Origin of the sequence: Rhizobium sp. TAL182 (genome assembly GCF_002117725.1) — a bacterium.
Taxonomy (GTDB): domain Bacteria; phylum Pseudomonadota; class Alphaproteobacteria; order Rhizobiales; family Rhizobiaceae; genus Rhizobium; species Rhizobium esperanzae.
Genome location: NZ_CP021024.1, coordinates 2,366,734 through 2,421,409 on the forward strand (window position 1 = coordinate 2,366,734; position 54,676 = coordinate 2,421,409).

The window sequence follows — 54,676 nt, forward strand, 5'->3', positions numbered from 1 at the left end:
CGGACGCACGTTGCAGAACAGCGAGAGCTTGCGGCGCTCGGCTTCCGGAATTTCGCGGTCGGCGCGCACAAGCAGGATATCGGGGTGAATGCCAAGCGCCTGCAGTTCCTTGACCGAATGCTGCGTTGGCTTGGTCTTCAGCTCGCCGGCCGCCGGGATGTAAGGCATCAGCGTCAGATGGACATAGACGGCGGTGCCGCGGGGCAGGTCATTGCCGAGCTGGCGGATCGCCTCCATGAAAGGCATTGCTTCGATATCGCCGACCGTGCCGCCGATCTCGCAGATGACGAAATCGTAGTCCTGATTGCCCTCGGTGACGAAATCCTTGATCTCGTTGGTGACGTGCGGGATGACCTGCACCGTCGCGCCGAGATAGTCGCCGCGGCGTTCCTTGTCGATGATGTTCTTGTAGATGCGGCCGGTGGTGATGTTGTCGGTCTTGGTCGCCGAACGCCCCGTAAAGCGCTCGTAGTGGCCGAGATCGAGATCGGTTTCCGCGCCGTCGTCGGTGACGAAGACCTCGCCGTGCTGGGTCGGGCTCATCGTGCCCGGGTCCACGTTCAGATAGGGATCAAGCTTGCGAAGCCGGACCCTATATCCACGGGCCTGCAGCAACGCTCCGAGAGCCGCGGCCGCAATTCCTTTTCCGAGGGAGGAAACCACGCCGCCAGTGATGAATACGTATCGCGCCATGGGCTTCACCGGATACCTTTTCAAAAACGATTCCGCCAGCCCCAAAAATTCTTTTCCGGAATTTTCGGAGAGTGGCGCGGGAATCTGCACAAAAGAAAACCGGCAGACCCGAGGGCCTGCCGGCGGTTTATGTCGAAGTCCGGTTTACTGTCCCGTCGGGACGCCGGAAGGCTGAGCCGGCGCCGGCGCGGCCGGAGCTGCGGGCGTTGCCGGGGCAGTGGCTGCCGGAGCAGTCGTTGAAGGCGCCGTGGCTGCCGGAGCCTCTGCTGCGGGAGCTTGCACGGCCGGAGCCTGTGGTGCGGGCACAGCCGCACCGCTGCTTGGAACACCGTTGCCGGCCGGCTGGTTCGCCGGAGCCTGTGCACCGCCGCCGAGCGAATCGAGAATGCCGTTGCCCTGGCCGCTCGTCGCGGGGATGCGGTTGAGGATGTCGCTCGGACGGCCCTCGTAGCGCGTCAGTATGCCGAGGCCAAGCGAGGTGAGGAAGAACAAGGTCGCAAGGATCGCGGTCGTGCGGGTCAGCGCATTGGCCGTGCCGCGGGCCGACATGAAGCCCGAACCGCCGCCGATGCCGAGGCCGCCGCCTTCCGAGCGCTGGATGAGCACGACGCCGACGAGGGCGAGCACGATCATGAGATGGATGACAATCAATACTGTCTGCATGGGTCCAGTCCTGCCCGCCTGGAGACGGACATAAATAAGAATTCTGGCGGCTCTTTACATGAGGCTCTCGCCTATTCCAAGCCCTTCCGCCGGAATAAACCGAGCTATGAACAACGCGTCAGGCGAGCAGCGCCTCATAGGCCCGGTAGATGGCGAGGAAGTCGGCGGCTTTCAAGCTCGCCCCACCGATCAGCGCACCGTCGACATTAGCGATGCCAAGCAGTTCTCCGGCATTGGCGGGCTTGACAGAGCCGCCGTAGAGAAGCCGCATCTTGCGGCCCTCGTCGCCGAAGCGGGACACGAGCTCCGCCCGCATGAAGGCATGCGCCTTCTCGACATCGCCCGATGTCGGCGTCACGCCGGTACCGATCGCCCAGATCGGCTCGTAGGCGATGACTGTGTTCTCGGCGGTTGCGGCATCGGGAACCGATGCGGAAAGCTGGCGCTTGATGACGTCGAGCTCCTGCCCGGCGCGGCGTTCGTCGGCCGTCTCGCCAATGCAGATGATCGCAGTGAGCTCGGCAGCGAAAGCCGCCTCCGCTTTAGCGCGGACCAGATGATCCGTCTCGGCATGGTCGGTGCGACGCTCGGAATGGCCGACAATCACGTAGGTGCCGAAGCTATCGGCGATCATCTCGGCGGAAATGTCGCCGGTATGCGCGCCCGACGGCTTCTGGTGGCAGTCCTGCGCTCCGATCGCCAGCGGACTGTCGGTGCAGAGCGCGGTTGCCACGTAGAGCAGCGTCGTCGGCGGGCAGATCAGCGCCTCGACCTTGTCGGCGAGCGGCGGGCGAACACCCTCGGCGATCGCTTTGATCTGATCCAGGGAGGCACGCGTGCCGTTCATTTTCCAATTTCCCGCCACCAGCGGGCGCACGTCAGGTGTCATGCCGGCCTTCCACAAACTTCATATCCCTGGCCGCATATCAAAAGCTTGCGCCAAAGAAAAGCATCATGCCCCTGACGTAACGGGAATCTCTGCGATCCCGAGCATATTTCTGCCGGAAAACGCCCGTTAAGCCGCAAGAATCCAGTTCAAGACCCTGCGCCAGTCGACCATTCGGATCGGCGTTCCGTGATTACCGGTCTGAAACAGCGTGAAGCGCGTCGGATATTTCGCCTTGAGCAGGCTCTCGAACAGCGCCTGCTGGTCGGCGGCGGCATAGACCGGATCGCGGCTGCCATGCGCGAACCAAAGCGGCAGCTTCGCCTTGTAGAAGGCGCTTCTGGTGAAATCCGGATCGGTGACGCCGCTCATGATCAACATGCCCTTCAACCGCTTGACGCTGGCCTCGTCACGCGCGATGCCCCAGCAGACCTGACTGCCCATGGAGGCGCAGGACAGGATCACGGGCCGGCCGGGCGATTGCGCGCTGGCATGGCGGATGAGGCCTTCGATCGCGGCAACGCCGTTGCTGTCGAAACTCCTGACTGTCGGCGAATAATAGACGCCGCCATTACCGGCGACGAGGTTCTTCAGCCGGTTGAAATTGCCGCCGAAGCTGTAATCGTTGGCCCCGAGCCGGCGGTCGCCGTCGCGGCCGTGGATGAAAATCACCGTGAAGGCAGCGTTCTGAGCTGGTCCCACCCTGGTGACATCGAGCCTGATGCCGTCGAGCGAGAGGGTTTCATCCGCTTGGGTCTTGCGGATGCCGAGCGACACATATTTCTGCTGCGCCCGCTTCTCCGGGATCTGGTCGCGGCCATTGATATCGCGCATTTCGTCATAATCGATGACCTCGAAGGCGCCGTCGTCGCTTGTCTGCAGCACGGTCTGCTTCGAGAACAGATCATCCTTGAAAGCTGGCAGGACATCGGCCGCCCGCGCCGGCCCGCCGGCGGAAAGAACGGCTGCGGACAGCAAAAACGCCGCAATTGCTGATATAACGGTGTAATCACTTGTGGACATTCGCATGCGGATGGTTTCCTGAAGCCTGCCGCCGCTTGCCATTCCGCGCCCGGCAACGCAAATCATGTGTCAAAGCCCGCCAATCCGGCGGTGTCGCGTATCGCGGTGCTTTCTGGCAGAATCTGCCTGATTCGCAAACGTGACATGAAATGCGGTGATTTTGGGTCGGCGGCTGATGCAAGCCCCAAGCCACACCCACGACAGGACGAAGATCTGAACGGCTCCATGGACGACAGCAACGACCTTTTTTCCGGACTGCCCCTCTCCGAAAAACGCGACGAGGCGCAGAAGCCTGCCGCGCCGAGCGAACGTCCGCCGGCGGCCGCTCCCTTGACGGCCGTGCCCTCGGCGCCGGCGCGCCCGGCGCCTGTCGCCTCGAACGCGGATGACTATGGCGCCTCGTCGATCCGGGTCCTGGAAGGCCTCGAGCCGGTGCGCATGCGCCCGGGCATGTATATCGGCGGCACCGACGAAAAGGCGCTGCATCACCTCTTCGCCGAGGTCATCGACAACGCGATGGACGAAGCGGTTGCCGGACACGCCAATTTCATCGAGGTGCATCTCGATCTGCAGGGCTATCTCACCGTCACCGACAACGGCCGCGGCATTCCGGTCGAGAACCATCCGCAGGTGCCGGGCAAGTCGACACTCGAAGTCATCATGACCAAGCTGCATGCCGGCGGTAAATTCGACGGCAAGGCCTACGAGACATCGGGCGGCCTGCACGGCGTCGGCGTGTCGGTGGTCAACGCGCTCTCCGACTTCCTCGAGGTCGAGGTGGCGCGAAACCGCAAGCTTTACCGCCAGCGCTTTTCCCGCGGCCTGCCGCAAGGTGGGCTCGAAGAACTGGGCGACGTCCACAATCGCCGTGGCACCCGGGTGCGCTTCCATCCCGACCCCCAGATATTTGGGGACCACATGAAGTTCGAGGCCGCCCGCGTCTTTCGCATGGCGCGCTCGAAGGCCTACCTCTTCGGCGGCGTCGAGATCCGCTGGAGCTGCGAGCCGGGCGTACTGCCCGAAGGGTCGGAGGTGCCGGACAAGGCCACCTTCCATTTCCCCGGCGGCCTCAAGGACTATCTCCAGGCGACGATGGGCAAGGAATTCACCGTCACCCGCGAGATCTTCGCCGGCAAGACGGAGAAGGCCAGCGGTCACGGTTCGATGGAATGGGCGATCACCTGGTATGGCGGCGACCCGCAGGTGCATTCCTATTGCAACACCATCCCGACGCCTGAAGGCGGCACACATGAGGCCGGCCTGCGCATCGCGCTGACCAAGGGCCTGAAGGCCTATGCCGAGCTGACCCAGAACAAGCGCGCTGCCCAGATCACCACCGACGACGTGATGATCTCGGCCGTCGGCATGTTGTCGGTCTTCATCCGCGAGCCGGAATTCGTCGGCCAGACCAAGGACAAGCTTGCGACGGTCGAGGCCCAGCGCATCGTCGAGAACGCGCTGCGCGACCCCTTCGACCACTATCTTGCTGACAACCCGAACGAAGCGGCCAAACTGCTCGACTGGGTGATCGAGCGCGCCGAGGAGCGGCTGCGCCGCCGCAAGGAAAAGGAAGTCAACCGCAAGACGGCGGTGCGCAAGCTGCGCCTGCCGGGCAAGCTTGCCGACTGCTCGCAGAACACCGCCGAAGGCGCCGAACTCTTCATCGTCGAGGGCGATTCGGCAGGTGGCTCAGCCAAGCAGGCGCGCAACCGCGCCAACCAGGCGATCCTTCCGCTGCGCGGTAAGATCTTGAACGTCGCCAGCGCCGGCCGCGAGAAGTTCGGCGCCAACCAGCAGCTCGCCGATCTGATCCAGGCGCTCGGCTGCGGCACGCGCTCGAAATACCGGCAGGAAGATCTGCGCTATGAGCGCATCATCGTCATGACCGATGCCGATGTCGACGGCGCCCATATCGCCTCGCTGCTCATCACCTTCTTCTATCAGGAAATGCCAGAACTGGTGCGTGGCGGCCATCTCTTCCTCGCCGTGCCGCCGCTCTACAAGATTACTCAAGGAGCGAAATCCGCCTATGCCCGCGACGACAATCATCGCGCCGAGCTGATGCAGACGGAATTCAGGGGCAAGGCCAAGGTGGAGATCAGCCGCTTCAAAGGTCTTGGCGAGATGATGCCGGCCCAGCTCAAGGAAACCACCATGGATCCGGCCAAGCGCACCCTGCTCCGGGTGCTGATCGACGAGGTGGATTTCGAAGGCACCCGCAGCGCGGTCGACGATCTGATGGGCACCAAGCCCGAAGCCCGCTTCCGCTTCATCCAGGAGCGTGCAGCCTTCGCCGAAAACCTTGATATTTAAACACCTCTCAGGCGCGCCGAACGATCTGACAGATACGCCCGGCGCGCCGCATTTTAGCATCTGCGATTTCACGGAACTGACGAAGAACCGTAACAACTCCGTCAAATAACCGGCGCATGAAGCGGACGGCGCGCGACCTCCCCGGGGAGAAGCGCCTGCGCCGGTTCGAGCCGTTTTCAACCCTTGCCGGATTTTGCCATGACCAAGCGTTTTGCCGCGACTGCCGCTTTCGTTCTCCTGTCCAGCACCGTCCCCGTCAGCGCCACCGATATCGGCGCCACTTTCACAAGCGCCTGCCCCTTCGGCGATTGCGCCACCGGCATTTCGCTCTCCTATCTCGGTGAATTCGTCATCCCCACAGGTCAAATGGAAAACGGCGTCGAGTTCGGCGGCATCTCAGGCCTCGATTTCGATGCCGCTACCGGCCACTTTATCGCCATCAGCGACGACCGTTCGGACAAGGCGCCCGCCCGCTTCTATGAACTCGACATCGATGTCGATGCGTCGGGCCTCAAGGGCGTTTCCGTCGTCAAGCATGTGACGCTGAAAGACAAGAACGGTGAGCCCTTCGCCGCCAAGACCGTTGACCCGGAATCGATCCGCCTCGGCAAGGACGGCTTCTACTGGGGCAGCGAAGGCGATGCCAAGGTGCTGCTGCCACCCTTCATCCGCGTCACAGCGCCGGACGGTTCGTTCGTGCGCGAGTTCAAACTGCCGGAGGGCTTTGCTCCGACCGTCGACAAGTCGACCGGCATCCGCGACAACCTCGCTTTCGAAGATCTCGCGGTCGCGCCCTCGGGCGACGTTTTCGTCGGCGTCGAAGCCGCCCTCTATCAAGATGGCCCGAAGCCGTCGCTGATGACGGGCAGCCTGTCGCGCATCATCCGCTATGACGGCGCAACCGGCGAGCCGAAGGCTGAGTATGTCTATCCCGTCTCGCCGATTCCGCAGGCCGCCATCAAGGCCGACGGTGGCAACGACAACGGCATGTCGGAAATACTCGCCCTTGACGATCACCGCCTGCTCGCCATCGAGCGCAGCTACGCCGAAGGCTTCGGCAATAACATCGAGGCGATGTCGATCGGCAAGGCCAAGGACGGTACCGACGTCCTCATCCTCGGCTCCGACAATAATTTCTCGACCACTCAGAAGACGCAATTCTACGCGTTCAAGGTTCTCAGCCGCCCGCGGCAGTAAGACGCCGTGTCTGACGGCCGAACAGTGATGCTTTATATCAGCTTTCACGGCGCGGACCTTGAAACCGCCGGGTTCATGGCCCATAACCAGAGTACAAGAATAAGAAGAGGCGCGCGTGGGTGTGTTCGACCGTCAGAAAACCAATCATGAGCCGCGATGGCTGGGGTCGTCGGCGCCGACGCGCACGCCGCTGATTCCCTCCATCTCGGCGGCGCGCTGGCTGCTGGTGCTGGTCGCCGCCGCCGGGGTCTATTTCTTCTACGGTTTCCTCGTGCCGGTGCTGGCAGCTCTCGTCATCGGCTTTGCCAGCTGGCCGCTCTATCGCAAGCTGCTTGCCCGCGTCGGCGGCAATACGACGGTCGCCGCGACCATCGCCATCCTCATGATCCTTACCTTCCTGGTCATCCCGATCGGGCTCGCGGTCACTTATACGACGGGCGAAGTGCGCACCTGGCTCGCCTGGGCGATCCACGCCAACCGCGCCGGCGCCTCTACACCGAATTGGATCGTCGCCTTGCCGTTTGCCGGCCCCTATCTCGATGATCTCTGGACCAAATATGTCGGCAGTCCCGGCGCGCTCGGCGAACTCATCCAGGCGATCAGCGGCGCTCATATCGGCAACATCTATCGCGCCGTGCTGGCAGCCGGCGGCGGCGCTTTCCATCTTCTCCTCACGCTGCTCTTCATGCTGATCGCGCTGTTCTTCGTCTATCGCGACGGCTTCTCCTTCTCCAAGCAGATCGACATGCTGGGCGAGCGCATCTTGCCGAACCGCTGGGAGCGCATTTCCCGCGTCGTGCCGGCAACGATCAGCTCCACCGTCATGGGCATGACGCTGATTGCCATCGGCGAAGGCATCGTGCTCGGTGTGGCTTATTGGATCGCCGGCGTGCCGTCGCCGGTAACGCTCGGCGTGCTCACGGGGGTGATGGCCCTGATACCGGGCGGGGCGCCGCTCTCCTTCACGCTGGTTTCCATTTATCTCCTGGCGAGCGGCTCGCATGTCGCCGGCGTCGGCCTCTTCGTCTGGGGCACGGTCGAGCTTTTCATCGTCGACAAGACGCTGCGGCCGAAGCTCGTCGGCGGCCCGATCAAGCTGCCCTTCCTGCCGACCTTTTTCGGCCTTGTCGGCGGCGTCAAGACGATGGGTTTTCTCGGCCTCTTCATCGGCCCGGTGCTGATGGCGCTGATCGTCGCCATCTGGCGCGAATGGATCCATGAGGCCCGCAACGCCGAGAGCAGCGAGAGGGTGCCGCAGATCGTCATCGACGAACAGGCACCGCCGCCGTCCAAGCCGATCCCGCGCGTCGCCGAAGGCTGAACTGCCTTCGTGAAGCCTATCCCAGCCGCTTTTCCATGAACAGGCTGAGCGGATCCGGCAGATAGGTGCCGAAAGCCTCGATCTCCCGATATCCGTATTTGCGGTAGAGGGCGATCGCCTCCGGCTGATAGATGCCGGTCTCGAGCCGGATCGCCGTCAGCCGCTTTTCCCTCGCGATCGCCTCCAGCGCATTCATCAGCCCGCTCGCGATCCTCAATCCCCTCGCCTGCGGGTCAACGAACATGCGCTTGATCTCCGCCGTGCCGTCGCCGGCCTCGACCAGCGCGCAGCATCCGACGATCGGCCCCTCATTGCGGGCGACGAAGAAGCTTACCGAAGGTTTCTCCAGCAAGGAGAGGTCGACCAGGTGGTTGCTCTCCGCCGGATAGAGCGACGCTGCATAGGCGTCGGAAAGATCGAGAAGGCGGATGACGCCGTCCTGGCGCGGCGGCTCCTGGGCGATAGTGACGGACATGATGGTTTCCAGTGTTTGCGGGAGGCGCAAATTTTTGCCGAGATGACGAAGAGTTAATGCCTTCGCCTTGTTTCGGTTGGAATTGCGCCGTCTAAGGCGATCTCAGGTTCAATAGCCAAGGAGGCAGAATATGCAAGCGGTGCTCATCGCAATGACCATTCTCGGTTGCGACGATTCCGTCAGCCAGTGCAGCTATGTCGCGACCGTCGACAAGCGCTGGGAAACCGTCGCCGCTTGCGATGCCGAAGCCGAACGCCGGCTAAAGGCCTATGCCAATGTCAGCTATCCCTCTGTGATCGCCGTGTGCGAGGCGCCGAAAGCGCTTGCCGTCGCCGAACCGCCGAAACCGGCGCCCTTGCCTGCGGCCGCGGCCGACACCGCTCCCGTGGCACCCGAAGAACCAACAGGCCTCGCCGGCTTTGCTGAAAACATCGCCGGCCAGGTCCGCGCACATCTGCCATCCGGCCGAGACGTCAAGGAGACGCTTTCCAAACCTGTGCATTTCGTATCCGCCAGCTATTCCTGGGTTGTAACCAGACTGAACGATTAAGCCGCCGCAAGCGCCGCATAGACACGGGCCGATTGCCGCTGCTCGGCGACATGAAGCTTTTCCACCATGTCGAGCAGTTCTCCGACCGCGCCATGTGCGCCACTGTGATCGCGGAATTTTTCGAGAAGACGGCCGCCGACAGTGCCGAGCACGCTGCCCGGCGCCTTTCGAACGGCCTCGCGCCACAGAAGCGTCGCCTCGACGAAGATCACGCTGATATCCCTCGACAGGCCGGCGGATTCATAGAGCGCGCGCACGGCATGCATGCGCCCGGTTGCCAGGATCGAGCGCACCCTGCGCTCGCTGCACTCTGTCAGATCGACGATTGCAGCGGCGAAGAAGTCCAGCCTGCCGACGCAGAGCGCATGCATGAGCAAGGAGGGCGTCAGCCGGCCGTTGAGGCGCAGATGCTCGACGAGATCCGGTATCTCCCGCGGCGCGATATCCCCGGCGATCGAAACGATGGCTGCCTCGGTCGCCTCGCGGCTGATGCGCTGGAGCCGCTGCAGACCGATCGCCGCCTGCGCCAGCGGCAGGCCGACCAGCGCATTGCTGACATGCTGGGTGAGCAACTGACGGGCATCGGCCGGAAGATCGCTGCGGTCGAGCAGCAGGTTGCGAATATCGCAGCAATCGCCAAGCCGCTCAGCGATGCGTTTCAACGACTGGCTGGAGATGGCCGCGCCGTCGTTTTCAAGCAGGCAGAGCACTTCGTCTTCATCGCCGACCTCCGCGAGTGCAGCCGAGACCGGACGGGTGACATGGCCTCTGGCCGCGATCAGCATGCGAGTGGCGCCGTTGCCGCGTGCGGCGAGGTCGACAAGATCGGCGTCGCTGAGAAGCGGCGAACAGGTAACGGCGTGGCAGGCAACCTCGGGCTGGTCCGCGGCAAGCGAAAGGATCAGGCTGCGCGGCGCGTCGGGCGACCAGGCGATCGCCTCGGCCAGCGCCAGCCGCACACGCGGCGACGGGTCATCGAGAAGAAAGGTCATCGCCATCTCGGCTGCCGCCCGCTCCTCGCCGCTCATCTCGGATTGCAGATAGGCTCGACCGAGTGCGTTCGCGGCCCGGGCCCGATCACCGGTCTTGGCCGTTTCGATCCAACGAAGGAAAGCTTCTACGATCACGCGACGCCCCAGCACTTGAACGCGATTCCTTCGCGTTTCATTCAATGCTGTGACCGTAGCGACAAAAGGTTTAAGATTGGTTCACCATATTTCTTAAGCCTTTGCTCAGGCTTCCGCCTTTGGTATCTGCGGCCGAAACATCTCGAAAACATCGCTGCCTTCGCTGTAATCCATGTAGCCCATGCGGGCCACAGGTCGGGCGATCGACATGTCCAAGCGGCCGTCCCTGACGATCGCCTCGTCGATATGGATGCCGACCACCTCGCCGAAGACGAGAACGTTTTCAGACGGCGCGCCCGATAACGTCTTCGGCTCGATGATTTCGGTGACCCTGCATTCGAGCACGGCGTAAGCCTCGCCGACATAGGGGGCGTCGATCAGTTCGGACTGTTTCGGCGTCAGCCCGGCGAAATCGAATTCGCTGTTGCCGTAAGGCAGCGCCGCCGAGGAGAGGTTCATCTTTTCGGCGAGATCGCGGCTGACGAAATTGCAGGTGAAGGCGCCGGTTTCCGCCGCATTGCGCTGGCTGTCCTTGCGTCCGGCGGAAGAAAACATCACCAGCTTCGGCCGGTCGGCGACGGCGTTGAAGAAGGAATAAGGCGCAAGATTGATCGAACCGTCCCGGCCCTTGCTGCCGATCCAACCGATCGGCCGCGGCGATACGATCGCCTTGAAGGGATCATGCGCGAGTCCGTGCCGGTTGCCGTCCGTCGTGTAGAACATCAGTCCTCTCCACCGACCCAGGTCACGGTATCGGCAAGCTCCGGCCGCGGCCGCTCGATCGCCGGGAATGTCGTCGAGCCGATATGGATGAAACCCGCCACCTTTTCGCCGGGCTCGACGCCGAGCAGCGGATAGGCGCGCTCGTCATAGGCGAACCATTCCGTCAGCCAGTTGGCGACATAGCCGCTGGCATTGGCGGCGAGAATGACATTGAAGCAAAGCGCGCCCGCCGACATCAGCTGCTCCCATTCCGGGATCTTGATATGCGGCCCCGCCTTGCTGACGACGGCGACAACGACCGGTGCGCGGGTGAAGCGGGTGCGCTCGACCTGGATCATCTCTTCGGAAAGCTCCGGCTTTGTCTCGAGCGCCAGCTTGAGAAGCTCCTCGCCAAGGCGCGCACGCTCATCTCCGCGATAAACGATGAAGCGCCAGGGAGCGATCTTGCCGTGATCGGGAACACGCGAAGCAAGCCGCAGGATCTCCTCGATCTCGGCCTTTTCAGGGCCGGGTTCGCACATCTGGAAAGCGGGAATGGAACGGCGCACGGCGAGGTAATCGATCAGCTTGATATCGGATTTCATGCGGGAGAAACTTTCATTTTTATGCTGCTGCAAAGCGTGGGTCTTGAATTTGCCATCGCGTTGGTCTTGAAGTGGCCTTTGCGATTTCAGAAGTCAATCGGTTCACGAAACAGATGTTTGGCATTTCGCCTCTTGCACGCATCGGCCTCGCCATCGCTCTGATGGTATTGATGCCCATCGGCGCCGGTGCGCAGGATGCCTTCAAGGACTTCAAACAGCTCGATTCGACATCGAAGATGCCGAAGCTCAACGCCTTCATTGCGCCCGGCACCGCGCCCGAAGGAGCCAAGCTGCGCGACATCGAAATGGAAGCCAAGCTGACGGCCGACGGTACGCCTGTCGAGGATGGGCTTTCCTGGTATGTCTTCAGCCCGATCGCCGGCACCGACGGCAAGCTGCCGCTGATCGCCAGCGCCAAGGGCGGACCCGCTGCCTTCCAACTCGCTCCGGGCGATTATTTCGTCAATGTCTCCTTCGGCCGCGCCGGCGTCACAAAGAAGCTGACCGTGCCCGCTGACGGAGAAGTCGACAAGCAGGTGATGGTCCTCGATGCCGGCGGCCTGCTGCTCAATGCCGTCTCCGGCACCGATGCCCGCATCCGCCCCGACCAGTTGAGTTTCTCGATCTATTCCTCGGAAATGCGCGACGACGGTGAGCGCGGCCTCGTCGTGGCCGATGTCTCGCCGAACACTGTCGTGCGCCTCAATGCCGGTACCTATCACATCGTTTCCGAATATGGCAGCGTCAACGCCGTCATTCGCGCGGACATCCAGGTCGAGGCCGGCAAGCTCACAGAGGCAACGATCCAGCACCGCGCCGCCCAGATGACCTTCAAGCTGGTCTCCGAAGCCGGCGGCGAGGCGATCGCCGACACCGCCTGGTCGATCCTGACGGCAGCGGGCGACAGCGTCGGCGAAAGCGTCAGCGCCTTCCCGACCATGGTCCTTGCCGAAGGCGAATACTCGGCCGTCGCCCGCAACAAGGACAAGATCTATCAGCGCGATTTTACAGTGGTTGCCGGCCGGAATACCGACGTCGAAGTTCTGATGAAGGACCAGCAACCGCAACAGCCCGAGAGCCCGGCGGCCCGCACGGTGCAGCAGGCGCCGGCCGGCACGCCGCCGCCCCCGGGTGTCCAGCCGGCTCCAGAGGAGCCTCTGCCATCCTACGAACAGCTCGTGCCGCAGGGCGGCGGCGACGGCGCCAGCCTGGATTGATTCTGCCGGGCACGCTTCTCCGGCGTACCAGCGATCAAGCCGACCGGCCGGCGTTCTGTAGCGCCGCGCGTCTGATCAGACGCGCAAACGACGCTATCATTTTGGATCTACGCATCGGCCGATGCCGCAGACTAGGCGCGGATTTCATTCATTGGCAGGAAGATTTGAAAGTGGAGACGGGAGGCGCACGAGTGGCTGCCCCTCGCGAAAGACATTTCCGACAGCGCCGAAGTCGGCGCTGTCGTATTCCCCCTATTTTCAGGCCGCCTTGGCTTTCTTTGCCTCGGCCTTGCGACGGACGTCGGGCGGCGTCGCCTCGAGCGTGAGGCTCTCGACGGCGGCCCCAAGCTCCATCGAAACCTGGTCCTGACTGCCGAGGCGGCGGATGTTGACCGTGCGCTCCTCGGCTTCCTTCCTGCCGCAGACGATGATGACAGGAACCTTGGTGACGGAATGCTCGCGGATCTTGTAGTTGATCTTCTCGTTGCGGAAGTCGGTTTCGACGTTGAGACCGGCCTCGCGCAGCGCCTCGGCCACTTCAAGCCCATAGGCATCAGCCTCCGAGGTGATCGTTGCGACCACCACCTGTAGCGGCGATACCCAGAGCGGCATATGGCCGGCGAAGTTCTCGATCAGGATGCCGAGGAAACGCTCCATCGAGCCGCAGATGGCGCGGTGGATCATCACTGGCTGCGTCTTTTCGGAGTTGCTGTCGATGTAGAAGGCGCCGAAGCGTTCCGGCAGGTTGAAGTCCACCTGCGTCGTGCCGCACTGCCATTCGCGGCCGATCGCGTCCTTCAGCGTATATTCGAACTTCGGACCGTAGAAGGCACCCTCGCCCGGCAGGATGCCGGTCTTGATGCGGCCTTCGGACTGCGCCTCGATCGTCTTCAGCACATCGGTCATCACGGCTTCGGCGCGATCCCAGAGCGCATCGGAACCAACACGTTTGTCCGGCCGGGTGGAAAGCTTGACGACAATTTCCTTGAAGCCGAAATCTTCATAGACCGAGAGGATCAGATCGTTGATCTTCAGGCATTCGGCCGCCATCTGCTCGTCGGTGCAGAAGATATGCGCGTCGTCCTGCGTAAAGCCGCGCACCCGCATCAGCCCATGCAGCGCGCCCGACGGCTCGTAGCGATGCACCAGGCCGAATTCAGCAAGCCGGATCGGCAGCTCGCGATAGGACTTCAGGCCGTGCTTGAAGATCTGCACATGGCCGGGGCAGTTCATCGGCTTCAACGCAAAGACGCGGTTGTCGGCTTCCTTGTCGTCGGGATGGGTCATCGCATGCGCCGATTTCACGGCGAACATGTTTTCCTGGTACCAGCCCCAGTGACCCGAGGTTTCCCAGAGCGACGTGTCGAGCACCTGCGGCGCGTTGACTTCCTGATAGTCGGCGGCGAGACGACGGCGCATATAAGCGACGAGCGTCTGGAAAATGCGCCAGCCCTTGCCGTGCCAGAAGACGACACCGGGGCCTTCCTCCTGGAAGTGGAAGAGGTCCATTTCCCGGCCGAGCTTGCGATGATCGCGCTTCTCGGCTTCGGCCAGCATATGCAGGTAATTGTCGAGATCGGCCTGGTCAGCCCATGCCGTGCCGTAGATACGAGACAGCATGGCGTTGTTGCTGTCGCCGCGCCAATAGGCGCCGGCAACCTTCATCAGTTTGAAGGCGGTGCCGACCTGGCCGGTGGAGGCCATGTGCGGACCGCGGCAAAGATCGAACCAGTCGCCCTGATGATAGATCTTCAGATCCTGGCCTTCCGGGATCGCATCGACGAGTTCTACCTTGTACTGTTCGCCCTTGGCGGCAAAGACTTCCTTGGCCTTTTCGCGCGACCAAATCTGCTTTGTGAACGGCGCGTTGCGGGCGATGATTTCCTTCATCTTCTTTTCGATCTTCGGCAGATCGTCGGGCGTGAAAGGCTCGTTCTTGGCGAAATCGTAATAGAAGCCGTTCTCAATGACGGGACCGATCGTCACCTGCGTGCCGGGCCAAAGCTCCTGCACCGCTTCGGCCATCACATGCGCGGCGTCATGCCGGATGAGCTCCAGCGCGCGCGGGTCCTTGCGGGTGACGATCTCGATCTTGCCGTCGGTGACGGCATCGGAAAGATCCTGCACGGCGCCATCGAGGGCAATGGCGACGGCGCTCTTGGCGAGCGACTTGGAAATGGATTCGGCGACATCCTTGCCTGTTGCGCCAGCCGGGAAGCTGCGCACGGAACCATCGGGAAATGTCAGGGAAACGGATTGGGACATCGAAATTCTCCTTGTCCAGTCCCGCCAACGAATGCGGGTGGTTGCAACGACAGCGCCTCCCTTTGTTGGATGCGCTGCCGCCTGATACTCAGATTTCACCTGGGAGTAAAGAAGCAGCCGGCTCACATGATCATCTGCGCAAGACCGCAAACGGTGTTCCAATTGCGCATCGTTCCGACGCCGAGCCGCTTGGTCGTCAGCGCCGAAAGCAGTTTCGATTGACTCGGTTTGCCGGCGAAATCGATCCAGAGGTCGCCGCCGACGATGGCAATGCGTTGCCCTTCCGTCATCAGCGGCTTCAATGCCTCCACCTTCTGCGGGTCGACCGGCAGGCGCATCACCCGGACGATCACCTGGTCGCCGCTGCCGTCCCTGAAGGGGTTGGTACCGCAGAGCGCCATCCAGGTGCAGTCGCTGCGCACGATAATGTCGACATGTTTGCCGAACTTCTCTTCGAACCCTTCTTCCAGCGCGACCTCGATTTCATGCGGCCGCATGTCGTCGGCTTCGAAAACGAGATTGCCTGTTGAAACCAGTGTGCGCGGCTCGCGATAGCCGAGCTCTCTGGCAAGCGCGCGCAGGTCTTCCATGATCACCCGGCGGTCGGGCGAGAGCACGATGCTATGCAGGAGGGCGACAAACATGCTCATAGCAACTCGCTCTCCTCCTCGCGATCGTAGTCACCGAACAGTGACTGCGCCTCACGCATCCTCGCTGCCCTGACCTCAGAAACACAATGATGTTCGCCGGGCATCGTCACCGCGGTCACCCTCTCTTGCGTCCAAGCGCGAGATAGCGCCATGGGGTCCACCAGCGAAAATCGTTGCCAAGTGTCTCGGGCACCTGGTCGAGGCCGCTGGTGCCGCCCGGACCGCAGCGGCCGACGCGAAACAGCGTCATCCAGCCGCCGGCCCATAATCCGTGGCGGGCGATCGCCTCGTAACCATATTCCGAGCAGGTCGGGATATGGCGGCAGGAATTGCCGACAAAGCCGGAAAGCGTCAGCTGATAGAGGCGGAGGAGCCCCATGCCGAGCAGGCGGTCCGGAGTCTTGCGGAATGCTCCGGTGTAATTGCGGGAGTAGCGCGCAGTCTTTGCGTGCGGCGGGCTCGATGCGGCCGCGCCGCCATCGTCCTCATCGTCGGCCTGCCGGACGCAGAACTCGCACATCTCGATTACGCCTCGACAACTTCCGCCCGTTTCGCCTCGATCTGCCCGATCGCATCGACGACCGCGTCGAAGGTCAGCATCGTCGAAGCATGGCGGGCCTTATAGTCCCGCACGGGCAGGAGGTAACGCATATCTTCGAACCGCCCCGTCGGCCCTGCCCCGTCCGCCTTCAACATGGCGAGCATGTCCAGCCGCGCCTGCCGCAATTCACCAGATGTCGCGCCGACGACATGGCGGGCCATGATCGAGGACGAAGCCTGGCCGAGCGCGCAGGCCTTCACGTCATGGGAAAAATCTGTCACGACATCGCCGTCCATCTTCAGCCAGATCCGTACCTTGGAGCCGCAAAGCCTGGAGTGCGCCTGGGCGGTCGCATCGGCATCATCGAGCGTCCCGGTCAACGGAATATTGCCGGCGAATTCGAGGATTTTGCTGTTGTAGATGTCGTCCATGCTGGATTTCCGCTCCAAAATCGCTGCGGATCGGCCTAAATGGTGCTGTTATTGTTATTGAAACAAAAAACACACCGTGTCATCTGAGGATACTTACATATAATGGCCGTCTTCCTATATGTATGTCGTTCCAAGGCCATGAAAATGCAATGGCCTTTTGTAAGTTTGATTGGGAAACCGTGCCGGACGGGCATTGAATTTGCCCTGAAAGCCCCGGAGCCTGCCAAAGGTGCATGAATTCCCGCATGGGACTGACCAGTGGCAATTCCGACAGATGGGTCCGCGGTGCGGACCAGGAGACCATTGATCATGGACGCCATCGTAAAGAACTTTCCGCAGCCGAACCGGGACTCGGACCGCCCTTCCCAGCAGGAGGCCGAGGAAGCCGTGCGCGTTCTGCTGCGCTGGGCCGGTGACGATCCGACACGCGAAGGCCTCATCGAGACCCCGGCCCGTGTCGCCAAGGCCTATCGCGAGCTGTTCGCCGGTTACGATATGGCGCCGGAGGACGTGCTCGGCCGGACCTTCGAAGAGGTCGCAGGCTACGACGACATGGTCCTTGTCAAGGACATTCCGTTCTACTCGCATTGCGAACACCATATGGTGCCGATCATCGGCAAGGCCCACGTCGCCTATATGCCTGATGGCCGCGTGCTCGGGCTGTCGAAGATTGCCCGAGTCGTGGAAATCTATGGCCGGCGCCTGCAGACCCAGGAAACCATGACGGCCCAGATTGCGCGGGCCATCGACGATACGCTCAATCCGCGCGGTGTTGCCGTACTGATCGAGGCCGAACATATGTGCATGGCGATGCGTGGCGTTCAGAAGCAGGGTTCGACCACCTTGACCACGACCTTTACCGGAACGTTCAAGACCGAACCGGCCGATCAGGCCCGTTTCATGAGCATGGTGCGGAGCCGCTGATACTGGCTCCCTCAGGAGGGCCGCAATGAGTCAACTGATCTTCAATCAACCATCCGAAGACAAGTCGGCGTTGGAAGACGCCGGCGATTTCACGCCGCGTTTCGATGACCGCGGCCTGATCACTGCGATCGTCACCGACGCCGGCGATGGCGAACTGCTGATGGTGGCGCATATGAATGCCCAGGCCCTGGCGCTGACCATCCAGACGGGCACAGCCCATTATTTCAGCCGGTCGCGTGGCAAGATCTGGAAAAAGGGCGAGACCTCGGGCAACCTTCAGACGGTGAAGGAAATTCGCACCGATTGCGATCAGGACGCCATCTGGCTGAAGGTCGAGGTCGCCGGCCATGACGCCACCTGTCACACCGGCCGCCGTTCCTGCTTCTATCGGACGGTGACGCTGCGCCAGGGAAAACCGATGCTGGACATCGTCGACGACGAGCGTCATTTCGATCCGCAGGACGTCTACGGAAAATAGACTGACCGTCCCGGGCATTTGCCCCTTATTGTGCCAGAAACCGGTTCTATATACCATTTGGCAACCGATCGGGCACACTATCGTGACATACGTGTTCTGCTGGAGGGGAGAGCGCAATGCTGAACTGGAGTCTGCACCGTCAAAGCGCTGAAGGCGAAGGTTCCGGTTCCGGCATGTCGACGATACTCGAGACAATCCCTGCGCCCGCGCCTGTCAACAGAATCAAGATCGCGCTCGCTCTTGGCGGCGGCGCAGCCCGCGGCTGGGCCCATATCGGCGTCTTGCGCGCTCTGGACGAGGCCGGGATCGAGATCGGCATGATCGCCGGCACATCGATCGGCGCGCTGGTCGGCGGCTGCTATCTCGCCGGCAAACTCGATGAACTCGAAAGCTTCGCACGCTCGCTGACCATGCGCCGCATCGCCAGTCTGCTCGATCTGACGATCGGCGGCAGCGGGTTGTTCGGCGGCATGCGGCTGACCAAGCGCATGCAGGAGCATCTCGAGGGCCTGAACGTCGAGGATCTGGACCGGCCGTTCGTCGCGGTCGCGGCCGAGGTCAATACCGGCCACGAGGTCTGGATAGCCAATGGTTCGCTGATCACGGCGCTGCGCGCCTCCTATGCCCTGCCCGGCATCTTCGAGCCGGTCCGCAGCAATCATCGCACCCTGGTCGACGGCGCGCTGGTCAACCCGGTTCCCGTCTCCGTCTGCCGTGCCTATGAGCAGCCGCTGGTCGTCGCCGTCAATCTCAATTACGATCTCTACGGCCGCTCGGCCGTGGTCCGGCACAATGCCAGCCTCTCGCAGCAGGAATTGCAGAAACAGGAAGAGGCGCCCTATGCCCGCCTCGGCATGACCGGCGTGATGGTGCAGGCTTTCAACATCATCCAGGACAGGATTGCCCGCGCCCGCCTTGCCGGCGATCCGCCCGACATTTCGCTGCAGCCGCGCCTGAGCTATATCGGCCTCTCGGAATTTCACCGCGCCGGTGAGGCGATCGAACGCGGTTACGAGGAAGCGAGAGCCAGGCTTCCCGAGATCAAGCGCATGCAGGAAGTCTACGCCAGTTCCCCGTGAAGCGACGCCGCGACGGGCACGAGAGCACGTCTAAACAAACAGCCGAACCCTCAGCCGGCAATATAGGCCTTGATATCCTCGGCCTCGCGCTCCACTTCGGCGATCCGAGACTTCACCACGTCACCGATCGAGATAATGCCGGCAAGCTTGCCGTTGCTTTCCACCGGAACGTGGCGAAAGCGGCGGCTGGTCATCAGTTCCATCAGCTCGTTGACAGTCGTCTCCTCGTGGCAACGGTAGACCTTTGAAGTCATCACCTGCGAGAGAGGCTGATCGAGGCTATCCTTGCCGTGCTTGGCGATGGCATGCACGAGATCGCGCTCGGTGAACATGCCGGAAATCCGGTTTTCCATGCCGACGACCACGATGGCGCCGATCTTCTTCTTGCTCAGAATGGCGGCCGCCTCGGCGACGGTGGTGTTCGGCCCGGCGGTGATGACGTCCCTGCCCTTCAGGTCGAGGATTGCTTTGACTGAACTGGTCATTCGAACCTCCTATGTCGAGCCCGTGACATCTGTCACAGGCGTCCGCGGCGGTTTCTCCCCCCAATCGCGGATCGTTCGATGGTGCACCGCCCCGCTCAGGATTGCAACATATCCTTCGCCGCTCCCGTCGGTTCTGCAGGCGGCCGTGGCGCCCGGTCGAACAGCGAAAACAAAAGGAAGCCGAAGACGAAGCCGCCGATATGCGCATCCCAGGCGATCTCCTGGTCGCTGTCGCCGACGAGCGGAATGCCGACGGCGATGAGCGCGTTGCCGACCAGCCAGAGAAGCATGAATATGACAACGGTCCGGCTCTTCAGGGCGTCGATGATGGAAAGCCGGGCGTTGAGATGCGCCACCGGCATCGGTCGCCGATCGGCCGGAAAGGCGAATCGGCAGGCGGCGCCCATCAGCCCGGAAATAACGCCCGACGCGCCGATCAGCAGCGATACGTCTCCCCAGTTGAGGATCGCGTGCAGGGCGGCGGAAGCGACGGCGGACAAGATCCAGAAGAACAGGAACCGCAACGTCCCGATGCGGCGCACGACCGGCGCGCCGAAGGCCATCAGCCAGAAGGCGTTGAAGACGATATGCTGGGTGCTGCCGTGCAGCAGCGAATAGGTAACGGGCGTCCAGAACAGTTCCAGCCCCTGCTGCGACAACGGAATCACGTAGCGAGCGGGGACGAAACCGAAGGTAAACAGCAGCCAGCCCACCGCATCGTCCGAGAGAACGAGCGCCTGCACCGCGTAGATAAGGATGAGCAGACAAAGGCTGAAGAGCAGCGCCGGCGGAAGGTTGAAGACCGGTACGCGCGGGGGCCGCGCCGGCGGCCGGGCCTCGGAAGGTTCGGGCGCCTTGTCTGGCTCGCCCGTCTGCTCGTTCATTTTTATCGCCTCGTTGAGGCCTCAGCCATACAGGAGCGCCTGTCAAAAAAAAAGCCGCCCGTAGTGCCGGGCGGCGTAACCCGAATTCCTGGAAAGACCCGGGATCGGCAGATCGTGCTGAACTCCGAAAGTCGAAGCGATGGCTGGACATTGTCACGATAGACGCCGCGCCTCAACCGAAACCCTTTCTTAACCTTAACGGCCTGGATCTGGCACGAAATCCGCAAGGTAGAAGCTGTACGGGCAATGACTGCCCGAAAATGCTCCGGAATGGGACAGGTTGGTGTGAAATGCGTGTGCAAACGACCATCGAAATTTTTGACTATTGGAACCGTATCCGCGGCGCTGCCGATGCGCCGCTGAAATCACAGGTCGAACCCTCTGCCGTTCCCCATCTACTGCAAAGTCTCTTCATCCTCGAGACGCGCGACGGCGGAGACATCGTTTTCCGGCTCGCCGGCACTCGCATCTGCGATTTCTTCGGGCGCGACCTGCGCGGTGAACGTTTTTCATCTCTTTGGGCGCATGGCCAGCACGCGGATATCGAACGCACGGCGATGGGCGTCATGGACCATGCCATGCCGGCCCTGTTCAACACCACCGGCTACAGCACCGTCGGTCATCAGGCCTCCTTCGAGATCATCATGATGCCGCTGCGCTCGTCGGACGGCGCCTGCGACCGACTACTCGGCGCGATCGCACCGAAGGCGCCTGCGAGCTGGCTGGAGATCGTGCCGCTGGAATTCCTGGCGCTCGACCGCAGCCGTCTGCTGCCCGAAAAATTCAGCAACGCCACGCCGGCCGAACTGCGCTCGATCAACGAGGTCGTCGCGGCAAAAGGCATCGGGTTCGGCCAGGCCATGCGCCGCATGGTGTCACAGCTGCTGAGTGCCGAGGCGCGTTAAGTCTCGTTTCAGCACAAGGCGCGCACTCGTTTTCGGCTATGTCACAATAAGGCGAAACAACCTTCTGTTAATGGATTGGAGGTAAGGATTGATCTCTCCAGTTTTTATGAAGAAGCCCTTTGATGCACTCGTTCCAGCCAGCTCAGACGCAACGACCTGCGCCGCGCCCTGAACAAGGCGTTTTCCAGCGCGTGCCGATCAATATGCAGGGCCGGTTGATGCTTGCGAATTATGAGGAATTCGAATGCATGGTGATCGACATGTCGCCCGGCGACATGTACGTCATCTGCTCCGGCCGGCCGCGCGCCAACGAACGCGTCGTCGCCTATATCGACCATCTCGGTCGCGTCGAAGGTTACGTCCAGACCCTCGACGGCCGCGGCTTCACCATGTCGATCAATGCCACCGAGCGCAAGCGCGAGAAGCTCGCTGCCCAGCTCACCTGGCTTGCCAACAAGCACGAGCTCGGCCTGCCGGAAGATCGTCGCCACGACCGTCTGACGCCGCGTGATACGAAGACCGAACTCACGCTCGAGGATGGCACGCGCTATACCTGCCGCATCATGGACCTGTCGCTGTCAGGCGCCGCCATCGACGTCGAAATGCGTCCCACGATCGGAACGGCGGTGCGCCTCGGTAACATGCGCGGCCGTGTCGTGCGTCACTTCGTCGAAGGTGTGGCGATCGAATTCCTGTCGATCCAGTCCCGCGAGACACTGCGCGAATTCCTTTGACAGCCTGAAAAATCACGATGCCTTGCGGCGGATCAATTCGAGGCCGATTGCTCCGAAAGCGCTTGCCAGGTCCGGAGCACACCGGGTCGGGTCGTGTTGAAAGCGCAAGCCTCACGGCAAGCGATCTGCAAGCGGCGGTAAATCCGGCTTTGGAAGGCCGGTGCGAAATCCTGTCGCAAGTCGTTCCAACCAGTAAGTCATGTAGAGTTATGAGTGGAACAAGCTGCGACACAGGTCGGGCGGAGCAGGCCGCGCGAAATTGGGCAGGATCTTGGGTCGAGGAATTTCCGGCCGTCGTCCGTCTTCCCTTCGTTATGAAGATGATGGATAAGGTCCGCCTCGACCGCAGGTGCACCGATGCCAGCCCTCTACCCGGAAATCGAACCCTATGATCACGGCCTGCTCGATACGGGCGACGGCAACCTGATCTATTGGGAAGCCTGCGGCAACCCGAGGGGGCGGCCGGCACTCGTCCTGCACGGCGGGCCGGGCTCGGGCTGTTCGACCGCGGCGCGCCGGCAGTCGCCTATCGGATCATCCTCTTCGACCAGCGCAATTGCGGCCGGAGCCTGCCGAGTGCTGCAGATCCCGAAACCGATCTCTCCCTCAATACGACCTGGCATCTCGTGGCCGATATAGAGAAGCTGCGGCTCTTTCTCGGCATCGACAGATGGCTGCTTTTCGGCAACTCCTGGGGCTCGACGCTGGCGCTCGCCTATGCCGAAGCGCATCCGCAGCATGTCACAGCGATCATCATATCGGGCGTGACCACCACGCGGCGATCGGAAATCGACTGGCTTTGTCGCGGCATGGCGCCGCTCTTTCCGGAAGAATGGCACCGTTTCCGCCAAGGGATACAATCCGGCGCGTCACGACTGGATGAGGACATGGCCAGCGCCTATCACCGCCTCCTCAACGATCCGGATCCTGAGACGCGCCTCAAGGCGGCGCAAGACTGGCATGATTGGGAATCAGCTTCGATCCTGCTCGCCGGGGAAGAACTGCCGCGCCGCTGGGCCGATCCGGCTTATGTGCTGACGCGCGCCCGCATCATCACCCACTACTTCGTCAACGGGGCCTGGCTGGAGGATGGCGTGCTCTTGAAGAACGCCGCGCGACTTGCCGACATTCCCGGCATCCTGCTGCAGGGACGGTTCGACATCGAGGCGCCGCTCGTCACCGCCTGGGAACTGGCCCGCGCCTGGCCGCAAAGCGAGCTCGTAATCCTGCCGCGCGCTTCCCATTCCACTGCAAACCCCGATATGAGCGCGGCAATCGTCGCCGCTACCGATCGATTTCGCGATTTTCCTCAAAAATAATTTTAATGCCGCCCCCCCGGAATCCGAGCGATATTCTGCTTTCGGCAGGTTCCAACCGGCCGATTCCGCCGGCATCGCCACCGCAAGCACGCGCCGCAGCGCCGCAGGCATTTTTCCGGCTCAGCGACAGCTCTTAACGACGCGACGGCAGCGCAGGCTTTCCGTCGGCGAAGTCCTTGCCGCGTCCACTACAATTTTAATCGACTTCGACACAAATGCGTGCCGAATTTTATTCGTATTCGAGCCAAGTTTTATCGGCATTTGATTCAACTAAGCATTTAATTCTATTACGTAATTTTGCGTGAGATAAAAACGTCCGTGTCATTGTCACCTCAACTTAGGGGAGACGGCAATGACAGCTGCGAATATCCTGAAAGGCGGCCTTTTGGCCGGTGCGCTTATGATGGCACTGACGGGCGCGGGACAGGCAACGCCCGCCAGCATGGCACTGGCAGGCAATGCCAGCCCGCCGATCGGACACTATGAATTCTGCAAAGCCAATCCGGCGGAATGCACCTATGCCGGCGGCGATGCCGGGCCGGCCGTGCTCACGGAGGATCGCTGGAAGGAAATCCTCAAGGTCAATTACACCGTCAATTCGTCGATCCAGCCGGAGACGGATGAACAGATCTACGGCGTCGAAGAGCGCTGGGCCTATCCGACCACCGTCGGCGATTGCGAGGATTATGCCCTGCTGAAGCGCAAGATGCTGATCGAGGACGGCTTCTCGCCGTCCGACACGCTGATTACGGTCGTGCTGCAGCCGAACGGCGAAGGCCACGCGGTGCTGACGGTCCGCACCGATCACGGCGACTTCATTCTCGACAACATGCGCAACAAGGTGCTGCTGTGGTCGGACACCGAATACACCTATCTGAAGCGCCAGTCCGCAAGCGATCCGGCCCGCTGGTCGAAGCTTCAGGACGGCCGCGCTGTTGCGGTCGGTAGCGTCAAGTAGGCCACCGCCGGCCAAGCCGGCACAGGTTTCGGCCCGGTCAGTCCCCGCATCCCGTCCCCGACCGGTGCCCAAGAGCCGTTCCCGCTGTCCCGGGAGCGGCTCGCTCCTTTTTGGGACAAGGGGTCCATCCCGGCACAACTGCGCCCCGAAATCTTAGCGAAGTATTAACCGTGCCGGTTCGATCATGTCGATGAGATTCATCATCGGCACCGGCGGCTCACGTTCATCCTGCGGCGGACCGAAACGCGAAGAACCGCCATGAGCCAAGCCGCCCAAAGCGCACCCGACGAGCAGCCGCTTCTTTCCACGAGGTTTCTCCTGCGCACGATGGTGGCGATATCAGTCCTGGCGGTCCTGACCGTCGCCATCAGCATCGCCGGCCGTTCGTTCGGCCGACACATCTCCCTTGCCGGCAATACCGACAGCACGGCTGAAATCACGCTGACCATCGGCCGCGACACAGTGAAATTCCCCGAAAATACCATCCGCTTCCCGAGCCAGAGGCATGACGGCGGCACCGAGCGCGTCGATCTCTACCTCGCCTGGCCCTCCATGCAAGGTTACGGCAAGGACAACCATCTGCGATTCGACGATGTCGCCCAATCGTCCGGCCTCATCTTCCTGCAGATCGCCCAGAGCACCATGTCACGCGATATGTCCGGCCGGCTGGAGCCGATCTATTCGCATCTGATCGAAGGAAGAGCCGAGCCTTTCCGGGACGGATTGACACTCCATCGACTTCGCGCCGACGCCGGTTATGGCGGAGAAGTGCTGCTCACGGCACCGGTCAAAGGCGGGCCGGACTACGTCGTGCGCTGCATATTGCCTTCAACTCCGGACAAGGCTGCAAGTGGAGATTGTCAGCGCGACATCAAGGTCGGCAAGGATCTCAGCGTCCTCTACCGCTTCTCCAGCAGCCATCTCGCCGACTGGGAACATATTGATGCCGCGATCAGACTCTTTGTGGAGCCGCGTCTTGTGAACCGTTCTGTGACACGTCCCTAAAATGCCGGCGGAGAAGGCATGAAACGATTCATCATAAACGGATTGGTAACGCTGAATCGGTAATTTCAAAAGACGAGCTGTGCGGCGGGGGGTGTGCGGTTCCTGCCCAATATCTGAAATGCAAAGCGAAGAGTGGAATAGTGTCAAGGTCAGTCTCCTCCGTATCATCGTCCCGGTCCGGCAGCTTTTTCGCAAAGCTCCTGGCGATCCTTTCGATGGCTCTCACGGTCGTCCTGGTTGATTCGGTCAATGCCGACGCGGAGGCGGCCAATCCGAAATATGCGGGCATCGTCGTCGACGCCAAGACCGGCAACGTTCTCTACAGCGAGAATGCCGATCGGCTGCAATATCCCGCCTCTCTGACCAAGATGATGACCCTTTATATGACTTTCGAGGCCTTGGAGCAGGGTCGCATCCGCCTCGATACGCCGGTTCCCTTCTCCGCTCACGCGGCCGCCCAGGCGCCGACCAAGCTTGGCGTGCGTGCCGGCGGCACCATCACCGTCGAACAGGGCATCCTCGGTCTCGTCACTTTGTCGGCTAATGATGCGGCAACCGCGCTTGGCGAGATGCTCGGCGGCAGCGAAGACCGATTCGCCCAGATGATGACCGCCAAGGCCCATGCGCTCGGCATGACGCGCACCACCTATCGCAACGCCAACGGCCTGCCGAATACGGCGCAGATGACGACGGCGCGCGACCAGGCCCGCCTCGGCATCGCCCTTCGCCAGCATTTCCCGCAATATTACGGTTATTTCTCCACCCGCGCCTTCAAGTTCGGCACTCGCACGATCCGCAGCCACAACCGGCTGGTCGGCTCCGTGCGCGGCGTCGACGGCATCAAGACCGGTTATACGCGCGCCGCCGGCTTCAACCTTGTGAGTTCGGTACAGGTCGACGGGAAGTCGATCGTCAGCGTCGTGCTCGGCGGCACTTCCGGGTCGGCTCGCGATGCCCAGATGCGCAATCTGATCGCCGCCTACCTGCCGAAGGCGTCGAGCCGCGGCGGAAATTCGGCGCTGGTGGCCCAGGCAGCCCCTGCCCCTGAAATGATCGAAACGCCTGCTCCGGTTCAGCCGCAGAAGGCTCGGCAGCAGGTCGCCCCGGAACAGGTCGCAAAGACGATCACTGCGGCGCAGCCGCCGATTTCTGCCGCTGCCGCCGATCTCAGCCTGCCGCATAAGGGCCCGCTGCCGGATGCCCGTTATCAGGTGGCCGAGGCCGAAGTCGCCTATACCGAAACATCGGCGCCGAAGTCCGACAATCCGCTGGTCGCCCAGGCGATGCCGGCGCCGACGAAGGTCAGGACCACGAGCTTCAAGCAGCAGGCTCCGGTCGCCGCACCTGCTGCACAGGATAACGCCGCCGTCGATCACGTCACGACCGCATCGACCAACGCCACCCCGGCAAGTGCTGCGCCTGCGGGCTGGGTCGTCCAGGTCGGCGTCTCGCCGAGCCGGCAGATGGCCATGGACCTCCTGGAGAGCGCCAAGAGCAAGGGCGGCAAGGCGCTGGCCTCGGCAAAGCCCTTCGCCGTCGCCTACGGCGCTGGCAACGACCAGGTCTACCGCGCCCGTTTTGGTGGCTTTGACGATCAGCGCGATGCGGTCAATGCCTGCAAGGCCTTGAAGAAGGCCGGCATCAAGTGCTGGGCCGCAGCACAATGAGTTATTCGGTGCTGCCTGCGACAATGCCGGCGGCATCCGTAACGGCCGGAATCGGTGTTTGCGTTTCCGGCCATCGGTTTGAACTCGATCAGTAATGCGTACGGGGAAAACTATGGCGATCAATGAGAATGTTCCGGGAATGCCAGGCGACCGCCGCGGCGGGGCCAAAGGGCGTTCATCCCTGCATCCGCTGCACGAAGCGGCTCTGCGACTTGCCGAAATCGGTCTGCAACGGCCGAGAGCGAAGTCTGCCAAGACCCGGGATCTCATCAATCTGCTGCTTTGCCATGGCGCCCGCGCCTGGCGCTATTCGCAGCCGGAAGCCCGCATTCATCTGCATGTGACTTCACCGGGCGGCAGTGCGCCGGTGCAACTGCGGCTGCGCTGACATCCGGTCTTCCGGAATCGATGTTTCGGGCGATAAGGATTAGAGCAGGCCGAGTTCGGTCAGCTCGCGGCGCAGGTCCGCCGGCATTTCGGCGATGCCGGCGCCCAGACTCGTAAGATCGGCTGGGACGTCGTCCTGGGTATAGTAGCGCCAGCCCTGGAACGGCCGCTTCGGCTGCACCGCCGTTTCGATCACCTCGGGACCGAGCATCAGACGGCAGCGTGAAATCCCTTCGTCGTCTGTGAACGTTTTGATGTCGAGCAACCTCTGCCTCGCCTGCACCTGTCCCTTGATCACCCAATAGAGCGAGCCGCCGTCGAGAAGCTCCTCCATGCGTTTGGGCACCATGCGCGTCGTGTGAACCGAATGCGGTTCGAGCCCGGCGGCAATAGCGCGCAGCGAGCGCTCCGCCACCCATTCGCGCAGATCCTCGATCGAGTCGGCGCCGACACAGAGTTTGATGAGATGCAATGCCATTCCGCCGTTGAAATCCTTTTGGCGGCAGGCGTCAAGCGTCTAAAGCAATTCCAGGAAAAGTGTGAAGCGGTTTTCTCAGGCAAAGCGCCAAGCGTTTGCCGATAGTTACGCAAAATCAAGAACTTAGATCGGTTCAGCGCTCGCGTGAAGCGCTCAACCGCTCTAGCGAATCAGTTCGCACGCTCAGCATTCGACGACATTGACGGCGAGGCCGCCGGTCGAGGTTTCCTTGTATTTCTCGCTCATGTCATGGCCGGTCTGGCGCATCGTCTCGATGCAGGCGTCAAGCGGTACGAAATGCTGACCGTCGCCCTTGACGGCAAGCGATGCCGCCGTGACGGCCTTGACGGCGCCAAGCGCATTGCGCTCGATACAGGGAACCTGCACGAGGCCTGCGACAGGATCGCAGGTCATGCCGAGATGATGTTCGAGCGCGATCTCGGCGGCATTTTCGATCTGCTCCGGCGTGCCGCCCATCACCGCTGCCAGGCCTGCAGCCGCCATCGCCGCGGCCGAGCCGACCTCGCCCTGACAGCCGACCTCGGCGCCAGAGATCGACGCATTGTGCTTGATGATGCCGCCGATCGCCGCAGCCGTTAGCAGGTAATCGCGGATACCGTTCTGGTCCCAGTCTTCATGAAAGTGCTCGTAATAGCGGATCGTTGCCGGAATGACGCCGGCCGCGCCATTGGTCGGCGCCGTGACGACGCGCCCGCCGGCGGCATTCTCCTCGTTGACGGCCATCGCATAGACGCTGAGCCAGTCATTGGCGAGCAGCGGATTGACGCGATTGCTGCGCCACTCCTCCTGCAGCTTGTCGTGAATTCGGCGGGCGCGGCGCTTGACGTTGAGGCCGCCCGGCATGACACCCTCCACCTTGAGGCCGCGCTCGATGCAGGAGCGCATTGCCTCCCAGATGCGGTCGAGCCCCTGATCGAGCTCTTCTCGGCTGCGCTGGCTCTCCTCGTTCGCCCGCTTCATCTGCGCGATCGACAGCCCGGAGCGCTCCGCCATCTCCAGCATCTGCTTGGCGGTCGAGAAGGGATAGGGCACGCGCACGCCGCCCGTGGCATTCTTCTTCGCCCGCATCTGTTCCAGCTCGGTATCGGTAACGACGAAGCCGCCGCCGACCGAATAATAGATGCGCTTGAGGAGCAGCCGGCCGTCCTTGTCAAACGCCGAAAAGATCATGCCGTTGGCATGGCCTGGCAGCGGCTGTTTCTTGTCGAAGATCAGATCGGTCTTCGGCTGGAACTGGTAGGCCGGATGGCCCGCAGGCGTGATGCGGCCGGTGCGCTCCACGGTATCGATGATGCCGTCCATCCTGTCGGGATCGACACTGTCGGGCGCCTCGCCCATCAGTCCGAGAATGACAGCCCTGCCCGTGCCATGGCCGATCCCTGTATGGGCGAGCGAGCCATGCAGGCTGACCTTGATCGCGATGACCTGAGCGCCCGATGACGGACGCGGCCATTCATTCGACAGGATCAGGTCGAGAAATCGGTTGGCGGCCGACATCGGACCCATCGTGTGCGAGCTCGACGGTCCGACACCGATCTTGAACACGTCGAATACCGAAAGAAACATGGATGCGCCTTCTGAACACTGGAATGCAAATTTAAACGCCGCCGGCGCCGGATCCAAGCGGCGAACCGACATCGCCTGGAGTCGGTGCGACATTTCACACTAGCGCAGAGCCATGAAAATCGGAATCGCTTTTCAGAGCTATATCGCCGTGAGTGTCCCCTTATGGACGCGCAGCGCTCTAAATCCGTGTGAGCCCGGCTTACCGGTCATTGCAGCATCTCAGCGCATATGTAAGGTGGCCGCAATCATGCGGAGACTGAATTATTGATGACGACGGCGGATTATATCGCTCTGGCTTTCTTTGCCTGTGTCTGGATGGGCTACTCCTGGCTGCTGAAGGGTCGCACCTTCTTCGGCCGCACCAGCCTGACCCATGCGATGACCGAACGGCGGCGGGAGTGGATCTATAATTCTCTGCGGCGCGACCTGAAGATGATCGACACGCAGATCATGTCCGGCCTGCAGAACGGCACCGCCTTTTTCGCCTCGACCTCGATCTTTGCGCTCGGCAGTTGCTTTGCCCTGCTCGGCGCGACGGAAAAGGTCGACGCCGTCTTTGCCGACCTGCCCGTCGTCTTCCATGGTGGCCATGCCGCCTTTGAGATGAAGGTCGGCGGTCTGGCGGCGCTGTTCGGTTATGCCTTCTTCAAGTTCGGCTGGTCCTATCGGCTGTTCAACTATTGCACCATCCTTTTCGGCTCCATTCCGATGATGCGCGAAGCCGAGAGCGACGTCATCGCCGCGGAGCGGGCCGCCGAACGCGTCATCCGCATGAATGTCATCGCGGGCAGCAATTTCAACGAGGGCCTCAGGGCGATCTTCCTGTCGATCGGCTATCTCGGCTGGTTCATCAATCCCTACGTCTTCATGCTGACGACGGCGACCGTCATCTTCGTGCTGACACGGCGGCAGTTCTTCTCGCAGGCGCGGCTGGCGATCATGGATGCCGGCCCGCCATCAAATCCACACCTTTCTGCTATTCGCCACGGCACGCCGTCGAACGACGGAAGTGATTTGACCGGGGGACTTTGATGACAATGCCGGCAATGCAGGCAGATGCGGTGGCAAGACCGCCGCGCATCGGTCTATTGGATACGGCGCGCGGCGTCGCATTGATCGCCATGGCGAGCTACCATTTCACCTGGGACATGGAGTTCATGGCCTATCTGGCGCCGGGCACGGCCGAGACCGGCTGGCTGAAGATCTATGCCCGGGCGATCGCCACGACCTTTCTCTTCATCGTCGGCATCAGCCTGGCGCTCTCCAGCACGCCGACGATTCGCTGGCCGTCCTTCTGGAAACGTTTCGGCATGATTGCCGCGGCGGCCGCGGTCATTTCAATCGCCACCCGCGTTGCAATGCCGGACACCTGGATCTATTTCGGCATCCTGCATTGTATTGCGGTGCTCACGCTCATCGGCGTCGTTTTTGTCAGATTGCCGATCGCTTTCACGCTCCTCGTCACAGTCGCGCTCCTTGCCGCCTGGATCCTCGATAATTTCGGCACACCGGGCCTGCTCCGTTCATCCTTCTTCGATCCGAGATATCTCGCCTGGATCGGCCTTGCCGAAACGCCGCAACGCTCCAACGATTACGTGCCGCTGTTTCCTTGGGCTACGCCGTTCTTCGTGGGCTTGAGCATCGCCTTGATTGCCATCAGAACCAGGCTGCCGCATCGGCTCGCGGCCATCGGCACAGGCTCCTGGTGGCCGGCGAAGCTTGGCCGCCACAGCCTTGCCTTCTACCTCATTCATCAGCCGGTGCTGATCGCGATCGCTTACGGTCTTTCCCTTGTCGTCCCACCGCCGCAGCCGGATCCGGTCGAAACTTACCTTAGGCAATGCAACTCCGCCTGCGTCATACAGCAAGGCGAAGCCCTCTGCCGCAGCTTTTGCCAGTGCACGCTCGACAGATTGCAGGCCCAGGCGCTGCTGATACCGCTGCAGGCCGGCAAGATCGATCTGCAGAACGATGAGCGGGTCCAGACGATCGCCGGCGAATGCAGCGCCGAGGCGCAATAAAGGACCGGCAACCATTCTGCGGCAAGTCTCAGGTGGTGACGCCGATTTCGGCGAGGCGGCCGAGGCAGGCCTCTTCGATATTGTCGAGTTCCGTCAGCGTGTCGTCTATGTCCTTGCGCTTCTGGCGCAAGTCCTCACGCTTCTCGTCGACGCGCTTCATCAGAAGCTTCAGTTGGCCGAGCTCGCCGGGCGGCTCCTTATAGACCTGGATGATCTCGCGGATTTCCGCGATGGTGAAGCCGATCCGCCGGCCGCGCAGGATTTCTCCGATGAGCCGTCGGTCCGCCGGCCGGAAGAGACGCGTGCGCCCTCGCCGCTCCGGATGGATCAGTCCCTCGTCTTCGTAGAAGCGGAGCGTGCGCGTCGAGACACCGAATTCGCGCGTCAGCTCCGTTATGCTATAATATTTGTTCACCGGCATGTGTTCCCCGTCATCGAACCGGCAATAATATTGACTTTTACGTAATAGTCAATTTCGGCGAACCGTCAGATGCCGAACCACCAGGTGGCGATACCGAGAAAAGCGAAGAAGCCGGTGCAGTCGGTTACCGTCGTGACGAACACCGACGAGGCAATCGCCGGGTCGGCGCCCACCTTGTCGAGCAGCAGCGGCAGCAGGATGCCGGCAAGCGCGGCCGCCATCAGATTGATGATCATCGCCGCCGCGATCACCCCGCCGAGCTGATAGTCGTGAAACCAGATGCCGGCGATCGCGCCCATGATCGTCGCAAAGACGGCGCCGTTGAGAATGCCGACGCCGGCCTCCCTGCGGATGATGCGGCCGGCATTGTAGATGTCGAGATCGCGGGTGGCGAGCGCACGCACGGTCACCGTCATCGTCTGCGTGCCGGCATTGCCGCCCATCGAAGCGACAATCGGCATCAGCACCGCAAGCGCGATCATTTTCTCGATCGAGGCGTCGAACAGGCCGATGACGCTCGCCGACAGCATCGCCGTGCCGAGATTGATCAGAAGCCAGAGAAACCGCGATCGCGCCGTCGAGATCACGTTGTCCGACAGCTCTTCGTCGCCGACACCGCCGAGGCGCTTGATGTCCTCGTCCGCCTCTTCGTGAATGACGTCGACGACGTCGTCGATGGTCAGCACGCCGACCAGCCGGCCGTTCTCGTCGACGACGGCAGCAGACAGAAGATCGTATTGTTCGAAAAGCTGGGCGGCCTCCTCCTGGTCCATCTCGGCGGGCACCGGATGGTTGGTCTCCCGCATGATCTGCTCGATCTTCGTCTGCCGCTTGGTGCGCAGGATCTGATCGAGATCGACGGCGCCGAGCAGCTTGAAGGTCGGATCGATGACGAATATCTGCGAGAAGGAATAGGGCAGATCCTCCTCGTCGCGCATATAGTCGATCGTCTGGCCCACCGTCCAGAATGGCGGCACGGCGACGAACTCGGTCTGCATGCGGCGGCCGGCCGAGCTTTCCGGATAGTCGAGCGCCCGGCGCAGCCGCACCCGCTCGGTAAACGGCATCTGGGCGAGGATTTCTTCCCGGTCCTCCTTGTCGAGGTCTTCGAGAATGTAGACGGCGTCGTCCGAGTCGAGCTCGCCGATGGCGGCCGCGATCTGCTCGTTCGGCATCTGGTCGACGATCTCGCGGCGAATTGCCTCGTCGACCTCGGTCAGCGCCGTCATGTCGAAATCGTCGCCGAGCAGCCGCACCAGCGCCAGGCGCTGATCCGGCTGGATCGATTCGAGCAGGTCGCCTATCTCGGATTCATGCAGGCGGGCGACATTCCCGCGCAGGAACAGCGTGTCGCGATCGGCGATCGCCGCGCCGACGAGCGCCAGGAAATCGCCGCGGACATTGCCGTCCTCGTCGTAGATATCCGCTTCTTCGTCATCGCGCCGGCGAATGCGGTCTTCCCCATCGGTCGTCGTCATCTGCCGCCCTCGCACCTGGTTCGAATTTCAACGACTGCCGCACCGCATTCGCAAATGTCGGCCGAAAACACATTGTCAACAAGCGGATAAGCGAATCCCGCGCGAGGCTCCCGCAGTCGGAATTCTTGGCCCCTGCTAGCTCAAAGCATCCTTGTCGTAAAGCGCCAACCGTGCTTCGTGATGACAATGTCTGCGGCCGGCGATAGTTTCCCCGCCGCTCAAAGAGAGGGGAACCCGCTTCATGCCCATCCGTCCGATCCTGCGCTATCCGCATCCGGGCCTGAAGACCGTCTGCGAACCGGTGACGGACTTCGACGCGTCGTTGGCCGCGCTCGCCGACGACCTGCTGGCGACGATGCGCGCAGCCCCCGGCGTCGGCATCACCGCCGCCCATATCGGCGTTTTCCGCCGTGTGACGGTGCTGGAGCTCGATCGAGCCGACGGTGTGCGCCTCTACGTCAATCCGCAGATTACCTGGAGGTCGCAGGAGACGATGAACCATGCCGAGGGCAGCGTCTCCATGCCCGGCGCGACCGAAGAGGTCACACGTCCACGGGCGATCCGCTTTCGCTATCAGGATGCCGGCGGCATCGTGCACGAGGAGGCCGCCGAAGGTTTCCTCGCCATCTGCGTCCAGCACGAGGTGGACCAGCTCGACGGCATCTTCTGGCTGCAGCGGCTTTCGCGGCTGAAACGCGAACGCCTCGTCAAAAAATGGGAGAAAACCCAAGGCTGACAAATCGCCCGCCACACCGAACCATTCGCCCCTGTCGGCGTTGTCCCGAGAGAAACTAGGAGCGACTATAATGGCAAGGATCGGTGACAAGACCCCGATTTCACGCGAGGCCCCCGAGCTTTCCCGTGAAGAAGAATATCGCGACCTCGAAGAACGCAATCTCGATGACGGCTGGCCTTATGCCGACGGCACCGCCGCCAGCGACCCCGCAAACCGTCCCTATGGCGAGACCGCGGCAAATTTCGACAGCGATCCCAACACAGGTTTCCGAATCGACGGCACAGACCAAGACGGCAACGAGAATCGCCTCAAGGATTCGTTGCGCGCCGGTATGATCGATCGCGATGAAAGCGACGAGCTCGAGGCGCGGGTGAACGACGCTCTCGAAAATATTCCCGAGGTCGATATCAACAGTATCGAGGTTCATGCGGACGGTCACGTCGTCACCCTCGAAGGCTCGGTCGAGACGATCGGCATTGCCCGCAAGGTCGAGCTCGGCGCGCTATCGGTCGACGGCGTCCACCACGTGCGCAACAGGCTCCAGCTGACCGGGGTCGACGCGCATATCCCGAACGAAGACTGACCAGAGGCGCATTACGATGACCATCGCCAGGAGGCGGGCACACTGCCTCCTATTGGTTCCTGACATTACCAAAAGTTAACAATTTCCGATTGCAGCAGGAGCAGGTAGCCTGCCGTCTGTTTTGCTACGCGGCTGCCGTAACGGAAACGTCACGTTCGTTGACAACACCGTGATTTCATTTGAACAAAAGGCATTGAAGCGATCGGCTTCCGTTCACAATATCGCCGCAATTGGCGCGCGAAATCTTATCTGCCGGGGATGGTTTATGTTGTTGAATGCAACAACAGATTGAGGAGAAGAACCATGCGCATCAAATTTGCCCTCGCCGCATCCCTATTTGCCGTCAGCCTTGCCGGCGCTGCCTTCGCCCAGCCGACTTATTCCGACGATTATACCAACGACAGCGATGGCTTTGCGCCCTCTAAGATGGCGCAGCCTGCCCCGGTGCACTATAGCAACAACCACAAAGCTCCGGCCTATTCCAGCGACTATACCAATGACAGCGACGGTTTCGCGCCGACGGCGATGGCAGCCCCCGCGATCGACAAGACCGCGACCGCAAGCATCAAGCCCCTGCCCCCGTGCCACAGCATGGTCGGCCCGAGCGGCTCCCATACCAAAGGTGCCGACAGCGGCGCCTCGCGCACCGAGGCCTGCCGCGCAACGCATTGATCCAATAAATAAGGGGCCGGAAAATCGGCCCCTTCATTCTAAACAGGGAGCTATCTGGCCTCAGAACACCAATGGAACGAGCCGGTAACGGGTTTTAGCCATGAAGGCCGCGTAAACAGGATCCTCCCTGAGCAGGCGCTCCTCCGCAAGAAGGAGTAGACACTGTGCCGCAAGTGCCGTGGAATTAACGGCAAAATTCCAAGAGCTCGGATGGGCCAGGAAGAAGCCGACATGCGTCAGCAGATAACCTGCGTACATCGGATGGCGGATCAACCTGTAGGGCCCGCCGATCTTCACGCCGCGACTTGCCGCCACCAGGCCGAAGCTTCGCCGCAATACCAGCTTTGCCGATATCTGCAGCAGGAAACCGAGCAACATTGCCAGAAAACAGACGGCAGCGATCATGGCCACGGGCTGGTCACAGGCTGATCAAGGGATACGGAAATTATCGCTCGGCGAGCGTTTCCCTGAAAGGGATGGTGCGGTCGAGAAGACTCGAACTTCCACGGGTTGCCCCACAGCGACCTCAACGCTGCGCGTCTACCAATTCCGCCACGACCGCATCGTGGTAGGTGCCGATTTGCGTCGGCGGGGCAGCATGTAGCAAAAGCATTTGGGGTGCACAAGGGCGATATGACAGTTTTTTTGAAAACCTTTCACGGCATTTGAATTGGCCGGAAAACGGGTCCATATAGGTCTCCTGCCGCCCCTATATCGTCAGGCATTCGGACAGGCGGCAAGGAATGGCCATGCTTCGCACCGATCTCGAATTCTCTATGCTCCCGAAACTCGGTACTCGGCCGGTGCGCTGGCGTATCGCCGATGGACTCGTTGCCTATGAGGCGGCGGTGGAGACGATGGAGCGCGAGGTGGCGGCGATCGGAGAAGGCGGCGACGAACTTGTCTGGCTCGTCGAGCATCCGCCGCTCTATACCGCCGGCACCAGCGCCAATGCGGGCGACCTCGTCCAGCCGGATCGCTTTCCGGTCTTTGCGACAGGACGTGGCGGTGAATATACCTATCACGGACCCGGTCAGCGCGTCGCCTATGTCATGCTCGACCTGAAGCGCAGGCGCCAGGACGTACGCGCCTTTGTCGCCGCTCTCGAGGAGGTCGTCATCCGCACGCTCGACATGATGAACGTGCGCGGCGAGCGGCGCGAGGATCGCGTCGGCGTCTGGGTCCGCCGCCCGGAAAAGCCGTTGCTGCCGGACGGCACGATGGCTGAAGACAAGATTGCCGCCCTCGGCATCCGGCTGCGCAAATGGGTGACCTTCCACGGCCTGTCGCTCAACGTCGATCCCGATCTCGATCATTTCAGCGGCATCGTGCCCTGCGGGATATCGGCCTACGGCGTCACCAGCCTCGTCGATCTCGGCCTTCCCGTCATGATAGCGGATGTCGACATCCGGCTGCGCGCCGCGTTCGAGATGGTTTTCGGTGAAACGGCGAATGATCTCTGACTGCTTGAGCGGTTTCACGGGCTTGATTTGCCCGGCTTTCCCGTGATTGATGGACACCGTTCCCACAAGAATCGGCAGCCATGTCAAAGCCCCATCAAGATTCCCTGCAGGGCATGGCCATCATGTCCGGCGCTATGTTCATCCTGCCGATCATGGATGCCATCGCCAAATACATGGCGACCTTTGAATCGATGTCGCCGGGTCAGGTCACCTTCTACCGCTTCTTCTTCCAGATCGCCTGCACCCTGCCGATTCTCTTTGTCATTTTTGGACGCAAGGCGCTTTCCGCCAAGCGGCCGTGGATGAATCTGCTGCGCGGCGTGCTGCATGGGGCGGCGAGCCTGCTATTTTTCGTCGCCGTCAAATACATGCCGCTTGCCGATGTCTTTGCCATCTATTTCGTCGAGCCCTTCATGCTGACCGCCATGTCGGCCCTGCTTCTCGGAGAGAAGGTCGGCTGGCGGCGCTGGATGGCGATCGTCGTCGGTTTCGGCGGCGCGATGATCGTCATTCAGCCGAGTTACGAGATTTTCGGCTTGAAGGCGCTGCTGCCGGTGGCCTGCGCCTTTCTCTTCTCGCTCTATCTTTTCCTCAATCGCGCCATCGGCGAGGCCGACTCGCCCCTCACCATGCAGACCATGGCCGGCATCGGCGGAACGATCTTCATGGCGGCCGCCCTTCTCGTCGGCAGCAGCGCAGGCAATGGGGATTTCGCCATTTCCCTGCCCTCCTCCGGCCTCGGCCTTGCGCTGCTTGTCGCCCTCGGCTCGATCTCAGGATATGCGCATATGTTGGTGGTGCGGGCTTTCCGGCTTGCACCGCTGTCGCTGCTTGCCCCGTTTCAATATTTCGAGATCATCTCGGCCACCGTGCTCGGCTATGCGCTGTTCAATGATTTCCCGAATTTCTCCAAATGGATCGGCATTTTAATCATCGTCGCATCCGGCCTCTTCATCATCTGGCGCGAGCGGCTGCAGGCACAGTCGCTAAAATCGTCCTGATATCCGCAACAGCGGGTTAACTCCTCTTCTTGAGGGATCGTCAATTCGCAGCCGCTAAAACGGTTTCCGGCTTCATGATGAAGCCTGGAGTTAAAACATGAGCGAATTCCGTCTCGCTTTTCCGGCCTGCGTCGTGGCCGGCAAGCATCGGCTGACGGCCGAAGATATCGTGCTGCTGCGCAAACATGCTTTCCCCGAGGGGATCCGGACGTCTCAGGATGTCGTCGCAATGTTGGCGCTCAACAATTCCTGTCCCGATAAATGTGCCGAGTGGAACGCTTTCTTCGTGGAGCAGATCGCCGGTTTCATCGTCCATTACACCTATCCACAGGGCTCGCTTGATGAAATCAACGTTGCCTGGATCATGCGCATGTTCACGACCGACGGCGTCGTCAACTCGGCGCTGGAGCTCGAGCTCATTCTCCACGTCATGGAGATTTCGGCCGATGTGCCGGGTGAATTGAGAGCGCTTGCCCTCGACCAGCTTCGGCTGGCGATCACCGACGGCATCGGCGGCTACAAGCTGTCGCGCGCCGTCGACCGCAAGAACATCACACGCCAGGACGTCGATTTTGCGATGCGCATCTTCAGAAGCATCGCCGCAGGCGGCGTCATCGCCGTATCGCCGGCTGAATATGGTGTCCTCCATCAGATCGAGCAGGCAACGCTGCCGGGCGCCAACCATCCTCACTGGGCTGGGATCATGGCCGCCGTCACGCTGCGCGATCGACCGGAACCGCGGCGCAGCCGCTGGCTGCGCATCGTCGACGAGGAATCCGTCGCGGAAGCCGCCGTCGCCTGACATTCCGCGACGTCATCCCACGTCTCCTGCGTGCCGGCGCCAAGCCCGATTGTGCGTTCCTGTGTTTTATGCGTAAAACTCCGGAACGCATTTCTGGGTGGAGTCTCGATGTTCAAGAAAATCCTGATCGCGAACCGCGGCGAGATCGCCTGCCGCGTGATCAAGACGGCGCGCCGCATGGGCATTTCGACCGTTGCGGTCTATTCGGATGCGGATCGGGATGCGCTGCATGTCGAAATGGCCGACGAGGCCGTCCATATCGGCCCCGCCGCAGCGTCGGAAAGCTATCTGGTTGCCGAAAAGATCATCGCCGCCTGCAAGGCGACCGGCGCCGAGGCGGTGCATCCCGGTTACGGATTTCTCTCCGAGCGCGCCTCTTTCTGCGCCGAGCTGGAAAAGCAGGGCATCGTTTTCATCGGCCCGAAGCCGAAGGCCATCATGGCGATGGGCGACAAGATCGAATCGAAGAAGTTCGCCAATGCGGCCGGCGTCTCCACCGTGCCGGGCCATCTCGGCGTCATCGAGGATGCCGCGCATGCGGAAACGATCGCCGGCGGGATTGGCTATCCGGTCATGATCAAGGCGTCTGCCGGCGGCGGCGGCAAGGGCATGCGCATTGCCTGGAACGAGGCCGAGGTGCGCGACGGCTTCGAGCGCGCCCGCTCCGAGGCGAAGAGCTCCTTCGGCGACGACCGCGTCTTCATCGAGAAATTCGTCGTTGAGCCGCGCCATATCGAGATCCAGGTGCTGGCCGATGCGCATGGCAACGTCGTCTATCTCGGCGAGCGGGAGTGCTCGATCCAGCGTCGGAACCAGAAAGTGGCGGAAGAGGCACCCTCACCTTTCCTCGATGAAAAAACTCGCAAGGCCATGGGCGAACAATCGGTGGCGCTGGCGAAGGCCGTCGACTACCAGAGCGCCGGCACGGTCGAATTCATCGTCGACCACGACCGCAATTTCTACTTCCTCGAAATGAACACCCGCCTGCAGGTCGAGCATCCCGTGACCGAACTCGTCACCGGCATTGATCTCGTCGAACAGATGATCCGCATCGCCGCGGGAGAGCCGCTGAGCTTCAGCCAGGAGGCTATCCGGCTCAATGGCTGGGCGATCGAAAGCCGGCTTTATGCCGAAGATCCATACCGCAACTTCCTGCCTTCGATCGGCCGCCTAACGCGCTACCGCCCGCCGGCGGAAGGTAGGACCGGCAACATTGTCGTTCGCAACGATACCGGCGTTTTCGAGGGCGCCGAGATCTCGATGTATTACGATCCGATGATCGCCAAGCTCTGCACCTGGGCGCCGACGCGCAGTGAAGCGATCGAGGCCATGGGCCAGGCGCTGGACGGCTTCGTCGTCGACGGCATCGAGCACAATGTTCCCTTCCTGTCGGCGCTGATGAAACATCCGCGCTGGCGCGAGGGCCGGCTGTCGACCGGCTTTATTGCCGAGGAATATCCTGACGGTTTCGCGCCGATGAAGCCGGACCGGCAGGAGGAAGCCACGCTTGCCGCAATCGCGCTGTCTGCCTCGCTCATCGAAGCGAACCGCCGCGAACGTTTCGCCGATCGCCTGCGCTCCGCATCGGCCACGCTGCGGGAGCATTGGGTGGTCAAAACAGCTGGGAACTACGTCGCTGTCAGATTGCTCGATGGCCTCGTCACCATTCCTTTCGATATGGAGATGGAGATCGAGGGCGAAAGCCGGAGCGTTGTCACCGATTGGAGACCGGGTGATCCGGTCTGGAGCGGCAGGGTCGGCGACCAGGATATTGCCGCGCAGATCCGTCCCGTCCTCAACGGCCTGCGCGTCGACTGGCAGGGACTGTCGGTGACCGCCAAGGTCTTTTCGCCGCGCCATGCGGAACTCGACAGGCTGATGCCGGTGAAGCTGCCGCCGGATACCTCCAGGCTCCTGCTCTGCCCGATGCCCGGCCTCGTCGTATCCATCGCGGTCGCCGAGGGCCAGGAGGTCAAGGCCGGTGAGACGCTTGCCATCGTCGAGGCGATGAAGATGGAAAACGTCTTGCGCGCCGAGCGCGATCTCGTTGTCTCCAAGATCAATGCCGCGGCCGGCGAAAGCCTGGCCGTCGACGCGGTGATCATGGAATTCGCTTGAGCCGGCCTCGCCGGCCATGCCAAGCTTGCCCGGATACAGGCAATCAGAAACAGAGAAAATCAGGGAGATCTAAAGATGGACGTTCGCGCCGCCGTAGCCGTTCAGGCCGGGAAACCGCTTGAAGTGATGACCGTGCAGCTGGAAGGGCCGAAGGCCGGCGAAGTGCTGGTGGAGGTCAAGGCGACCGGCATCTGCCACACCGACGATTTCACCCTGTCGGGAGCCGATCCGGAAGGCCTGTTTCCGGCCATCCTCGGCCATGAGGGCGCCGGCATCGTCGTCGATGTCGGCCCGGGTGTGACCTCGGTCAAGAAGGGCGACCACGTCATTCCGCTTTATACGCCCGAATGCCGCGAATGTTATTCCTGCACGTCGCGCAAGACCAATCTCTGCACCGCCATCCGCGCCACCCAGGGTCAGGGCGTGATGCCGGACGGCACCTCGCGCTTCTCGATCGGCAAGGACAAGATCCATCACTATATGGGCTGCTCGACCTTTGCCAATTACACGGTGCTGCCGGAGATCGCGCTCGCCAAGATCAATCCCGACGCGCCCTTCGACAAGGTCTGCTACATCGGCTGCGGCGTCACCACAGGCATCGGCGCGGTGATCAACACCGCCAAGGTCGAGATCGGTTCGACGGCGATCGTCTTCGGGCTCGGCGGCATCGGCCTCAACGTGCTGCAGGGGCTGCGGCTTGCCGGCGCCGACATGATCATCGGCGTCGATATCAACCCGGATCGCAAGGCCTGGGGCGAGAAGTTCGGCATGACGCATTTCGTCAACCCGAAGGAGGTCGGCGACGACATCGTGCCCTATCTGGTCAACATCACCAAGCGGGGCGGCGACCTGATCGGCGGCGCCGACTACACCTTCGACTGCACCGGCAACACCAAGGTGATGCGCCAGGCGCTGGAAGCTTCGCATCGCGGCTGGGGCAAATCGGTCATCATCGGCGTGGCCGGCGCCGGCCAGGAAATCTCGACGCGGCCGTTCCAGCTGGTGACCGGCCGCAACTGGATGGGCACCGCCTTCGGCGGCGCACGTGGCCGCACCGACGTGCCTGACATCGTCGACTGGTACATGCAGGGCAAGATCCAGATCGACCCGATGATCACCCACACCATGCCGCTCGAAGACATCAATAAGGGCTTCGAGCTGATGCACAAGGGCGAAAGCATCCGCGGCGTGGTGGTCTACTGATGGCGGTAGCCAACTACCAAGTCGATCTCAGGCATTTCGATGAGCTCCCCGCGCGGGAGCTCTACGATCTCCTTCGAATGCGCGTCGATGTCTTCGTCGTCGAGCAGAACTGTCCCTATCCGGAACTCGACGGCAAGGACATCGATGCCCTGCATCTCAGACTGTTGGAGGGCGGTGACCTCCTGGCGGCGGTGCGGATCCTGAAACCGCATGAGCCGCAGGACCCGTCAAAGATCGGCCGCGTCGTCGTCTCGCCTGCCCATCGCGGCAAACGTCTGGGCGATGCATTGATGCGCGAATCAATCGCCGCCTGTGAGCGGCTTTATCCGGCAAATCCGATCGCCTTGTCGGCGCAGGCCCATCTGCGCCGCTTCTACGAATCCTTCGGTTTTGTCGGGACGTCGCAGGAATATCTGGAAGACGGCATTCCCCATATCGATATGGTCAGACAGCCGGCCAGTCAGCCGGTATGAGGACACCGCCATGATCTATGTCGACGCCGATGCCTGCCCGGTGAAGCCGGAAGTTCTGAAGGTTGCCGAACGCCACGGCCTCGAGGTCACCTTCGTCGCCAATTCCGGCCTGCGCCCGTCCCGCGATCCGATGATCCACAACGTCATCGTTTCCAACGCCTTCGATGCCGCCGACAACTGGATCGCCGAGCGCGCCGGCACGGGCGACGTCGTCGTTACTGCCGACGTGCCGCTCGCCGTGCGCTGCGTCGCGACTGGCGCCTTCGTCAGTGGTCCGACCGGACGTGTCTTCGACGAGACCAATATCGGCATGGCGAGCGCCATGCGCGATCTCGGTGCGCATTTGCGGGAAACTGGGGAAAGCAAAGGTTATAATGCCGCCTTCAGCCCGAAGGACCGCTCGCGTTTTCTCGAGACGTTCGATCGCCTCTGTCGCCGCGCCAAGAACCTTTCCGGTGAGGCCGGTGGCAGGTCATAGGGCCGGCAAGAAACGGGTGGCATGGCCGCCATGCAGATTCTTATCTTGAAGCCGGCCGCTTCCTCACGCATATAGGTTCCATCGCAGACGACTGCGGCATCCCAAGGATGCAACCGTCGCGGGGACGGCCTCGCTCTTGAATAAGGAGAGGCGTATGGCCTGGTTTCTGCTTTTTCTCGCTGGTCTTTTCGAATGTGGCTGGGCGATCGGCCTTAAATACACCGAGGGTTTCACGCGGCCGCTGCCGACGACGCTGACCGTCATTTCCATGGTGGTGAGCGTCGTGCTGCTCGGCTTGGCAGTGAAGCACCTGCCGATCGGCACCGCCTATGCGGTCTGGACCGGCATCGGCACGGTCGGCACCGTGCTCCTCGGTATCTGGCTGCTCGGCGATCAGGCAAGCGTCTCCCGCCTTGCCTGCATCATGCTGATCGTCGGCAGCATCGCCGGTCTCAAGCTGACAGCTTGAAATAAGCTTGAGGGGCGTCGTCGACGCCCCTCAGCAATCGCTCAAACTGCCTTGCGGTTGTCGACGGAGAAAGCGCCGGCACCCGAGAAGAACAGGTAGAGGAAGACGAAGCAGAACAGAATTGCCGCGTCGCCCTGGTTGAGGGCCGGGAAGAAGCTTTTCGGCGCATGCGCCATGAAATAGGCGACCGCCATTTCGCCGGCCAGCAGGAAGGCCACGGGCCGCGTCAGCAGGCCAATGAGAATAAGGAGCCCGCCGACAAGCTCCAGAAGAGCCGCGAAAAGCATCAGCGGCGGCAGCGAGCCCGCCATCTGTTCAGCCGGGAAGGCGAAAAGCTTCATGGTGCCGTGCTCGATAAACAGCAGCGCGGTGATGATTCTGAGAGCGGCCAGCCCATAGGGGCGATAGGCGGAAAGACGCTCGAAAGTTGACATTAAACCTCTCCATTAAAGAAATTGCAGCCGAGCGTTAGCCCGTCCCCGGCCCTGATTGAACACACGGATCGCTGACGGCCGTTCACTTTTTCGACAGCAGGCAACACGCGGCCAAATGTCAGAGCGGGATGTTGTCGTGTTTCTTCCAGGGATTGGCGAGATCCTTGTTGCGCAGCATCTTCAGTCCGCGCGCCAGCCGCCGCCGGGTCGAATGCGGCATGATCACCTCGTCGATATAACCGCGCTCTGCAGCGACGAAGGGCGAGAGGAACCTGTCCTCGTACATTTTCGTATGGGCGGCGATCTTCTCCGGATCGGCAATATCCTTGCGGAAGATGATCTCGACCGCACCCTTGGCGCCCATCACGGCGATCTGCGCCGTCGGCCAGGCATAGTTCAGGTCGCCCCGCAGATGTTTTGACGCCATCACGTCATAGGCGCCACCAAAGGCTTTCCTGGTGATGACGGTGAGCTTCGGCACCGTCGCCTCGGCATAAGCAAAGAGCAGCTTGGCGCCATGCTTGATCAGGCCGCCATATTCCTGCGCCGTGCCCGGCAGAAATCCCGGCACGTCGACGAAGGTGACGATCGGAATGTTGAAGCAGTCGCAGAAGCGCACGAAGCGCGCCGCTTTGCGCGAGGCGTCGCTGTCGAGCACGCCGGCAAGCACCATCGGCTGGTTGGCGACGAAACCGACGGTGGAGCCTTCGACGCGGCCGAAGCCGCAGACGATGTTTTTGGCAAAGCTCTCCTGGATTTCGAAGAAATCCCCCTCGTCCGCCACCTTCCGGATGAGTTCCTTGATATCGTAGGGCTTGTTGGCGCTCGCCGGCACCAGGGTGTCGAGCGACGCATCGGTCTCGGTCACCGACTGGTAACATTCGATCTCCGGCAACGGCGAAGTGTTCGAAAGCGGCAGGAAATCGATCAGCCGGCGCACCTGCAACAGCGTATCGACATCATTCTCATAGGCGCCGTCGGCAATCGACGAGCGCACCGTATGCACCACGGCGCCGCCGAGCTCTTCAGCCGTCACTGTCTCGTTGGTCACAGTTTTCACCACGTCGGGGCCGGTGACGAACATGTAGGAGGTATCGCGCACCATGAAGATGAAATCGGTCATGGCAGGCGAATAGACGTCACCACCGGCACAGGGACCCATGATCACCGAGATCTGCGGGATGACGCCGGAGGCCAGCACGTTGCGCTGGAAGACTTCGGCGTAGCCACCGAGGGCCGCCACACCTTCCTGGATTCGGGCGCCGCCGGCATCGTAGATGCCGACGATCGGCGCGCGGTTCTTCAGGGCCATGTCCTGCACCTTCATGATCTTTTCCGCATGCGCTTCCGAAAGCGAGCCACCGAAGACGGTGAAGTCCTTGGCGAAGACGAAGACCGTGCGGCCGTTGACCGTGCCCCAGCCGGTGACGACGCCGTCGCCAGCGATACGGCTCTTATCCATGCCGAAATCGGTGGAGCGGTGCTCCACGAACATGTCGAACTCTTCGAAGGAGCCCTCGTCGAGAAAGAGGTCGATGCGCTCGCGCGCCGTCAGCTTGCCGCGCTTGTGCTGAGCATCGATGCGCTCCTTCCCGCCGCCGAGGCGGGCGATGCCGCGGCGGCGTTCCAGTTCTTCGAGAATTTCCTTCATGCGATCTCTCCTCGCCGCTCTCGCGGTCGATATGCGCTAGCGGCTGCGTCCGCTAAGTGAGAAAACCGAGCGAATCCGTGCAGCGACGTCCTCGGCCATGATGTCGTCGGCAAGTTTCGGATCGGCGGCGATACTGGTTACGTCGAAGGCGCTGACGGCGATCACCGAGCCATCCTCGACCGAAGCCGCGTCGACGCTGATTTTGGCGACGTTGCGGTCCTTTTGGAAACCGAGTCCCTTTTGAATCGAAACCACGCGAATTGTCAGCACCACCCGCGGCAGCACGGTGTCGCGCATCGTTGCATTGATCGCGGCATTGACGCGGTCGTTGATCCCGGCAAGCAGCTCGGCCGGGATGTTCGGGCCGGAGAGAACGACGGCGCTGCGCACATCATAGAGCGGCGCCTTCGGCTTGTTGGCCGAGAGGCTGCCGCAGGCCGTCAGCGCAATACAGACGAGCACGGTCCGGCAAAAACACGACCTCAGCCAATCCATCGCAAAATCCCGCACCACCCCGTTGGAGTCGCAGATTTCGCCATAATGTCTGAGAAGGCAATATGTTTCAGGCGCTTAGGGCGAAAAAAACATCAGCTGCCGCCTTGAACTCGGCAAAGCGCTTGGCTCTTCGCTCCTCGGCTTCTTCGTCGCGCCCCCAATGCTCGATCGTCCAGTCTTCGTCGAGATGAGCAAGCGACCACGCCTCCTCCACCGTCACCCGGCCCTCGGCCAAGGCAACCGCCAGGATCGCCGAGCCGGTCAGCGTCGTGACCGTATGGAGGGCGGCGAGCGCCATCGGACTCTGATGCCGCGCCAGCGTCACGGCAAAGGCCGCGGTCGCCTCACGCGGCTGTTCGTGATGCATCACCCCTTCGACGAGAATGAAACGGGCGCCGAGATCGCTGGCCGCCCAGTCGATGATCGGGTCCCAACGTTGCCTCTGGCGCTCGACCAGCAGCTCCGGCCCGTCGGCGCGGTAGCAGATGAGGTCGCTCGAGGAAAAGCGGAGAATATCTTCGAAGATCGCCTGCGTATTGGTAGCCACGCCGTCGAGCGCAGTGTTGACCAGCCGGGTCACCGGCATGGTGGTCGGATCGATTTCCTCGCCCTGCTCCCGCCATTCGGCGGCGACAAGCCGTGCGAGCGCCTCTGTGGGAACGGCAAGAACCTGCCGTGCCGGCGTGCGCACCGACTTGCCGTCGAGCGTGATCGCGAAACTGCCCCCGTCCTCGGCGACCGCCACGTCGGTGTAGAAACGCTTCGGCAGCGGCTTCTTCATCTGGATCTGGGCCCGGCGGATGGGATCGGGATGGCTCAGGCCCTCGGAAAGATCGTTCAGCAGATCGCGCATGGGCTCACCTCAGGAAAAATGGCGCAATATCTCGTTCGGATGGTAGGCGATCGCATCGGCGCCGTTGGCGATCAACTCATCCACACTGGCATAGCCCCAGGCAACACCGATCGCCTTGGCGCCGGCAGCCTTTGCCATCTGCATATCGTAAACCGCGTCGCCAATGACAATGGTATCGGCGGCATTCATCCCGGTTTCGTCGCAACATTCCGTCACCATGGCCGGATGCGGCTTGGAGGGGCAGTCGTCGGCGGTGCGCGCAACGACAAAATGCTTGTCGAAGCCGTGCGTCTCCATCACCAGCTTCAGCCCGCGCCGGGATTTGCCGGTCACCGCCCCGATCAGCAGATCCTCGCGGCCGCTGATCGCGTCGATCATCTCGCGGATGCCGGCAAACAGCGGCTCTCTGTGGTCGAGATCCCTACGCACGATCGTAAACAGCGATTTATAATGCGCCGTCATGTCGATGTCTTCCTGCTCGACATGCGGCCTGCCCTGCATGCGCGCGATAGCGATATCCAGCGACAGGCCGATAATGGCCTTGGTGTCGTCAAATCGAGGCTCCGCCTTGCCGAACTTCTCGAAAGTGCGGCGCATGGTTTCGTGGATGAGCCCGGCACTGTCGACCAACGTGCCGTCGCAATCAAACAGCGCAAGTTTCATGCTTCATCGTCCAGGATAGGGGCCGAATTTTCATCGAAGCCGAGCAGGTTCCAGCTCTGCACCATATGCGGCGGCAAAGGCGCGGTGACGCGCAACCGGCCGCCCGAGGGATGCGGAATGTCGATATGGCGGGCGTGTAGATGCAGCCGCTTCTGGATACCGCCGGGAAAATCCCAGTTCGGATCGTCGTCGAAATATTTGGGATCGCCGATGATCGGATGGCCGATGTGCAAGGCATGAACACGAAGCTGATGCGTGCGCCCGGTATAGGGCTCCATTTCCAGCCATGCGAGACGCTGGGCTGCCGTCTCAAGGACGCGGTAGTAGGAGACGGCATGGTCAGCCCCGTCCTCGCCGTGCTTGGCAATCCGCATCCGGTCGCCATCGGCGGTCGGTTCCTTGACGAGCCAGGTCGAGATCTTGTCCTCGTGCTTGCGCGGCACGCCCTTGACCAGTGACCAGTAGGTTTTCTTGGTATCGCGCTCGCGAAAGGCCGCCGTCAGTTTCTGGGCGGCGCCGCGGGTGCGGGCGATGACGAGAACGCCTGACGTGTCGCGATCGAGGCGGTGGACGAGCCGCGGCTTCTCACCCTTGGGGCTGATCCAGGCTTCGAGCATCTGGTCGATATGCCTGGCGACGCCCGAGCCGCCCTGCACCGCAAGCCCGGGCGGCTTATTGAGAACGATCACCTTTTCGTCCTCATGCAGGACCATGCGCGACAGGAGTTCGAAATCGCTGGAATGCTTGAGATCCTTGCCGGCGATCGGACCGGATTTCAGCTTTGCATCGACATCGAGCGGCGGCACGCGCACCATCTGGCCGGCCTGCACGCGCGCATCCGATTTGACACGGCCGCCGTCGACACGCACTTGGCCGGAGCGCAGAAGCTTCTGCAGCGGACCGAAGCCGAGCCCGGGAAAATGCACCTTGAACCAGCGATCGAGCCGCATGCCCGCCTCGTCGAGTTCAACCTTGATATGTTCTATGCCAGCCATGAATAGTCTTTCGGAAATTGCAGCGCGGGCCAAGCCGGCGTTCTTGCCGCAGCCTTAGAGCATTTTCATGCAAAACGGAAACCGGAATCAGACCAAAGCGCGCATGATGGCGAGGCCCGTGAACACTGCCGCCATCGAAAGACCGACGCTGGCTGCTATGTAGATGCCGCCGGCGACCGCCTCGCCGCGTTCGAAGAGCGAGATGGCGTCGAGTGAGAAAGCCGAGAAGGTGGTGAAGCCGCCGAGAAAACCGGTGATCAGCAGCAGGCGCAGTTCCATCGATGCGTTGAACTTCCGCGCGACCAGTTCGGCAAAGACACCGATGACGAAACAGCCGACGACATTGACGGCGAGAGTCCCCCAGGGAAAGGCCGGCCCCATGAGCCTCAGCGCCCATTGGCCGACAAAATATCTGAGGACGGAACCGATGGCGCCGCCGACGGCGACGAGGAGAGCCTGGATCATGGGCGGGATATCCGAGTTTGAGAGCGCATCCGAACGTGACGGACTGAAATTCTTTTAATTCAGTAAAATGCCAGCGACTTTCTTATGCCGGCGCCAAGATCCTGTCGATACTGTGCCGGCATGACCCAGCTCCTGTCCATTTCGGCAAGCACCGCCGCCATTGCCCTGGAAACGCTGAGAATACCGCAGCGCGTCGCCACGAGCACCGCCGCCCGCGACTCCCGCCGTCTCGCCGACCGGCAGTTGAAGGCCGAAGGCACCGAAGGAATCGACGATCCCTCCAGCATCATCCAGTCGACCGAAGTGGCGCTCGATCTGATGGAGAAGGGCAATCGCCAGCCGCAGGCCGGCCTCAAGCAGGCGCTGCAGTCCTACGAAGACGTCTGAGAAAACCGCCTTTCCAGCGAAAAGCCCGCGCCGCGGGCTTTTCTGTCTTAACCGGCCTGTACTCACTTGCCTTGCGCCGAAAGTACCTGCAACACCAAGTCAATCTTGCCGGCTTTCTCGAAGCTCAGCGTCACCGGCACCGTATCGCCCTGCTTGAACGGGGTCTTCACCTTCTGGAACATCAGATGCAGGTTGCCGGGCTCGAGCTTTAGGGTCTCGCCCGCGGCAATGGCGACGCCATCCTTCAGCTGGCGCATCCGCATGACATTGTCCTTCGTCGCCATCTCGTGAATCTGAACCTCGCCGGCCATCGGGGAAGACACCGATACCAGGCGATCATCCGTCTTGCCGTTATTCTTCACCGTGAAAAAGCCGCCGCCGACCGGCTGGCCGGGCAGCATCGCCTTGGCGAAGGCGCCGGAGATTTCAAGGTCGCCGGCCTTGACCGTTTCTCCGGCCTGCGCCCCAGCCGCCATGGCGGACATGTCCATGCCGGCTTTGCCGGTCGTGTCCATGCCGGGCATGCTCATCCCAGCCATGTCGTCATGGTCGTGGCCATGATCTTCGCCGGCAACCACTTTCAGCAGCGGCGCCGGGCTTTTCAGCTCATGCGCATCGCCGCCGGCCGTTGCTACCTGATCCCAGGCCGTGACCGCAGCGCCGCACAGCTGCGTCACCGGAAAGGCGAGCGAGCTGCCGGCTTCGACGCCCGAAACCTTCCCCTGAATGACGAAGGTATCGTAGAAATCATCAGAAAGATTGCCGTTCTTCCAGCGGATCTCGATGGCGCCTGCCTTCACCTTGTCGCCATGATTGTCGTAGGTCTTCTGGTAGTCGCCCTTGATCACTTCGAGCTCCCATCCAGCCTTTGGCTGCGGCTTGGCGAAGACGAAACCTTCCGGCAGTTTCACCCGCACTTCCGTGGTCGCCTTGCCATCGCAGCCATGCGGCACCTGCAGCGTGGCGAGAATCGTGGTGTCCAGCGGCACCTCGCGGTCGAGGAAGCTGACATGCGCCTCGGCGCCGGCGAAGGCGGTTGCGGAAAGAAGCGCGGCAAGCGCGAAAGTCTTGATTGTTTTCATCGGATATCTCCTCGCCGGCCGCGATCTTCTTTTGGGCGAACCGGCATTCTGCGTCTTAGGTTGCGGAGGCAGATCAGATGAGGGAAGGAGGCGCACGCGAATTTGCCCGGCTGACGGCGCTGACGCCGGCAACGGCTGCGGCCTCGATCGGGGCATTGACGAGCGAGGCGAGCTTGCGCTCGAGCCACGAACACGCATCCGGTGTCGGCAGAATCACCGAGGCAGACAGCCGGCAGGCTTCGCAATTCGGCTTGAAACCGACAGTCTTGCCTTCGGCCTCCTTCACGGTGACGCAGAGCGAGGCAAAGGTGCCATCCGGCAGCATGTAGGCCGCGGCATCATAACCATCGGAAGCGATAGCCTGCGGCGCTTGATGGGCGAATCCGAGCAAAAGCAGGCCCAAGGCGCAAAGCATGCGCAGGAAGAGCGTCGCTTTCAGTCCTGTCCGCCGCATGAGATCCCCTTCAACAGCATGTCGCGATAGCGGTTTTCCCAGCCGAATGCAAAAGCAGATTTGCCGCAGATCGCGCCCTCCCCTGACTATGGCGACAAAAATTTGTCAGGTCACGACATTTGGCCTTGCCAAGCGCTGCGCCCGCCGGATAATTGCGGCCAACCCTGTTGGGAGAATCCGGTGCTTGTGCCACCGGTGCCGAAGGAGCAACCGCCCCGGAAACTCTCAGGCCAAAGGACCAGCAAGGGGGCAGACGGAACTCTGGAGAGAAGCGTTCTCGAAACGCTCGCCGAAGGGATAACAATCTCAGGCAAAGGGACAGAGGGGGCTCAGGAGAGAAGCGCGCAGCCGCGCCTTCAGATTTGAGCCCGCGCCTTAGCAAAAGGCGCAAACCCCGGAGGCGTCGTTTGGACGATACTGCTGCCCTGAAGAAAACCCCGCTGCATGCCCTGCATCTTTCGCTCGGCGCCCGCATGGTGCCGTTTGCGGGTTACGACATGCCGGTGCAATATCCCGCGGGCGTCATGAAAGAACATCTTCATACCCGCGCCGAGGCTGGCCTCTTCGACGTCTCCCACATGGGCCAGGTCATCGTGAAGGCGAAGTCGGGCAGCTACGAGGATGCGGCGCTGGCGCTCGAAAGCCTGGTGCCTGTCGATATTCTCGGGCTCCCGCAAGGCCGCCAGCGCTACGGCTTCTTCACCGACGATACCGGCGGCATTCTCGACGATCTGATGATCACCCATCTCGATGACCACCTTTTCGTCGTCGTCAACGCGTCCTGCAAGGAGGCCGATCTCGCCCATCTGCAGGCCCATATCGGCGACCAGTGTGACATCACCCTTTTGAACCGCGCGCTGATCGCGCTGCAGGGACCGCGTGCGGTCGAGGTTCTCGCCGAACTCTGGGCCGACGTCGCGGCGATGAAATTCATGGATGTGCGCCACTGCCGCCTGCATGACGTTTCCTGCCTTGTCTCGCGCTCCGGCTATAGCGGCGAGGACGGCTTCGAAATCTCGGTCCCGGCTGACAAGGCCGAAGATGTCGCCATGCGGTTGCTCGAACATCCGGACGTCCAGGCGATCGGCCTCGGCGCCCGTGACTCCCTGCGACTGGAAGCCGGCCTCTGCCTTTATGGCAACGACATCGACACCACCACCTCGCCGGTCGAGGCAGCGCTCGAATGGGCGATGCAGAAGGCGCGGCGGGCCGGCGGCGCACGCGCCGGCGGCTTTCCGGGCTCCGGCCGCATCCTCTCCGAACTCGAAAACGGCGCCGCCCGCCGGCGGGTCGGCCTGAAGCCGGAGGGCAAGGCGCCGGTGCGCGGCCATGCCAAGCTTTATGCCGATGCCGAGGGCAAGACCGAAATCGGCGAAGTCACCTCGGGCGGCTTCGGCCCCAGCGTCGAAGGTCCCGTCGCCATGGGCTATCTGCCGGTCTCGCATGCGGCGGCAGGCACCCAGGTCTATGCCGAAGTGCGCGGCAAGTTCCTGCCCGTCGTTGTCTCCGCCCTGCCCTTCGTGACGCCGACCTACAAACGCTGAAACCCTGTTTTCCGAAAGGATTTTTCCATGCTGAAATTTACCGCTGAACATGAATGGCTCGAACTCGACGGCGATGTCGCAACCGTCGGCATCACCACCTACGCCGTCGAACAGCTCGGCGATCTCGTCTTCGTCGAACTGCCCGAAGTCGGCAAGAGCTTTGCGAAGAACGACGATGCGGCAACCGTCGAATCCGTCAAGGCAGCCTCAGAGGTCTATTGTCCGCTCGACGGCGAGATCACCGCGGTCAACGAAGCGATCGTTGCCGATCCCTCGCTCATCAACTCCGATCCTCAAGGCGCCGGCTGGTTCTTCAAGCTCAAGCTCAAGAACCCCGCCGATGCCGACGGCCTGCTCGACGAGGCCGCCTACAAGGAGCTCACCGCGTAATGACGACGCCGACCGAATTCCAGTTCACCGACTATCAGCCCTACGATTTCGCCAATCGCCGTCACATCGGCCCCTCGCCGGCCGAAATGACCGACATGCTGAAGGTGATCGGCTATAGCAGCCTCGACGGCTTGATCGACGCGACGCTGCCGTCCGCCATCCGTCAGAAGGCGCCGCTCGTCTGGGGCGCGCCGATGACCGAGCGTGAGGCGCTCGACAAGCTGCGCGAGACGGCCAACAAGAACAAGGTGCTGGTTTCGCTGATCGGCCAGGGTTACTACGGCACGATCACGCCGCCTGTCATTCAGCGCAACATCCTGGAAAATCCTGCTTGGTATACGGCCTATACGCCTTACCAGCCGGAGATCAGCCAGGGTCGCCTGGAAGCGCTCCTGAACTACCAGACGATGATTTGTGACCTCACCGGCCTCGACGTCGCCAATGCCTCGCTGCTCGACGAGGCTACTGCCGCCGCCGAAGGCATGGCGATGGCCGAGCGCGTCTCCAAGTCGAAGGCCAAGGCCTTCTTCGTCGATGCCGACTGCCATCCGCAGACCATTGCCCTCATTCGCACCCGCGCCGAGCCGCTGGGCTGGAGCGTCATCGTCGGCAATCCCTTCACCGATCTCGATCCGGTCGATGTCTTCGGCGCGATCTTCCAGTATCCTGGCACGCATGGTCACGTGCATGACTTCACCGGCCTGATCTCCCGCCTGCACCAGACCGGCGCAATCGCCGTGGTCGCAGCCGACATTCTGGCGCTGACGCTGCTGAAATCACCTGGCGAAATGGGCGCCGATATCGCCATCGGCTCCTCGCAGCGCTTCGGCGTTCCCGTCGGTTACGGCGGTCCGCATGCCGCCTATATGGCGGTCAAGGACGCCATTAAGCGTTCCATGCCCGGCCGCCTCGTGGGTGTGTCCGTCGATGCCCGCGGCAATCGCGCCTACCGCTTGTCGCTGCAGACCCGCGAACAGCATATCCGCCGCGAAAAGGCGACATCGAACATCTGCACCGCCCAGGTGCTGCTCGCCGTCATGGCCTCGATGTACGCCGTCTTCCACGGTCCGAAGGGCATCAAGGCGATCGCCCAGCAGGTGCACCAGAAAGCCGTACTGATGGCCAAGGGCCTGGAAAAGCTCGGCTACAGGATCGAACCGGAAAGCTTCTTCGATACGATCACCGTCGATGTCGGCCACATGCAGGGCCTCATCCTGCGCGCCGCCGTCGCCGAAGGCGTCAATCTGCGCAAGGTCGGCGACACCCAGATCGGCATGAGCCTTGATGAGCGCACGCGCCCCGCGACACTCGAAGCCGTCTGGCGCGCCTTCGGCGGCAATTTCAAGATCGCCGATTTCGAGCCGTCCTACCGCCTGCCGAAGGGCCTGCTCAGGACCAGCGAGTATCTCACTCATCCGATCTTCCACATGAACCGGGCCGAAAGCGAAATGACGCGCTACATCCGCCGGCTGTCCGATCGCGACCTCGCGCTCGACCGTGCGATGATCCCGCTCGGCTCCTGCACGATGAAGCTCAATGCCACGGCGGAAATGCTGCCGATCACCTGGCCGGAATTTTCCGATATCCATCCCTTCGTGCCGGCAGACCAGGCGCTCGGCTACCGCGAGATGCTTGATGATCTCACCGAAAAACTCTGCGCCGTCACCGGCTACGACGCCTTCTCGATGCAGCCTAATTCCGGCGCGCAAGGCGAATATGCCGGCCTGCTGACGATCCGCAACTACCACATCGCCAATGGTGAAGGCCATCGCGACGTCTGCCTGATCCCGACTTCG

At 61.9% G+C, this 54,676-nt stretch carries 58 protein-coding genes, 1 tRNA gene, 2 pseudogenes and 2 riboswitches (2 of these 63 running past the window's edge); of the genes and pseudogenes, 32 read left to right on the forward strand and 29 right to left on the reverse strand.

Annotated elements, in window-relative coordinates:
• The 4 genes from Tal182_RS11860 to Tal182_RS11875 form a co-directional block, all read right to left on the reverse strand.
• Positions 1-693: the start of a CTP synthase gene (locus Tal182_RS11860; RefSeq protein ID WP_064806148.1), read on the reverse strand. It extends 936 nt beyond the left edge of the window; only the first 693 of its 1,629 coding nucleotides appear in the window; the start codon lies at positions 691-693; its stop codon lies beyond the left edge, outside the window.
• Between the two features lie 144 nt (positions 694-837).
• Entirely contained in the window at positions 838-1,356 is a 519-nt protein-coding gene (gene secG / locus Tal182_RS11865) for a preprotein translocase subunit SecG (protein WP_085859550.1), read from the reverse strand.
• 118 nt (positions 1,357-1,474) lie between these two features.
• The gene (gene tpiA, locus Tal182_RS11870; RefSeq protein WP_020921334.1) at positions 1,475-2,245 is read right to left on the reverse strand and encodes a triose-phosphate isomerase; all 771 of its coding nucleotides are present in this window, start codon (positions 2,243-2,245) and stop codon (positions 1,475-1,477) included.
• A gap of 126 nt (positions 2,246-2,371) precedes the next feature.
• A complete protein-coding gene (locus tag Tal182_RS11875; protein ID WP_085860917.1) occupies positions 2,372-3,271 on the reverse strand; it encodes a phospholipase in 900 nt (299 codons plus the stop codon).
• Positions 3,272-3,490: 219 nt separating this feature from the next.
• On the opposite strand from Tal182_RS11875, the gene parE reads away from it, so the two are divergent.
• From parE to Tal182_RS11890, 3 genes are all read left to right on the forward strand, one after another.
• Complete coding sequence (gene parE, locus Tal182_RS11880; protein WP_085859551.1) at positions 3,491-5,578, forward strand: DNA topoisomerase IV subunit B; 2,088 nt, start codon at positions 3,491-3,493, stop codon at positions 5,576-5,578.
• Between the two features lie 198 nt (positions 5,579-5,776).
• Positions 5,777-6,775 carry an esterase-like activity of phytase family protein gene (locus Tal182_RS11885; protein ID WP_085860918.1) on the forward strand — a complete coding sequence of 333 codons (999 nt, stop codon included), beginning with the start codon at positions 5,777-5,779 and terminating at the stop codon, positions 6,773-6,775.
• A 115-nt stretch (positions 6,776-6,890) separates the two neighbouring features.
• Complete coding sequence (locus Tal182_RS11890; RefSeq protein ID WP_064802709.1) at positions 6,891-8,096, forward strand: AI-2E family transporter; 1,206 nt, start codon at positions 6,891-6,893, stop codon at positions 8,094-8,096.
• A 16-nt stretch (positions 8,097-8,112) separates the two neighbouring features.
• On the opposite strand, the gene Tal182_RS11895 is transcribed toward Tal182_RS11890, so the two are convergent.
• On the reverse strand, positions 8,113-8,571 hold the full coding sequence (locus Tal182_RS11895) for a GNAT family N-acetyltransferase (protein ID WP_064802711.1): 459 nt from the start codon (positions 8,569-8,571) through the stop codon (positions 8,113-8,115).
• 130 nt (positions 8,572-8,701) lie between these two features.
• Between Tal182_RS11895 and Tal182_RS11900 the strand changes: the two genes are divergently transcribed.
• A complete protein-coding gene (locus Tal182_RS11900) occupies positions 8,702-9,121 on the forward strand; it encodes a hypothetical protein (RefSeq protein ID WP_085859552.1) in 420 nt (139 codons plus the stop codon).
• Here Tal182_RS11900 and Tal182_RS11905 read toward each other — a convergent pair.
• From Tal182_RS11905 to Tal182_RS11915, 3 genes are all read right to left on the reverse strand, one after another.
• Positions 9,118-10,263 (reverse strand): DUF2336 domain-containing protein, encoded by a 1,146-nt coding sequence (locus Tal182_RS11905; RefSeq protein WP_085859553.1) that lies wholly within the window; start codon positions 10,261-10,263, stop codon positions 9,118-9,120. The two genes, Tal182_RS11900 and Tal182_RS11905, sit on opposite strands and share 4 nt — an antisense overlap.
• A 90-nt stretch (positions 10,264-10,353) precedes the next feature.
• A complete protein-coding gene (locus Tal182_RS11910; RefSeq protein ID WP_064802717.1) occupies positions 10,354-10,971 on the reverse strand; it encodes a flavin reductase family protein in 618 nt (205 codons plus the stop codon).
• Positions 10,971-11,555: a nitroreductase gene (locus Tal182_RS11915; protein ID WP_085859554.1), complete on the reverse strand. Its 585-nt coding sequence runs from the start codon at positions 11,553-11,555 to the stop codon at positions 10,971-10,973. Before Tal182_RS11915 ends, Tal182_RS11910 begins: the two co-directional genes overlap by 1 nt.
• A 113-nt stretch (positions 11,556-11,668) precedes the next feature.
• On the opposite strand from Tal182_RS11915, the gene Tal182_RS11920 reads away from it, so the two are divergent.
• Complete coding sequence (locus tag Tal182_RS11920) at positions 11,669-12,772, forward strand: hypothetical protein (RefSeq protein WP_085860919.1); 1,104 nt, start codon at positions 11,669-11,671, stop codon at positions 12,770-12,772.
• A gap of 258 nt (positions 12,773-13,030) precedes the next feature.
• On the opposite strand, the gene thrS is transcribed toward Tal182_RS11920, so the two are convergent.
• The 4 genes from thrS to Tal182_RS11940 form a co-directional block, all read right to left on the reverse strand.
• The gene (thrS, locus tag Tal182_RS11925; RefSeq protein ID WP_085859555.1) at positions 13,031-15,037 is read right to left on the reverse strand and encodes a threonine--tRNA ligase; all 2,007 of its coding nucleotides are present in this window, start codon (positions 15,035-15,037) and stop codon (positions 13,031-13,033) included.
• 122 nt (positions 15,038-15,159) lie between these two features.
• On the reverse strand, positions 15,160-15,687 hold the full coding sequence (locus Tal182_RS11930) for a DUF1697 domain-containing protein (RefSeq protein WP_085859556.1): 528 nt from the start codon (positions 15,685-15,687) through the stop codon (positions 15,160-15,162).
• Positions 15,688-15,802: 115 nt separating this feature from the next.
• Positions 15,803-16,207, reverse strand: coding sequence for a membrane protein insertion efficiency factor YidD (yidD, locus tag Tal182_RS11935; protein ID WP_085859557.1), 405 nt, complete (start codon positions 16,205-16,207; stop codon positions 15,803-15,805).
• 5 nt (positions 16,208-16,212) lie between these two features.
• The gene (locus Tal182_RS11940; protein ID WP_064802727.1) at positions 16,213-16,659 is read right to left on the reverse strand and encodes an iron-sulfur cluster assembly scaffold protein; all 447 of its coding nucleotides are present in this window, start codon (positions 16,657-16,659) and stop codon (positions 16,213-16,215) included.
• Between the two features lie 309 nt (positions 16,660-16,968).
• Here Tal182_RS11940 and folE point away from each other — a divergent pair, with 309 nt between their 5' ends.
• The 3 genes from folE to Tal182_RS11955 all read left to right on the forward strand — a co-directional run bounded on the left by folE (position 16,969) and on the right by Tal182_RS11955 (position 19,140).
• Positions 16,969-17,583, forward strand: coding sequence for a GTP cyclohydrolase I FolE (gene folE, locus Tal182_RS11945; RefSeq protein WP_064802729.1), 615 nt, complete (start codon positions 16,969-16,971; stop codon positions 17,581-17,583).
• A 25-nt stretch (positions 17,584-17,608) separates the two neighbouring features.
• A complete protein-coding gene (gene hisI, locus Tal182_RS11950) occupies positions 17,609-18,061 on the forward strand; it encodes a phosphoribosyl-AMP cyclohydrolase (protein ID WP_064802731.1) in 453 nt (150 codons plus the stop codon).
• A gap of 116 nt (positions 18,062-18,177) precedes the next feature.
• Positions 18,178-19,140, forward strand: a complete 963-nt coding sequence (locus tag Tal182_RS11955; protein WP_085859558.1) for a patatin-like phospholipase family protein — start codon at positions 18,178-18,180, stop codon at positions 19,138-19,140.
• A gap of 50 nt (positions 19,141-19,190) precedes the next feature.
• Here the strand turns inward: Tal182_RS11955 and Tal182_RS11960 are convergent, their stop codons facing one another.
• Positions 19,191-19,625: a CBS domain-containing protein gene (locus Tal182_RS11960; protein ID WP_064802733.1), complete on the reverse strand. Its 435-nt coding sequence runs from the start codon at positions 19,623-19,625 to the stop codon at positions 19,191-19,193.
• A gap of 95 nt (positions 19,626-19,720) precedes the next feature.
• Positions 19,721-20,509: a rhomboid family intramembrane serine protease gene (locus tag Tal182_RS11965; RefSeq protein WP_064802735.1), complete on the reverse strand. Its 789-nt coding sequence runs from the start codon at positions 20,507-20,509 to the stop codon at positions 19,721-19,723.
• Positions 20,510-20,769: 260 nt separating this feature from the next.
• Between Tal182_RS11965 and Tal182_RS11970 the strand changes: the two genes are divergently transcribed.
• From Tal182_RS11970 to Tal182_RS12000, 7 genes and pseudogenes are all read left to right on the forward strand, one after another.
• Positions 20,770-21,414 (forward strand): PAS domain-containing protein, encoded by a 645-nt coding sequence (locus tag Tal182_RS11970; protein ID WP_170965920.1) that lies wholly within the window; start codon positions 20,770-20,772, stop codon positions 21,412-21,414.
• A 122-nt stretch (positions 21,415-21,536) separates the two neighbouring features.
• A complete protein-coding gene (locus tag Tal182_RS11975) occupies positions 21,537-22,148 on the forward strand; it encodes a PilZ domain-containing protein (RefSeq protein WP_064802738.1) in 612 nt (203 codons plus the stop codon).
• Between the two features lie 357 nt (positions 22,149-22,505).
• A pseudogene (gene pip / locus Tal182_RS11980) lies at positions 22,506-23,467 on the forward strand (prolyl aminopeptidase).
• A 352-nt stretch (positions 23,468-23,819) separates the two neighbouring features.
• The gene (locus tag Tal182_RS11985; protein ID WP_064802741.1) at positions 23,820-24,425 is read left to right on the forward strand and encodes a transglutaminase-like cysteine peptidase; all 606 of its coding nucleotides are present in this window, start codon (positions 23,820-23,822) and stop codon (positions 24,423-24,425) included.
• Positions 24,426-24,683: 258 nt separating this feature from the next.
• On the forward strand, positions 24,684-25,430 hold the full coding sequence (locus tag Tal182_RS11990) for a hypothetical protein (protein ID WP_085859559.1): 747 nt from the start codon (positions 24,684-24,686) through the stop codon (positions 25,428-25,430).
• A gap of 140 nt (positions 25,431-25,570) precedes the next feature.
• Positions 25,571-27,097, forward strand: a complete 1,527-nt coding sequence (locus Tal182_RS11995; protein WP_085859560.1) for a D-alanyl-D-alanine carboxypeptidase — start codon at positions 25,571-25,573, stop codon at positions 27,095-27,097.
• A 112-nt stretch (positions 27,098-27,209) separates the two neighbouring features.
• Positions 27,210-27,485 (forward strand): hypothetical protein, encoded by a 276-nt coding sequence (locus tag Tal182_RS12000; RefSeq protein WP_064802751.1) that lies wholly within the window; start codon positions 27,210-27,212, stop codon positions 27,483-27,485.
• Between the two features lie 39 nt (positions 27,486-27,524).
• On the opposite strand, the gene Tal182_RS12005 is transcribed toward Tal182_RS12000, so the two are convergent.
• Both Tal182_RS12005 and Tal182_RS12010 read right to left on the reverse strand, forming a co-directional pair.
• Positions 27,525-27,962, reverse strand: a complete 438-nt coding sequence (locus Tal182_RS12005; protein ID WP_064802753.1) for a DUF1489 family protein — start codon at positions 27,960-27,962, stop codon at positions 27,525-27,527.
• Positions 27,963-28,145: 183 nt separating this feature from the next.
• Positions 28,146-29,549: an L-serine ammonia-lyase gene (locus Tal182_RS12010; protein WP_085859561.1), complete on the reverse strand. Its 1,404-nt coding sequence runs from the start codon at positions 29,547-29,549 to the stop codon at positions 28,146-28,148.
• Positions 29,550-29,816: 267 nt separating this feature from the next.
• On the opposite strand from Tal182_RS12010, the gene Tal182_RS12015 reads away from it, so the two are divergent.
• Together Tal182_RS12015 and Tal182_RS12020 are read left to right on the forward strand one after the other, a co-directional pair.
• Positions 29,817-30,581 carry a DUF599 domain-containing protein gene (locus Tal182_RS12015; protein ID WP_064810438.1) on the forward strand — a complete coding sequence of 255 codons (765 nt, stop codon included), beginning with the start codon at positions 29,817-29,819 and terminating at the stop codon, positions 30,579-30,581.
• A complete protein-coding gene (locus Tal182_RS12020; protein ID WP_085859562.1) occupies positions 30,581-31,570 on the forward strand; it encodes a heparan-alpha-glucosaminide N-acetyltransferase in 990 nt (329 codons plus the stop codon). Before Tal182_RS12015 ends, Tal182_RS12020 begins: the two co-directional genes overlap by 1 nt.
• Positions 31,571-31,598: 28 nt before the next feature.
• Here Tal182_RS12020 and Tal182_RS12025 read toward each other — a convergent pair whose 3' ends face one another.
• Both Tal182_RS12025 and mgtE read right to left on the reverse strand, forming a co-directional pair.
• Entirely contained in the window at positions 31,599-31,991 is a 393-nt protein-coding gene (locus Tal182_RS12025) for a MerR family DNA-binding transcriptional regulator (RefSeq protein ID WP_011425479.1), read from the reverse strand.
• A gap of 65 nt (positions 31,992-32,056) precedes the next feature.
• On the reverse strand, positions 32,057-33,469 hold the full coding sequence (mgtE, locus tag Tal182_RS12030) for a magnesium transporter (protein WP_085859563.1): 1,413 nt from the start codon (positions 33,467-33,469) through the stop codon (positions 32,057-32,059).
• Positions 33,470-33,710: 241 nt separating this feature from the next.
• On the opposite strand from mgtE, the gene Tal182_RS12035 reads away from it, so the two are divergent.
• The 3 genes from Tal182_RS12035 (at position 33,711) to Tal182_RS12045 (ending at position 35,460) form a co-directional block, all read left to right on the forward strand.
• Positions 33,711-34,205, forward strand: a complete 495-nt coding sequence (locus tag Tal182_RS12035; RefSeq protein ID WP_085859564.1) for a peptide deformylase — start codon at positions 33,711-33,713, stop codon at positions 34,203-34,205.
• Between the two features lie 70 nt (positions 34,206-34,275).
• Positions 34,276-34,788, forward strand: a complete 513-nt coding sequence (locus tag Tal182_RS12040; RefSeq protein WP_064802764.1) for a BON domain-containing protein — start codon at positions 34,276-34,278, stop codon at positions 34,786-34,788.
• A gap of 303 nt (positions 34,789-35,091) precedes the next feature.
• Complete coding sequence (locus Tal182_RS12045; RefSeq protein WP_064802766.1) at positions 35,092-35,460, forward strand: hypothetical protein; 369 nt, start codon at positions 35,092-35,094, stop codon at positions 35,458-35,460.
• 60 nt (positions 35,461-35,520) lie between these two features.
• Here the strand turns inward: Tal182_RS12045 and Tal182_RS12050 are convergent.
• Positions 35,521-35,877, reverse strand: a pseudogene (locus Tal182_RS12050) (methyltransferase); the annotation flags it as partial.
• A gap of 60 nt (positions 35,878-35,937) precedes the next feature.
• A tRNA-Leu gene (locus Tal182_RS12055) sits at positions 35,938-36,022 on the reverse strand.
• 181 nt (positions 36,023-36,203) lie between these two features.
• Here Tal182_RS12055 and lipB point away from each other — a divergent pair.
• The 8 genes from lipB (at position 36,204) to Tal182_RS12095 (ending at position 43,467) form a co-directional block, all read left to right on the forward strand.
• Positions 36,204-36,923, forward strand: coding sequence for a lipoyl(octanoyl) transferase LipB (gene lipB, locus Tal182_RS12060; RefSeq protein ID WP_085859566.1), 720 nt, complete (start codon positions 36,204-36,206; stop codon positions 36,921-36,923).
• Positions 36,924-37,003: 80 nt separating this feature from the next.
• On the forward strand, positions 37,004-37,924 hold the full coding sequence (locus Tal182_RS12065) for a DMT family transporter (RefSeq protein ID WP_064810442.1): 921 nt from the start codon (positions 37,004-37,006) through the stop codon (positions 37,922-37,924).
• 97 nt (positions 37,925-38,021) lie between these two features.
• Positions 38,022-38,726 carry a hypothetical protein gene (locus Tal182_RS12070; protein ID WP_085859567.1) on the forward strand — a complete coding sequence of 235 codons (705 nt, stop codon included), beginning with the start codon at positions 38,022-38,024 and terminating at the stop codon, positions 38,724-38,726.
• Positions 38,727-38,834: 108 nt separating this feature from the next.
• The gene (locus Tal182_RS12075) at positions 38,835-40,844 is read left to right on the forward strand and encodes an acetyl/propionyl/methylcrotonyl-CoA carboxylase subunit alpha (RefSeq protein ID WP_085859568.1); all 2,010 of its coding nucleotides are present in this window, start codon (positions 38,835-38,837) and stop codon (positions 40,842-40,844) included.
• 75 nt (positions 40,845-40,919) lie between these two features.
• Positions 40,920-42,047: an S-(hydroxymethyl)glutathione dehydrogenase/class III alcohol dehydrogenase gene (locus tag Tal182_RS12080; RefSeq protein ID WP_085859569.1), complete on the forward strand. Its 1,128-nt coding sequence runs from the start codon at positions 40,920-40,922 to the stop codon at positions 42,045-42,047.
• On the forward strand, positions 42,047-42,520 hold the full coding sequence (locus Tal182_RS12085; RefSeq protein WP_085859570.1) for a GNAT family N-acetyltransferase: 474 nt from the start codon (positions 42,047-42,049) through the stop codon (positions 42,518-42,520). Before Tal182_RS12080 ends, Tal182_RS12085 begins: the two co-directional genes overlap by 1 nt.
• 10 nt (positions 42,521-42,530) lie before the next feature.
• Positions 42,531-42,998, forward strand: coding sequence for a YaiI/YqxD family protein (locus Tal182_RS12090; RefSeq protein WP_085859571.1), 468 nt, complete (start codon positions 42,531-42,533; stop codon positions 42,996-42,998).
• A 154-nt stretch (positions 42,999-43,152) separates the two neighbouring features.
• On the forward strand, positions 43,153-43,467 hold the full coding sequence (locus tag Tal182_RS12095; RefSeq protein ID WP_085859572.1) for a multidrug efflux SMR transporter: 315 nt from the start codon (positions 43,153-43,155) through the stop codon (positions 43,465-43,467).
• Between the two features lie 41 nt (positions 43,468-43,508).
• On the opposite strand, the gene Tal182_RS12100 is transcribed toward Tal182_RS12095, so the two are convergent.
• From Tal182_RS12100 to crcB, 7 genes are all read right to left on the reverse strand, one after another.
• Positions 43,509-43,901: a DoxX family protein gene (locus Tal182_RS12100; protein ID WP_085859573.1), complete on the reverse strand. Its 393-nt coding sequence runs from the start codon at positions 43,899-43,901 to the stop codon at positions 43,509-43,511.
• 118 nt (positions 43,902-44,019) lie between these two features.
• Positions 44,020-45,552: an acyl-CoA carboxylase subunit beta gene (locus Tal182_RS12105; protein WP_085859574.1), complete on the reverse strand. Its 1,533-nt coding sequence runs from the start codon at positions 45,550-45,552 to the stop codon at positions 44,020-44,022.
• Between the two features lie 36 nt (positions 45,553-45,588).
• Positions 45,589-46,047: a hypothetical protein gene (locus tag Tal182_RS12110; RefSeq protein ID WP_064802787.1), complete on the reverse strand. Its 459-nt coding sequence runs from the start codon at positions 46,045-46,047 to the stop codon at positions 45,589-45,591.
• Between the two features lie 67 nt (positions 46,048-46,114).
• Entirely contained in the window at positions 46,115-46,900 is a 786-nt protein-coding gene (locus Tal182_RS12115) for an ATP12 family chaperone protein (RefSeq protein ID WP_064802789.1), read from the reverse strand.
• A 9-nt stretch (positions 46,901-46,909) separates the two neighbouring features.
• Positions 46,910-47,563, reverse strand: a complete 654-nt coding sequence (locus Tal182_RS12120; protein WP_085859575.1) for an HAD-IA family hydrolase — start codon at positions 47,561-47,563, stop codon at positions 46,910-46,912.
• Positions 47,560-48,558 carry an RluA family pseudouridine synthase gene (locus Tal182_RS12125; protein WP_085859576.1) on the reverse strand — a complete coding sequence of 333 codons (999 nt, stop codon included), beginning with the start codon at positions 48,556-48,558 and terminating at the stop codon, positions 47,560-47,562. The genes Tal182_RS12120 and Tal182_RS12125 overlap by 4 nt, the downstream gene beginning before the upstream one ends.
• An 87-nt stretch (positions 48,559-48,645) precedes the next feature.
• Positions 48,646-49,023, reverse strand: coding sequence for a fluoride efflux transporter CrcB (gene crcB / locus Tal182_RS12130; RefSeq protein ID WP_064802795.1), 378 nt, complete (start codon positions 49,021-49,023; stop codon positions 48,646-48,648).
• A 120-nt stretch (positions 49,024-49,143) separates the two neighbouring features.
• On the opposite strand from crcB, the gene Tal182_RS12135 reads away from it, so the two are divergent.
• Complete coding sequence (locus Tal182_RS12135) at positions 49,144-49,410, forward strand: hypothetical protein (protein ID WP_064802797.1); 267 nt, start codon at positions 49,144-49,146, stop codon at positions 49,408-49,410.
• Between the two features lie 62 nt (positions 49,411-49,472).
• Here the strand turns inward: Tal182_RS12135 and Tal182_RS12140 are convergent, their stop codons facing one another.
• Together Tal182_RS12140 and Tal182_RS12145 are read right to left on the reverse strand one after the other, a co-directional pair.
• Entirely contained in the window at positions 49,473-50,492 is a 1,020-nt protein-coding gene (locus Tal182_RS12140; RefSeq protein ID WP_085859577.1) for a copper chaperone PCu(A)C, read from the reverse strand.
• 73 nt (positions 50,493-50,565) lie between these two features.
• Positions 50,566-50,946 carry a hypothetical protein gene (locus tag Tal182_RS12145; RefSeq protein WP_064802801.1) on the reverse strand — a complete coding sequence of 127 codons (381 nt, stop codon included), beginning with the start codon at positions 50,944-50,946 and terminating at the stop codon, positions 50,566-50,568.
• Positions 50,947-51,104: 158 nt separating this feature from the next.
• Positions 51,105-51,197: riboswitch (glycine riboswitch) on the forward strand.
• A riboswitch (glycine riboswitch) is annotated at positions 51,198-51,278 on the forward strand. It begins immediately after the preceding riboswitch.
• A gap of 75 nt (positions 51,279-51,353) precedes the next feature.
• Between Tal182_RS12145 and gcvT the strand changes: the two genes are divergently transcribed.
• The 3 genes in view from gcvT to gcvP are tightly spaced (at most 27 nt apart) and all read left to right on the forward strand, a layout consistent with a single transcriptional unit that may run on beyond the window.
• Entirely contained in the window at positions 51,354-52,490 is a 1,137-nt protein-coding gene (gene gcvT, locus Tal182_RS12150) for a glycine cleavage system aminomethyltransferase GcvT (protein WP_085859578.1), read from the forward strand.
• Between the two features lie 27 nt (positions 52,491-52,517).
• Entirely contained in the window at positions 52,518-52,880 is a 363-nt protein-coding gene (gene gcvH, locus Tal182_RS12155) for a glycine cleavage system protein GcvH (RefSeq protein ID WP_064802805.1), read from the forward strand.
• Positions 52,880-54,676, forward strand: partial view of an aminomethyl-transferring glycine dehydrogenase gene (gene gcvP / locus Tal182_RS12160; RefSeq protein WP_085859579.1) — the 5' portion only. The gene runs 1,068 nt beyond the window's last position; only the first 1,797 of its 2,865 coding nucleotides appear in the window; its start codon is at positions 52,880-52,882; its stop codon lies beyond the right edge, outside the window. Before gcvH ends, gcvP begins: the two co-directional genes overlap by 1 nt.

Excerpts from the sequence above, each read along its gene's own strand:
- secG (WP_085859550.1), bottom strand. The coding sequence starts at position 1,356 with ATGCAGACAGTATTGATTGTCATCCATCTCATGATCGTGCTCGCCCTC.
- tpiA (WP_020921334.1), bottom strand. The coding sequence starts at position 2,245 with ATGACACCTGACGTGCGCCCGCTGGTGGCGGGAAATTGGAAAATGAAC.
- Tal182_RS11875 (WP_085860917.1), bottom strand. The coding sequence starts at position 3,271 with ATGCGAATGTCCACAAGTGATTACACCGTTATATCAGCAATTGCGGCG.
- parE (WP_085859551.1), top strand. The coding sequence starts at position 3,491 with ATGGACGACAGCAACGACCTTTTTTCCGGACTGCCCCTCTCCGAAAAA.
- Tal182_RS11885 (WP_085860918.1), top strand. The coding sequence starts at position 5,777 with ATGACCAAGCGTTTTGCCGCGACTGCCGCTTTCGTTCTCCTGTCCAGC.
- Tal182_RS11895 (WP_064802711.1), bottom strand. The coding sequence starts at position 8,571 with ATGTCCGTCACTATCGCCCAGGAGCCGCCGCGCCAGGACGGCGTCATC.
- Tal182_RS11900 (WP_085859552.1), top strand. The coding sequence starts at position 8,702 with ATGCAAGCGGTGCTCATCGCAATGACCATTCTCGGTTGCGACGATTCC.
- Tal182_RS11910 (WP_064802717.1), bottom strand. The coding sequence starts at position 10,971 with ATGTTCTACACGACGGACGGCAACCGGCACGGACTCGCGCATGATCCC.
- Tal182_RS11915 (WP_085859554.1), bottom strand. The coding sequence starts at position 11,555 with ATGAAATCCGATATCAAGCTGATCGATTACCTCGCCGTGCGCCGTTCC.
- Tal182_RS11920 (WP_085860919.1), top strand. The coding sequence starts at position 11,669 with ATGTTTGGCATTTCGCCTCTTGCACGCATCGGCCTCGCCATCGCTCTG.
- thrS (WP_085859555.1), bottom strand. The coding sequence starts at position 15,037 with ATGTCCCAATCCGTTTCCCTGACATTTCCCGATGGTTCCGTGCGCAGC.
- Tal182_RS11930 (WP_085859556.1), bottom strand. The coding sequence starts at position 15,687 with ATGAGCATGTTTGTCGCCCTCCTGCATAGCATCGTGCTCTCGCCCGAC.
- yidD (WP_085859557.1), bottom strand. The coding sequence starts at position 16,207 with ATGTGCGAGTTCTGCGTCCGGCAGGCCGACGATGAGGACGATGGCGGC.
- Tal182_RS11940 (WP_064802727.1), bottom strand. The coding sequence starts at position 16,659 with ATGGACGACATCTACAACAGCAAAATCCTCGAATTCGCCGGCAATATT.
- folE (WP_064802729.1), top strand. The coding sequence starts at position 16,969 with ATGGACGCCATCGTAAAGAACTTTCCGCAGCCGAACCGGGACTCGGAC.
- hisI (WP_064802731.1), top strand. The coding sequence starts at position 17,609 with ATGAGTCAACTGATCTTCAATCAACCATCCGAAGACAAGTCGGCGTTG.
- Tal182_RS11955 (WP_085859558.1), top strand. The coding sequence starts at position 18,178 with ATGCTGAACTGGAGTCTGCACCGTCAAAGCGCTGAAGGCGAAGGTTCC.
- Tal182_RS11960 (WP_064802733.1), bottom strand. The coding sequence starts at position 19,625 with ATGACCAGTTCAGTCAAAGCAATCCTCGACCTGAAGGGCAGGGACGTC.
- Tal182_RS11965 (WP_064802735.1), bottom strand. The coding sequence starts at position 20,509 with ATGAACGAGCAGACGGGCGAGCCAGACAAGGCGCCCGAACCTTCCGAG.
- Tal182_RS11970 (WP_170965920.1), top strand. The coding sequence starts at position 20,770 with ATGCTCCGGAATGGGACAGGTTGGTGTGAAATGCGTGTGCAAACGACC.
- Tal182_RS11975 (WP_064802738.1), top strand. The coding sequence starts at position 21,537 with ATGCACTCGTTCCAGCCAGCTCAGACGCAACGACCTGCGCCGCGCCCT.
- Tal182_RS11985 (WP_064802741.1), top strand. The coding sequence starts at position 23,820 with ATGACAGCTGCGAATATCCTGAAAGGCGGCCTTTTGGCCGGTGCGCTT.
- Tal182_RS11990 (WP_085859559.1), top strand. The coding sequence starts at position 24,684 with ATGAGCCAAGCCGCCCAAAGCGCACCCGACGAGCAGCCGCTTCTTTCC.
- Tal182_RS12000 (WP_064802751.1), top strand. The coding sequence starts at position 27,210 with ATGGCGATCAATGAGAATGTTCCGGGAATGCCAGGCGACCGCCGCGGC.
- Tal182_RS12005 (WP_064802753.1), bottom strand. The coding sequence starts at position 27,962 with ATGGCATTGCATCTCATCAAACTCTGTGTCGGCGCCGACTCGATCGAG.
- Tal182_RS12010 (WP_085859561.1), bottom strand. The coding sequence starts at position 29,549 with ATGTTTCTTTCGGTATTCGACGTGTTCAAGATCGGTGTCGGACCGTCG.
- Tal182_RS12015 (WP_064810438.1), top strand. The coding sequence starts at position 29,817 with ATGACGACGGCGGATTATATCGCTCTGGCTTTCTTTGCCTGTGTCTGG.
- Tal182_RS12020 (WP_085859562.1), top strand. The coding sequence starts at position 30,581 with ATGACAATGCCGGCAATGCAGGCAGATGCGGTGGCAAGACCGCCGCGC.
- Tal182_RS12025 (WP_011425479.1), bottom strand. The coding sequence starts at position 31,991 with ATGCCGGTGAACAAATATTATAGCATAACGGAGCTGACGCGCGAATTC.
- mgtE (WP_085859563.1), bottom strand. The coding sequence starts at position 33,469 with ATGACGACGACCGATGGGGAAGACCGCATTCGCCGGCGCGATGACGAA.
- Tal182_RS12035 (WP_085859564.1), top strand. The coding sequence starts at position 33,711 with ATGCCCATCCGTCCGATCCTGCGCTATCCGCATCCGGGCCTGAAGACC.
- Tal182_RS12040 (WP_064802764.1), top strand. The coding sequence starts at position 34,276 with ATGGCAAGGATCGGTGACAAGACCCCGATTTCACGCGAGGCCCCCGAG.
- Tal182_RS12045 (WP_064802766.1), top strand. The coding sequence starts at position 35,092 with ATGCGCATCAAATTTGCCCTCGCCGCATCCCTATTTGCCGTCAGCCTT.
- lipB (WP_085859566.1), top strand. The coding sequence starts at position 36,204 with ATGGCCATGCTTCGCACCGATCTCGAATTCTCTATGCTCCCGAAACTC.
- Tal182_RS12065 (WP_064810442.1), top strand. The coding sequence starts at position 37,004 with ATGTCAAAGCCCCATCAAGATTCCCTGCAGGGCATGGCCATCATGTCC.
- Tal182_RS12070 (WP_085859567.1), top strand. The coding sequence starts at position 38,022 with ATGAGCGAATTCCGTCTCGCTTTTCCGGCCTGCGTCGTGGCCGGCAAG.
- Tal182_RS12075 (WP_085859568.1), top strand. The coding sequence starts at position 38,835 with ATGTTCAAGAAAATCCTGATCGCGAACCGCGGCGAGATCGCCTGCCGC.
- Tal182_RS12080 (WP_085859569.1), top strand. The coding sequence starts at position 40,920 with ATGGACGTTCGCGCCGCCGTAGCCGTTCAGGCCGGGAAACCGCTTGAA.
- Tal182_RS12085 (WP_085859570.1), top strand. The coding sequence starts at position 42,047 with ATGGCGGTAGCCAACTACCAAGTCGATCTCAGGCATTTCGATGAGCTC.
- Tal182_RS12090 (WP_085859571.1), top strand. The coding sequence starts at position 42,531 with ATGATCTATGTCGACGCCGATGCCTGCCCGGTGAAGCCGGAAGTTCTG.
- Tal182_RS12095 (WP_085859572.1), top strand. The coding sequence starts at position 43,153 with ATGGCCTGGTTTCTGCTTTTTCTCGCTGGTCTTTTCGAATGTGGCTGG.
- Tal182_RS12100 (WP_085859573.1), bottom strand. The coding sequence starts at position 43,901 with ATGTCAACTTTCGAGCGTCTTTCCGCCTATCGCCCCTATGGGCTGGCC.
- Tal182_RS12105 (WP_085859574.1), bottom strand. The coding sequence starts at position 45,552 with ATGAAGGAAATTCTCGAAGAACTGGAACGCCGCCGCGGCATCGCCCGC.
- Tal182_RS12110 (WP_064802787.1), bottom strand. The coding sequence starts at position 46,047 with ATGGATTGGCTGAGGTCGTGTTTTTGCCGGACCGTGCTCGTCTGTATT.
- Tal182_RS12115 (WP_064802789.1), bottom strand. The coding sequence starts at position 46,900 with ATGCGCGATCTGCTGAACGATCTTTCCGAGGGCCTGAGCCATCCCGAT.
- Tal182_RS12120 (WP_085859575.1), bottom strand. The coding sequence starts at position 47,563 with ATGAAACTTGCGCTGTTTGATTGCGACGGCACGTTGGTCGACAGTGCC.
- Tal182_RS12125 (WP_085859576.1), bottom strand. The coding sequence starts at position 48,558 with ATGGCTGGCATAGAACATATCAAGGTTGAACTCGACGAGGCGGGCATG.
- crcB (WP_064802795.1), bottom strand. The coding sequence starts at position 49,023 with ATGATCCAGGCTCTCCTCGTCGCCGTCGGCGGCGCCATCGGTTCCGTC.
- Tal182_RS12135 (WP_064802797.1), top strand. The coding sequence starts at position 49,144 with ATGACCCAGCTCCTGTCCATTTCGGCAAGCACCGCCGCCATTGCCCTG.
- Tal182_RS12140 (WP_085859577.1), bottom strand. The coding sequence starts at position 50,492 with ATGAAAACAATCAAGACTTTCGCGCTTGCCGCGCTTCTTTCCGCAACC.
- Tal182_RS12145 (WP_064802801.1), bottom strand. The coding sequence starts at position 50,946 with ATGCGGCGGACAGGACTGAAAGCGACGCTCTTCCTGCGCATGCTTTGC.
- gcvH (WP_064802805.1), top strand. The coding sequence starts at position 52,518 with ATGCTGAAATTTACCGCTGAACATGAATGGCTCGAACTCGACGGCGAT.